This is a genomic window from Mangrovimonas sp. TPBH4 (assembly GCF_001280505.1).
Taxonomy (GTDB): domain Bacteria; phylum Bacteroidota; class Bacteroidia; order Flavobacteriales; family Flavobacteriaceae; genus Mangrovimonas_A.
In genome coordinates this window covers 57,672-115,342 of record NZ_LBIO01000039.1, presented here as the reverse complement: position 1 = coordinate 115,342, position 57,671 = coordinate 57,672, and the positions used below count along the sequence as shown (strand labels likewise).

Sequence of the window (57,671 nt, the reverse complement as noted above, 5' to 3'; positions counted from 1 at the left end):
CAATGGTGTTCATTTTACTTTGGAATTCACAGTTCAAGATCCCGTCACCCAAATCTTCAATCACCACGCCTGAATTTTTAAAGACTTCATTGGATTTTCGGATGTTATCCAAAATGATAAAGGCATCCTGTCCCGGAACTTTAAGTTGCGTTTTGGAAGGGATATCGTAACAATAGGTGGCGCCATCTTTCACCGTGTAGAAAGAAGTACTTCCTGAGGAAAGCATGTCGCTTACCCAAGGTGCAGGCTCCAAACCTTCTTGTTGCATCAATTCAATACCCTTGGCAAGGCCTATGGCATCCCAAATTTGAAACGGACCATGTTCCCAACCAAAGCCGGCTTTCATGGCGTCATCTATTTTATAGAGTTCATTGGTGATTTCGGGGATTCTATGGGATACGTAGGCAAACATGGCCGCAAAGTTCTTTCTGTAGAATTCTCCAGCCTTATCTTTACCAGATACCAGAATAGGGAAGCGGTCGATAACTTTATCAATCGTTTTGGTAAGTTCCAAAGTGGCAAATTTTGCCGATTTTTTAGAACGGTATTCCAAGGTATCCAAGTCCAAGGAAAGGATTTCACTTGAGCCATCATCGGCTTTTACTTTTTTGTAGAACCCTTGGCCTGTTTTGCTTCCCAACCATTTGTTTTCCATCATGGTGTTGATAAAGCCTGGAAGTTTGAATAGCTCATGGGCTTCGTCATTTGGGCAATTCTCGTGAAGACCATTGGCTACATGTACTAAGGTATCCAAGCCAACCACATCTACCGTACGGAAGGTGGCCGATTTAGGTCTTCCAATAACAGGTCCGGTAAGTTTATCAACTTCTTCAATCGTTAAACCAAGTTCCTTAACTTGGTGGAACAAACTCATGATTCCAAAAATCCCGATTCGGTTACCTATAAAAGCCGGCGTATCTTTAGCAACCACCGAAGTTTTTCCTAGGTATTGTTCGCCATAACCATTTAGGAATTCCAAGACTTCAGGCGAAGTTTTTGGTCCAGGAATGATTTCGAACAATTTTAGGTAGCGCGCTGGATTGAAGAAGTGCGTTCCGCAAAAGTGTTTTTGGAAGTCTTCACTTCGGCCGTCACTCATAAAATGGATAGGAATCCCAGAGGTATTGGACGTGATTAAAGTTCCAGGTGTTCTGTACTTTTCAAGGTTTTCAAAAACCGATTTTTTAATGTCCAAACGTTCCACAACCACTTCAATAATCCAATCGACATTGGCCACTTTGGCAATGTCATCCTCAAGATTTCCAGTTTGGATGCGGTTTGCAAAACTTTGGTGATATATAGGGGATGGCTTCGATTTAAGGGCAGCCTTTAAGGCATCGTTTACCAAACGGTTACGCACGATGGCATCGTTTAGCGTCAAACCTTTGGCTTTTTCGGTGTCGTTAAGTTCTCTGGGCACGATGTCCAAAAGCAGGACTTCAACGCCAATATTGGCGAAGTGGCAAGCAATGCCGCTTCCCATAATTCCAGAGCCGATAACGGCCACTTTTTTTATGATACGTTTGCTCATTTTAAATTATGATCTTTCGTTTTGGTTAAATATTTTTTTATTGGAAATTAAGTCGTTGATCGTTTCGGCCACTTCATAAAAATTGGCCATTTTTTCTGGAGAGACATGTTTTTTTACCGCCTCATTGAAGGTGAGTACACGATCTTTGGACAGTTCTCTTTTTTCTTTCCCGAAGGGGGTAAGGTGAATCAATACCCCACGACCATCGTCGGGGTTAGGTTTTCGTTCTATGAGTCCACGAGTTTCCATGGTTTTTAAAATGCGTGACAAACTAGTGGCCTCCATACCCATTTTTGGGCCCAATGAGGTAGATGGTGTTCCCTTTTCTGGGTCTATACTTAATAGGGTAAAACCTGTGGCCATAGTTGTCTCAAATTTTGCAGCTTCATCATTATACATTTTGTTTACTGCCAACCAAGTGGTTCTCAGGACATAGTCTATGGTTTTGTCTTTCATGAATAGTGTTTCGTTCTCTCAAATATAATAATTATTTATTATGCATGCATAATAAATGAAAAAATTAACAAAAAAAAACACCTTGTGGTAAGGTGTTTTTTTTGTAAGAAATTAATTATAAATTTTATCGTATAAGTCTTGGTAAATGCCCTTGATAACGTCCCGTTTCATTTTAAGGGTAGGGGTGAGTTGTCCACCACCAATGGACCAAACATCAGGAGTGAGTTCAAAACGTTTAATTTGTTCCCATTTTCCAAATTGCTGGTTGCTTTGGTCAACCACTTTTTGAATGCGATCAATAACCTCTTGGTTGCTGCATATTTCGGCATTGGTGGTTCCTATGGATTTGTGCTTGCGTCTGGCCCATTCTTTCACAAAATCAAAATTCAACTGAATTAGAGCCGCTGGCATTTTTTCACCTTCACCAACCACCATTACTTGTTCTATGAAGCGTGATTGTTTCAATTCGTTTTCTAAAAGGGTTGGAATTACATATTTTCCTCCTGAGGTCTTGAACATTTCTTTTTTACGTCCAGTAATTTTTAGGAAGCCTTCTGCATCAATTTCACCTTTATCTCCCGTATGGAAATAGTCACCGGTCATTACAGAGGCCGTTTTTTCGGGATCTTTATAGTAACCCATCATAACATTGGGACCTTTGACAAGAATCTCTCCGTCTTCAGCAATTTTTACCTCTACATTTTCAATTGGTTTACCTACGGTGCCAATTTTAAACATATGGCCTTCGTATTTTCCAACGGCAATAACAGGAGAAGTTTCAGTAAGACCATACCCTTCCATAACCTGCAAGCCCGCTGCACAAAATATACGTGCCAATCTTGGTTGCAAAGGCGCACTACCGGATACCATGGTATCAAGTTCACCTCCCAAGGCTTCTTTCCATTTACTGAAAATAAGTTTCCGGGCAATGCCTAGCTTAAATTCGTACCAAGCACCATTTTTTTCGTAAGGCTCCCATTCTTCTCCCAGTTCAATAGCCCAATAAAAGAGCTTTTGCTTGATACCTGACAATTCTTGCCCCTTGGCATAGATTTTATCATACACTTTTTCCAGAAGTCTGGGCACTACACTCATTAAATGAGGTTTTACTTCCTTCATATTGTCGCTCATCTTTTCAATGCTTTCTGCATAATAGATGCTGGCTCCCATATATTGGTAGATGTATATCAAGACACGCTCAAAAATGTGGCAAATAGGTAAAAAGCTGAGCACTCTGGTCCCTTTACCGGATATTGGCAAACGAGGAATGGAGTCCAGTGCATTGCTCACAATATTATGGTGCGAAAGCATGACGCCTTTAGGTCTTCCTGTAGTTCCAGAAGTATAGATTATGGTTGCCAAGTCATTAGGTTGGACCGCCTTTTTTCGTTCCTCAACTTCAGCTTGGTTACTATCGTCCTCACCTAATTTCAATAACTCAGAATAGTGTTTACAGCCCTTAATTCGGTTGAAAGAGTAGACTTTTTTTACCTTGGTATTGTGCTTTATAGTATTGACCTTGTCCAAAACCTCTTCATCCGATACAAAGCAATAGATGGCTTCACTATGGTTCAATACATATTCATAATCTTCAGGGGAAATGGTAGGATATATGGGGATGTTTTGCGCTCCCACTTGGAGCACTCCAATATCCATAATATTCCATTCGGTTCTATTATTGGAGGAAATAACCGCAATCTTGTCATTTTTTTGCACTCCCAAGCGAAGTAGTGCCCTACTTATCGCATTTGCCTTATCTAAATAATCCTTAGTAGACGTGGCCTCCCATGCACCGTCATATTTGGTAATGAGGGCATCCTCGAGATTGTATTGTTCCAATTGGTAATATGGAAAATCAAAAAGTCGTGTTATTTCTGTCATTTAATGTTTAAGAAAATTGAAGTGTCGCAAAATAAAAAATAAATGCAGATTTTCAAATTGAACCTTTGGCGCTGCTTTATTTTTGAATTTTACAATAATTAAGCTATTTATTTTCAAACTTAATAAAAATCTCAACATCTTGGCTGATTCCTTAAGAATTGTTTAGTAGAAATAATGAGCAAGCCTAAGTTCAGGAGTGACGAGGAAGGCAATGTTTTTGTTAACGGAGTTACACGTTATATCATTTTTTTATGGGGAGCTACCATTTTGTTGTTAAAACTTAAGGAAGGTTTCTATATTTCGGAAGTATAAACGATTTTGAGAAATAGATTAGGCATTGTGGAAATGTTTTTGAATTGGTTGCTATTATTACTTTTGGTTGGTTTACCTATAAGGGCTGCTTTTAGGGGAGTTAAAACTGCAAGGAAAACCCCAGATAATATGTCTTGGTATTATACAAGGGAGAGCATTGGGCAAATTTGCTTTGTTCTTATGTTACTGCTACTACAGCCTCTTCTATTACAAAATTTGGATTTTGAAGCTATAGGCAAAGGAATATTGATTGATAAATCTATATTTATAAGTATGATTTCTGTATTTACTGTGCCATTTATAATTTCTTTTCTCCCATGGAATAATTCGGTTCCAAAAGATATGGTAAATGTTAAGGAGCTAATGGGAGCTCCAATTGAAAAGTTGCCCTCGAGCATTAAGGAATTATGGTTGTTCTTTGGTTTTATTGTTGTTGGAGTTGTATTTGAAGAACTGATTTGTAGACAATTTTTATTTTTTGCAATCAATAAAACCTTAGGTTTGGGAGGAGATTTATTGGTTATCGTTACAGCTATTTTATTTTCAATAGGACATTGGTATCAAGGATGGAAGGGGGTATTGGGAACTTTAGTTTTGGGATTGGTATTTGGTAAAGCACTTTTGGTTACCGAAAACATCATGGTACCAATCATTCTTCATTTTCTGAATAATTTAACAGTTGTGCATTTATCATATAAACGCATTAAAGCTATAAAACAGGCATCTTAAGGACTGGGAATTAATTAATAACTGGTCTCATCCAAGGTCACTTTCCCTCTAAATGTTCTATAGACAAATAAGGTATATCCCAACACCAAAGGAGTTCCAATGGCTACAATGGTGAGCATAATTTGCATGGATTTGGTAGAGGATGCCGCATTGTAAATATCGATATGGTATTTGTCGTCTATGGAGGACATCAACAAATTAGGATATAATTCAATGGCCACCAAAACCAAAGACAGTGCAATGGTCAACGACGAAAAAAAGAAGGCTAGTTTATATCGCTTTTTTGAGGCTAACCTAGGTAGATTGGCAATGCTTAAAAATACCATTAAAGGTACCACGAACAAACTGGGATTACTTTTAAAATCATCAGAAAGATGAGGTATGTAAATTAGGGTGTATAAAGTGGTAATGCCAAAACAGACCATAAAAAATATCATCCCTTTTTTGAGGAGTTTTGTGAGCTGCTCAAACATCTTGCCTTCCGTTTTTAATAATAGATAAATGGCTCCATGTGCCATAAACAATGACAAGGTTGTAAGTCCGGTCATGATGGCATAGGGATTCAGAAATTCCAAAAGGCCATCTCCTTGATAAAGATAATCTTCTCCTATTTGAATGCCTTGAAGAACATTGCCCAAAACCACTCCCAATAAAAAGGCCAGCATAATACTGGAAATACTATAACAGGTATCCCAAAGGGTTTTCCACCATTTCATATGTTCTTTTCCTCTAAATTCAATGGCAATAGCCCTAAAAATGATGAACACCAAAAAGAGCATAAATGGAATGTAAAGTGATGAGAAAAAGGTGGCGTACATTAAAGGGAAGCCAGCAAAAAGGGCACCACCGCCAATGACCAACCAAACCTCGTTGCCATCCCAAACAGGGCCAACAGCGTTAAGGGCCACCCTTCGGTCCAATTCTTTTTTGAAGAAGAGATGCCAAGCCCCCGCACCAAAATCGAAACCGTCCAAAATAGCATACCCAGAAAACAAGCCTCCTACAACCAAAAACCACCAAGTGGGATAATCTATGCCTAAAAATGTGTCCATATCATTAGTGATTTAACCGGTTATTGCTTGTGAAATTTCTTTGGTCAGCGGACGGTCATCGGTTTCCGATTCGTCATATGGACCATGTTTGATCTTTTTGTTCAGTAGGTAAAGGAACAGGATAAACAAGAGGGTGTATACCAATAAAAATAGAATCAAGGAAAAGAGAATTTGATTATCCGTAACCGATTGGGAGAAGGCATCGGAAGTGCGGAGCAATCCATAAACTACCCAAGGTTGCCTCCCCATTTCGGCAGCAAACCACCCTACTTGATTGGCTATTTGCGGCAGAAATACTGCAAACACAAATACCCAAAGCAACCAGCGTCGTCTAAACAATTTGCCTTTCCACCATAAAAAACAGGCATAAAGCGTCAAGGCAATAAGCGTCATACCAATGGCTACCATAATATGATAAAACTGAAATACGGCATTCACTTGGGAGGGACGCTCATCTTCAGGAAAGGCATTCAATCCCTTTACGGGGGTATTAAAATCGTAATCCAATAAAAAAGAAAGACCACCGGGAACTTTTAGACCGCTTACTTTTTGAGCTTCTTTGTCTACCCATCCAAATATGTACATATCGGCAGGGGCCGAGGCTTCAAAATGTCCTTCCAAAGCGGCCAATTTTGCAGGTTGGTTGTGTGCAACCCCTTCCGCCGAATTATGCCCTGTAAACAATTGTCCCAATGAAAATACAGTGGCAACCACTAAGGCAATTCTAAAGGCTTTTCGGGAAATGTCTACATAACGCCTTCTTATTAAGTAATAGGCATGTACACTTAGTACCAAAAAGGCACCAGCCAAAAAGGCACCCAACCATACGTGGGTTAAGCGATCCACACTAGAGGGGTTGAATACCATGGCCCAGAAATCGGTGATTTCGGCGCGGGCCTGCAAACCTTCTCCAACAATGTGATATCCTGCGGGCGTTTGTTGCCAACTATTGGCCACAACAATCCAAACGGCCGAAAACATGGAACCAAAAAATACGCCGATGGTAGCAACCAAATGCACCCAAGGCTTTACGCGGTTCCAGCCAAATAGGAGGACTCCCAAAAAACCACTTTCCAAGGCAAAGGCGAAAATCCCTTCGGCAGCCAAAGCGCTACCAAACACATCTCCAACATATCTGGAATAGACGGCCCAATTGGTGCCAAATTCAAATTCCATTACAATGCCAGTAACCACCCCAATTCCAAAGGTAAGGGCAAAAATCTTGGTCCAAAACTTTGCCAAAATATGGTATTCTGGACGTTTGGTCTTCACATAAAGACTTTCAAAAATTACTAGTAACAAGCCTAAACCAATACTGAGGGGAGGATAGATATAATGGAACGCAATGGTAAATGCAAATTGGATTCTAGCGAGTATTTCGGTATCCATATGTGTGATCCGTTTTTATGATGGTTAATCAAAAGGAGTCCAAATACAAGAGAAGATCTCTTGTTTTACAATGAGTTATAAAGTTAAGAAATTTTGGGTTAGGAAAGTGTATACATTTAGTAGTGGTCTATTCCTTTTCTGCTAAAGGAAATTAGCTATTGTTTATTGGATGTGTCAGAAATATTCACCGTTGGAATGTTTACAATTTCAAGGGTGGTGGATGCCAAAAGGACTTTGCCTTGTGTTTCTTGTATTCGCTTGTTGATTTCATTATTAAGAATATGTTTTGTGGAACGTCTCTTTTTGTAGTCCACAATATATCGTAGGTTAAACTGAACCCAATTGTCGGTTAAGGTAATGGCTAAGGTGGGATCCACCTGGGCATCCTCAATATAATATTTGTCAACCACCTGCTTCCAATTGGATTTGGAGGCTGAGACATATTCCGAGAGTAGGTCTTGTGCCACGGCAATGACTAATTGTTTGGCCAAATCTATATCGGATCCATATTTGATTGGCAGGTTGAATTCATCCCACACAAAAGGGAAATCTCTAGAATAGTTGTACACGGGGCCTTTAAAAACAAAGGCATTACTCAATTTAACAATCCGTCCGCTATAGTTATCGCTGGAGACCCATTCGCCAATTTCCATCATAGTGGTGTAAATACTGTCTATGTCGATTACATCTCCCTTGATGTCGTTTATTTCAATACGGTCTCCCGGTTTGTAAACGCGCACAAAAAAAATGTAGAAAGAGCCGGCAATACTTAAGATAAGCTCTTGAAGGGTGATGGTAATTCCTGCCGTAAGGAGTCCAATAGCCAGGCCAAAGTCTTTGATGCTGCCGGTAAAATAGGAAATCGTGATAATGCCTATAAGGAGATAGCCTATAATCTCAATTCCTTTTTGCGATTTGTACTTTACGGAATTATCAGGAAGGTTCTTCTTCAGAAAGCGGCGTGCCCAATTGATAAGCAGGAAGATAATCGTGATCCAAAGGAAAAATTTCAGAAAACTAGATAAGCTAGGATGTTCCGAAATCCAATGTTTGATGTTTTCTAAAGGTTCCATACCCTAAAAGATGTCTCAGGAGCTAGCGAGATTTTACACTATTAAATTAAGTCAAGAAAAGCAGAAATACAAAGTTTGAGGTTTTGTAAGGGCAGAATAAGAAAAAAACAACAAATTGATTTTAGCCTATGGGCGTTTCTTCTTATTGGTTTTCAGGTTCTTTTATCTTGGTTTTAGCTATATATAAGTAATAAATATCTCCAATTGTATGATATAAATCATTTATTGAGCTGCTGGTAATGAGTACTTTTATACTCACAAAGAAGTGTTAAATTTTCTTAAAGATTAATATTATGGAAATAATGGAAGCAACAAAAACTAGAGTCTACCGGTTCGGAAATAAATCGGCAGATGGCAATAGTACAATGAGAAACCTTCTGGGAGGTAAAGGTGCCAATTTAGCCGAGATGAGCGCTATTGGTATTCCGGTGCCACCAGGCTTTACAATCACCACAGAAGTTTGTACGGAGTATAATTTACTGGGTAAGGATACTGTTGTTGATATGATTAAGGAGGAGGTAGAAGCTTCTATTGCTAATATTGAATCTTTAATGGGAAGTGGCTTCGGTGACAAGGAAAACCCTTTGTTGGTGTCTGTGCGTTCTGGTGCTAGAGTGTCTATGCCAGGGATGATGGATACGGTATTAAACCTTGGGTTGAATGACGAAGTTGTATTAGGCTTAGCTAAAAAGACTAATAACGAACAGTTTGCATGGGATTCCTACCGTCGTTTTATACAAATGTATGGAGGAGTGGTTCTAGGCATGAAACCGGTATCTAAAGAAGATATCGATCCGTTTGAGGAAATCATGGAAAACCTTAAGGAAAAACGTGGTATTGAACTAGATACTGAGTTTACCGTTCAAGACCTGAAGGATTTGGTTTACGACTTTAAAGATGCCGTAAGAAAGCAAACTGGGCACAGTTTCCCAACCAATCCATGGGAACAGCTTTGGGGCGCCATTATAGCGGTGTTCAACAGTTGGAATGGAGATAGAGCCGTTTACTATAGAAATATGCACGGATATCCAGCCGATTGGGGAACTGCGGTGAATGTACAAGCCATGGTATATGGAAATATGGGTAACGACTCTGCCACAGGGGTATGTTTTACACGTGATGCTGGTACTGGTGAAAATGTGTTTAATGGAGAATATCTTATAAATGCGCAAGGAGAAGATGTAGTGGCAGGTGTTAGAACACCACAGCAAATTACGTTATTGGGCTCTCAACGTTGGGCAGAATTAGCACAGATTTCGGAAGAGGAAAGAAAAGAAAATTATCCTTCTTTAGAAGAAGTAATGCCTAGTATTTTTGCAGAACTCGATGGGTATCAGGAAACTCTTGAGAAGCATTACAGAGACATGCAGGATATGGAATTTACCATTCAGGAAGGAAAACTATGGATTTTGCAGACCAGAAACGGTAAACGTACTGGGGCCGGAATGGTGAAAATTGCCATGGATTTACTTAAAGAAGGCCTAATCGATGAAAAAGAAGCTTTACTTTATATTGAGCCTAACAAGTTAGACGAATTGCTTCACCCGGTATTCGATCCTAAAGCTTTAAAAAGTGCCCATGTGATTGCACAAGGCTTGCCAGCGTCTCCTGGAGCGGCTACAGGTAAAATAGTATTCTTTGCTGATGAAGCTGCCAAGTTCAAAAACAGTATTTTGGTGCGTATTGAAACCTCTCCAGAAGATTTGGAAGGAATGCACATTGCCAAAGGTATTTTAACGGCTCGCGGCGGGATGACTTCACACGCAGCGGTTGTGGCCCGTGGGATGGGTAAATGTTGTATCTCTGGAGCAGGCGCTTTAAAAATCAATTACAAAACAAGAACCTTAACTGTTGATGGACATGAATACCATGAAGGGGATTGGATCTCTCTAAACGGTTCAACAGGAAATATTATAGAAGGTAAAGTAGAAACTGTAGAACCAGAATTAAGCGGGGAATTTGCAGAATTGATGAGCCTTACCGATAAGTATGCCAAAATGAAAGTGCGTACCAATGCCGATACGCCAAAAGATGCTAAAATAGCGAGAGGTTTTGGGGCAGAAGGTATCGGACTTACCAGAACAGAGCATATGTTCTTTGAAGTAGACAGAATCAAGGCCATGCGTGAAATGATCTTGGCGGATACCGTAAAAGGTAGAAAACAAGCATTGCAAGAACTGTTACCGATGCAACGAGAGGACTTTGAGGGAATTTTTGAAGCCATGGAAGGCCTTCCTGTAACCATTCGTTTATTGGATCCACCATTACACGAGTTCGTGCCTCACCAATTGGCGACGCAAAAAGAATTGGCTGAAGAAATGCACATTTCTCTAACCGCGGTTAAAAACAAAGTATCTGAATTGGAAGAGTTCAACCCAATGCTTGGACATAGAGGTTGCAGATTAGGAAATACCTATCCAGAAATCACCGAAATGCAAACCCGTGCCATCATTGAAGCGGCATTGAACTTGAAGGAACGTGGCATTACTTGTCAACCTGAAATTATGGTGCCTTTAATTGGAACCGTTGAGGAGTTTGTTGCTCAGGAAAACATCATCAGAAATACGGCTGATACAATTTTTGAAGAACGCAATGATAAGGTAGACTATTTAATTGGTACCATGATAGAAGTGCCTAGAGCAGCCTTGATGGCCGATAAAATTGCCGAGCATGCCGATTTCTTCTCCTTTGGAACAAATGACCTGACCCAGATGACCTTTGGATATTCTCGTGACGATGCTGGTAAGTTCTTACCAATTTACATTGAAAAAGGAATTTTGAAAGTAGATCCTTTTGAAGTCTTGGATCAAGAAGGGGTAGGACAGCTAGTACAAATGGGAACCGAAAGAGGACGTAGTGTAAAATCACAATTAAAAGTAGGTATCTGTGGTGAGCACGGTGGAGAACCAAGTTCTGTAGAGTTCTGCTATAATACTGGAATGAACTACGTGAGTTGTTCTCCGTTTAGAGTGCCGATTGCAAGATTGGTTGCGGCCCAAGCTGCTATTAAATCATCAAGAAATGTTTAAGTAAATTGTTTACTTCATTTATATTGGTTTTAATTAAATGAAAAGCGGTCAAGGATGTATTCTTGACCGCTTTTTTTTATGAGATATTTTGAATTGGTTTTGAGGATGTCTAATATTCGTTTACTCCAATTGCACTTGCTTATATAGAAGGAGTGTAATGCCTTAAAGTATATACGGAAAGGGAATGAGATTCCTCTTTCACTAGAATTAGAAAATGATGTCCATTGTTTTAAAAAGAAAAGCGGCCAAGAGAGTTTCTTGGCCGCTTTTTTTATGAAAAACTGTAATATTCTTATTGATGTTTTTCAACCCATTCTCTGGCGTTAACAAAAGCTTCAACCCAAGGCGAAACTTCGTCTTGTCTGTTGCTTGGGTAGTGTGCCCAGTTCCATTGGAATGTAGAACGCTCAATGTGTGGCATCGTAACTAAGTGACGACCTGTTGCATCACACATCATTGCAGTGTTGTAATCCGATCCGTTTGGATTGTGAGGGTATTCCGCATACCCGTATTTACCAACAATATTGTACTGATCTTCAGATTTTGGTAAGTTAAATTTACCTTCACCATGAGAAATCCAAACCCCTAAAGTACTTCCTGCTAAGCTAGAAAGCATTACTGAGTTATTTTCCTGAATTTTCACTGAAGTAAATGAACTTTCGTGTTTGTGAGAATCGTTATGAACCATTTTACCATGAACATCATGCTCAGGGTTAATCAATTCTAATTCCATCCATAACTGACAACCGTTACAAATACCAACTGAAAGCGTATCTTCACGTTTGAAGAAGTTTTTAATCACTTCATTCGCTTTTTCGTTGTATTTGATAGCTCCGGCCCATCCTTTAGCAGAACCTAAAACGTCAGAGTTAGAGAATCCACCAACAGCACCTAAGAACTGAATGTCTTCTAACGTTTCACGACCAGAAATTAAATCGGTCATGTGCACGTCTTTTACATCAAACCCGGCTAAGTACATCGCGTTTGCCATTTCACGCTCTGAGTTACTTCCTTTTTCACGTAAAATCGCTGCTTTTGGTCTAGGCTTACTTGCATCGATTACCGGAAGTTTCCCTGTAAAGTGACTCGGGAACGTATACTGTAATGGTTGATTTTTATAGTTGTCGTAACGGTCTTGAGCTAAACCATTAGCCGTTTGTTTTTGATCTAATAAGAACGATGTCTTGTACCAGGTATCTCTTAATTCTGAAACAGTCATAGTGAACGCATCCGTTCCGTTGATAATGCTTAGCGTATCAGATTCTGTTACTTTACCAATGTTGAAGAACTCAATGTTAGCTTCAGATAATACAGATTCTATTGAAGCATCAGCAGATTGAATCACAAGTCCTGCATTTTCAGCAAATAATACTTTAAATGAATCGTTTTCAGCTAAAGCCGTAATGTCTAACTCTGCTCCTAAATTGTTATCAGCAAAACATAATTCTAATAAGGTTGTGATTAAACCACCTGAAGCCACATCGTGTCCAGCAACAATCTGTCCATCAAGAATGAGTTGTTGAATCGTGTTAAATACCGTTTTAACGTAAGCGGCAGATTGAACATTTGGTGTGTTGTTACCAATTTTGTTAACCACCTGAGCAAAAGAACTTCCTCCTAATTTAAAGTTGTCCTGAGACAGGTTGATGTAATACACATCTCCAGCTCCTTTTTGGAATACAGGCTCAACAACCTTATTAATATCTGTACAGTTTGCAGCCGCTGAAATAATCACCGTACCTGGAGCAATAACCTCTTCGTTAGGGTATTTTTGCTTCATAGATAAGGAATCTTTTCCGGTTGGCACGTTGATGCCTAAATCGATGGCGAATTCTGAAACCGCTTCAACAGCTTCGTATAAACGCGCATCTTCACCTTCATTTTTACAAGGCCACATCCAGTTTGCCGATAAAGACACATTTTGTAATCCGTCTTTTAATGGTGCCCAGATAATATTGGTTAAAGCTTCAGTAATCGAGTTTCTACTTCCTGCCACCGGGTTGATTAATCCTGAAACAGGGGAGTGCCCGATAGAGGTTGCGATACCTTCTTTACCTTTATAATCTAAGGCCATCACACCAACGTTGTTTAATGGAATTTGTAATGGTCCAACACATTGTTGTTTTGCTACTTTTCCACCAACACAACGGTCTACTTTATTAGTTAACCAGTCTTTAGAAGCAACAGCCTCTAGTTGTAATAGCTGGTCTAAATAATCGTAGAAGTTTTCTTTGTTATAAGCAACATCGGCGTAATTGCGAGCTACTTTTTTATCGTACATGAATGTTTTTGGAGAACTACCAAACATATCATCCATAGCTAAATCCATTGGTTTGTGACCGTTGGTTTTAGACTCAAAAGTGAAACGGTGATTACCGGTTACGTCTCCAACGGTGTACATTGGTGAGCGCTCACGATCGGCAATTTTTTGTAATGTTTCAATATGTTTTTCGGCGATTACTAATCCCATACGTTCCTGAGATTCGTTACCAATAATTTCCTTGTCAGATAGTGTAGGGTCTCCTACAGGTAATTTATCTAAATCAATGTGTCCACCAGTTTCTTCAACTAATTCCGATAAACAGTTTAGGTGTCCACCAGCTCCATGATCGTGGATAGAAACAATGTAATTTTCATCGCTTTCAACCATACCACGAACCGCGTTGGCAGCACGTTTTTGCATTTCAGGATTCGAACGTTGTACGGCGTTTAATTCGATACCTGACTCGAATTCTCCTGTATCAGCACTTGATACCGCAGCACCACCCATACCAATACGGTAGTTTTCACCACCAAGGATAACTACTTTATCTCCAGTTTTGGGGGTGTCTTTTAAAGCTTGGTCAGATTTACCATACCCGATACCACCGGCTTGCATAATTACTTTATCGAAACCTAATTTTCTGGCATCTTCTTCGTGTTCAAAAGTTAATACCGACCCACAGATTAATGGTTGTCCGAACTTGTTACCAAAATCTGAAGCTCCGTTAGAGGCTTTAATTAAGATATCCATTGGTGTTTGGTATAACCACTTACGCTCGTCCATAGCTTGTTCCCAAGGGCGGTTTTCCTCTAAACGAGAATAAGATGTCATATAAACCGCAGTACCGGCTAGCGGTAAGGATCCTTTTCCACCCGCTAAACGGTCACGAATTTCACCTCCTGAACCGGTTGCAGCACCGTTAAAAGGTTCTACTGTCGTTGGGAAGTTATGCGTTTCCGCTTTTAAGGAAATGACAGATTCGAAATCTTTAGTTTCGTAAAAATCTGGTTTATCAGCAGTTTTAGGAGCGAATTGCTCAACAACAGGGCCCTTTACAAAAGCAACATTGTCTTTATATGCTGAAACGATATCGTTTGGATTGGTTTCAGAGGTTTTACGAATCATTTTAAATAATGAAGTCGGTTTTTCTTCACCATCAATCACAAATGTTCCGTTGAAAATTTTGTGACGACAGTGCTCACTGTTTACTTGTGAGAAACCGAATACTTCAGAATCGGTTAATGGGCGACCAATTTTTTCAGAAACACCTTCTAAGTAAGCGACTTCTTCGTCGCTTAAAGAAAGGCCTTCCTGAATGTTGTAAGCCGCAATATCTTCAATATCCAGAATAGGTTCTGGTTTGATGTTTATTGTGAATGATTCTTGGTGTAATCCATTGAATTTTTCAGAAATCATAGGATCATACCCTTTGAAATCTTCAGAAACAGCTTCGAATTCTTCAATTCGAATGATGTCTGAAATCCCCATGTTTTGAGTGATTTCCACCGCATTGGTACTCCAAGGCGTAATCATAGCTGCTCTTGGCCCAACAAAAAAAGCATCCAATGATGCTTGCTCTATTTTAGGCTGGTTGCCAAATAACCATGTTAATTTAGAAATGGTTTCTGTTGATAATTCTTTTGTTGTTTGAACAGCAAAAACCTTACTGTTTACGTTTCCAAAGAAATGAATCATTGTTGATGTATTAGGTTGTAATTTGAAAATGCAAAAATACACTTTTTTAGTCATTTAAGTGGCATTTTTCAGGAAAGCTTATTTCTATTTTCAAAGGGTGAATTAGCAGTACTTAAAAGTGCTTTTCCAAGAGATGACTAACAGAGCTATAGTAGCTCTTTCCGAACAAATTAAGATGTACCAATAAGTAATAGAGTTGGTAAATAGAAATTCTGTCTTCGGTATAGGAGCTTTCGGGATGTTTTTTGTAATAAGCCATATAGAATTCTGGAGCAAAACCACCAAATAATTTGGTCATGGCAATGTCTACTTCGTGGTGTCCATAGTAAGGCGCAGGGTCTATAAGATAAGGTGTGCCATCTTGAGAAATTAGGTAATTGCCGCTCCATAAATCGCCATGTAAAAGTGAGGGAACTACATTTTGGAAGAAGGGAGCAAGTTTTTCTATCATTTGTTCTTTTGAAGGACATTCAGAATCTAAAAGTAATTGGTTTTGAATAGCGAGTTGTAATTGTGGAAATAGTCGTTCGTTTACGTAGAATTCGATCCAAGTGTCAGTTGGTTTGTTACTTTGATGCAAACTTCCTATATAATTGTCGCTATCAAATCCAAAAGAGTTATTGGATACCTTGTGTAAGTTTCCTAATTCTTCCCCAAGCGTTTTAAAATCTTTGGAAGAAGGAGTTTTTGCGGGTATGTATTCCATGAGTAGAAGAGAAATGTCTTCAAGTTGAGAACAATGTAATACGTTTGGAGTGGAAATGGTGTTGGTTTCTGCAATAAGCTTTAGTCCTAAGGCTTCCTTTTGAAACATATCGAGAGCTTTGGGACTCTTATTGGTCTTAAGAAAATAGGAATTATGCTTGGTATTTAACTTATAAGCCTGTGAAATATCACCTCCTGAAATGGATTGAAAGTCCAAAATGGATTCATTTAATTGGTCTGATAGGTAGGTGATGATATTGGTTTCCATGCAATAAAAAAGGTCATCTGTTGATAGATGACCTTAAAATTACAAATTCTTATGAAGTTATTGTTTGATAAGCTTTTTGGTGACTGTCTGATTTTTATACTGTAATTTAACCAGATAGATACCACTGTTTAGCTTGGAAATGTCCAACTTATTTTCAGTGTTGGAAACCTGTTTTTCAAGAGTCAATTTACCTAAAACACTATAGATTTGAACTTCCAAATCAAAAGAAGTATCTATATGAAGTGTATTGCCATTTACTGGGTTGGGGTAGAAGTTAGGTTCCAAGTTAGTTTGGTATTCGCTAACTGATAATTCTTCCTGCCAAATAGCACTTACATATTCTGGGTGGTCAATAAATGGGTTTCTATTGTCCTGATGTTCAAAAATGGCATTGTTTCTATCTATTTCCTTGGTGCTTACAGGGTCATTGATATGCCAACTGTAAAGCAGGTCTAAAGCCCATTGCTCAAATACTTTATCGCTAGTGCCATCCAACATGCTGTTGCCGTTGGTGTCGTTGGTTTCCCAGGAAGCCACATCTTCTTGGTAGCGAACCGCGATATAAAAAAGACCACGGGCTATATCTCCTTTATAATCGTCTACAGGTTCAAAAACTTCTCCTACAGGTCCCGAAAGGTCAGTGCTGCCTCTTTGACTACCGTTTAGAGACGTGTAGCTTGCCGAAGAAACTTCACCAAAAGCCAAATTGCCGCGTTCGGCATTAACTTTTTTATCAGTTGGTAGAATATGGAACGCATCGGCAAATATGGGGTGGTTTTGGTTATTGCCAAACCAGCTGCGAGGAAAGGTATGTTCACGGTTGTATTTATCACATTCTACTGTACCACCTGTACCATTGTCTTGGTCGGTGCCAAATTCAAAATCACAATAGCTATAAATATCCCAAACCTTGCCGTCTGTTCTCACATCTGAGGTTTGGTACAAAGTCCAAAGTTGACTATAAGTTACGGAAGTGTCGTGAAAGGCTTGGCCGTTACTATCGTCAATATCATCAATAATGGTTTTAAGCGCTGTTTTTAGAGTATACCCCTCGAGCCCTTCGGCTGCATCATAATACCCTTCAGGGATCTGAGCAAACAAACGGAAATTCATGAAAAATAAAAGCAGTAGGTAGTTATGTTTCATAAACGCACGTTTCTGTTATTATTTGTTTTTCTCCAATTGAGCCATATAAAAACCATCAAATCCAGATTCGTAGGCCAAAATCTTTTTGTCTTTTACTAATTTGAAATCTTTACCGTTTTCCGACTTCAAAAAAGCAGCCACTTGGTTTTGGTTTTCCGATGGTAATACAGAACAGGTAGCGTAAACCAATTTTCCTCCCGGTTTTACCATTTTGGAATATTGTTGCAATACTTCCTGTTGGGTCACTTTGATATTTTCAATGAATTCAGGTTCCAGTTTCCACTTGGAATCTGGGTTTCTTCTCATTACCCCCAAACCAGAACACGGCGCATCAATTAAAACTCTATCAGCTTTTCCGTAAAGCTTCTTGATAGGCTTGGTAGAATCCAAAACTTTTAAATCCAGGTTGTGCACACCGTTGCGTTTTGCTCTAACCTTGAGCTTTTTCAATTTACTTTCGTAAATGTCCATGGCAACTATTTGGCCTTTGTTTTCCATAAGGGAAGCAATGTGCAATGTTTTTCCACCAGCTCCCGCACAGGTATCAACAACTTTCATGCCAGGGGCAACATCTAGATATGGCGCAACCAATTGAGAAGAAGCATCCTGAACCTCGAACCATCCTTCTTTAAAAGCTTCAGTTTTAAAAACATTGGCACGTTCCTTAAGCCTTAAGGCAGAAGGGTAGTTTGATAAAAACTCAGTTTCTATATTTTCAGACTGAAGGCGAAGTTGAAGGTCTTTCTTGTTAGTTTTTAAAGTGTTCACCCTTAAAATTACATCGGCCTGTTCGTTTTGTTTTGAAATTTCTTTGGTCCAAACCGCTTCGCCCAACTCCTGAACCCCAAGCTCATCCATCCAATCTGGAATAGAGTCGCGGAACTTTCTAACTTTGGAAAGTTCATCAAAACGTCCTTTGATTTTTCGTTGTGGGGTGTTTTCAAAATATTTCCAATCTGGCAATCTAATACCTTTTAGGGTAGCCCAAACAGCAAACAGACGCCAAATATCATCTCTATCAAACGGTTCTTTTACGTTGGCGATTTCGGCATACAGGCGCTTCCAACGTACAATATCGTAAGTGGTTTCGGCCACAAAGGCACGGTCACGGCTTCCCCAACGCTTGTCGCGTTTTAAAAGCTGTTGGATTACTTTATCGGCATAAAGTCCCTCATTGAATATCTGTAATAAACCATCTACGGTTGCAAAACATAGGTTTCTGTGTAAGCGCATATTGTAATGTTCAAGGTCCTGTTGGCTAATTGGTTTTAACGCAATAGATTAACAGTGGCCGGATTTAAAAAATAAAAACATGCAAAGGTAGTTTAAAAGCTACGAATTGTCATAAGAATTTTAAGTAAAACATAATCCTATCAAAAAGTCATGTTTTAAATAAAAAAAGAAGCCATTTTGACTTCCTTTTTATTATGGTTTCCCATGTTGTTCGCGACGACGTTTTTTGAATTCCTCAAACATTTGATGTTTAAAGTCATCTTCAGACTTTTTTAGAAGCAGTATTTTTTTTGCAGATAAAATACCCTGAAGGTCCTTGATAAATTTCGCCTTTAACTCCTGGCGTTGGTCTTCAATAGCTGCAATTTCATTTAGAAGACTTTGTGCTTCGGCCTCGGTTAAATTATCCAAATTAGTGTTTCTTCGTTTAGTGAAGGCTTCATGTCTAAGCTTGTTATTGGTTTCTTCGAAGGAATTGTAAACTGGCCAAAATTCTTGAGCCTCTTTTTTGGTGAGGTTCAATCGTTCTGTTAGGAAGGCAATTTTCAAGGTCTTGATTTTCTCTCTATCTGGTTCTTGAGCTTGTATGCCCAGACCGATACAGAAGAATAGTAATGTTAAAGTGAATTGTCTCATGGTTCTGATATGTATTCCAAATCGTCCAGTGACGAATGTTCTATAAGATAATTTTCTATGGTTACATCTGGGATGTTGGTTTCGTTAAACCCATCAAAAAGCATATAGTCCTCAGCGGTCAAAGCTGCTAGGTCTTGATCTGTAAATTCTTCTTCGGATAAATAGCTTTCAATGGAAACTGTTTCTAGGTCATTAAAATCTATGTCGCTATTGGAATTAAGAAATATACCCAATATTAAAAGAATGCTAGCTGCAATGCCACTTGCATAAAGTGAGGTTTTCCATGTCCATAACGGAAGGATTTTAGTGGCAGAGGTTTTGTTTTTAAGTTTTCTTAAAACCTTGGTCTCAAAAGTATCAAAGTAATTATCTGGCACATCAAATCCATGACTATCAATTTGGCTTGACAATTTGGCTTGGTCCCAAAGCGCCTCCTCGACCTTATCAAAATAGCCCTCAGGAACTTGATGTCCTGTACTTTTGCTAAGATGTAATTTGTTGTGTTTCATTGTTTATTTGACTGAAATAGCCCCAAAAGGTTTAATGCGAACTTAAGTATTTTTCTATTTTCTTAACGGCTATATGATAGGATGCTTTTAGGGCGCCTTCACTAGTTTCTAAAATATCAGCCATTTCCCGATATGTAATATCATCAAAATATTTCATATTAAAAATTAGTTGTTGCTTTTGTGGCAGTAGGGCGATGGCTTTTTGTAATTTCAATTGAATTTCCTCACCTTCAAAATACACATCGGCTTTTAGATTGTTTATGGCCTGTTGCTGAATTTCTTCACTTGAAACTTTTAAAAACTTCGCTTTTCGGTTGAGAAAGGTGATGGATTCATTGGTTGCAATCCGGTACATCCATGAAAACAATTGACTTTCTCCTTTAAAATTATGGATGTTTTTGTAAACTTTTATAAATGTATTTTGCAAGACATCATCGGCGTCATCGTGGGAAATTACAATTTTCCTGATGTGCCAGTACAAACGCTCCTTGTATAGGGACAGTAATTCTTTAAATGCCTGTTCCTTGGTGCGTTCTGTTTTTAGTTGAACTATGAGGTCTTGTTCGCTTATCACCTGTTATTTATTGCTTAGACCCTGTAAATTAGGAAAAGTTTAATGGAAATTTCATAAAAACGGAAATTAAGTTAATGCGTTGTAAATGAGATGTTTAACGATGCTTACCATCGATTAAGTGCAATAAAACACGATAAAATGCATTTTTTCCTTGGTTTGTATGAAAAAATGTTCTAAGTTTACATCAGCCTAACCTACTAACCTGTTACCAGTGTCCCCAAATCTGGTAATATAAAAAGAAAAGGATGCGACAACTGTCACATCCTTTTCTGGCTTTATAAGAGGACCTGTTTTGTTAGTCGAAACTTTGCATTTCCACAAGCTTTTTGTAAGCTCCGTTTTTGGCAAGAAGTTCGTCGTGGGAACCTTGTTCTACAATTTGTCCTTTTTGCATGACAATAATTTCATCTGCATTTTGAATGGTAGATAACCTATGGGCTATGACAATAGAGGTACGGTGCAGCATCATTTTTTCGAGAGCATCCTGTACCAATCGCTCACTTTCGGTATCCAATGCTGAAGTGGCTTCGTCCAAAATCATAATAGGAGGATTCTTTAAAACCGCTCTGGCAATACTTAGACGTTGCTTTTGGCCTCCAGAAAGTTTGTTTCCGGAGTCACCAATATTGGTTTCTATACCGTTTGGAAGTGTGCTTACAAATTCCCAAGCGTTGGCAATTTTTAAGGCCTCGATAATTTCTTCATCAGTGGCGTCTTCTTTACCGATCAGCATATTGTTTTTTATGGAATCGTTAAATAGAATGGAGTCTTGTGTCACTAAGCCAATTAGAGCTCTTAGGGAATGCTTCGTAAGATCACGAATATCATCACCATCTATGGTTATGCTACCTTTGTTGACATCATAAAATCGGGTCACCAAATTGGCAATGGTACTTTTTCCACTTCCAGATTGCCCTACCAGAGCCACAGTTTTTCCTTTTGGAACCCTAATAGAGAAATCTTTGAGCACCCATTCGTCTTCATATTTAAAGGAAATATTGTTAACATCGATAGCCGTGGTAAAGTTATTTTTAACTTTTGCATTCGGTTTATCCTGTAAAGGAGATTCTGTATTCAATATTTCCAAGACGCGATCGGCTGCTGCATTTCCAGCCTTTACTTTATAACTCGCTTTACTAATTGCCTTTGCAGGCGTTAATATTTGATAGGATAAAGCCATATAGGAGATAAACGCACCTCCTGAGAGGCTGTTTTCAATAAGAACCATGCTTCCTCCATACCACAACAGGGCGGCAATGGTAACGATTCCTAAAAACTCACTGGTAGGAGATGCTAGGTTTTGCCTGTTTAGTAAGGTGTTTGAAAAATGATAAAAACGGTTTGTGGAATCCTGGAATTTATCATTGAATCGTTTTTCGGCATTAAACCCTTTAATGACTTTAAGTCCGCTTAAAGTTTCTTCAAGCGTTGAAAGAAAAATCCCTTGTTCTGTTTGTACTTTATTGGATTTACGCTTCAAACTTTTACCAATTCTAGAAATAATCAACCCTGCTACCGGAATAAACAAAAACACAAAAATGGTGAGTTTAGTGGAGATGGCAAACATCATGACGATGGCAAAAGCAATGGTTAAAGGTTCTTTAACAATAAGCTCTAAAACAGCCAATAATGAGTTCTTAACTTCATTGACATCACCAGAAATACGTGCAATGATATCACCTTTTTTCTTCTCGGAATAATAGGAAATGGGCAAGGTAATTACTTTGTCGTATATGGCATTTCTTAAATCCTTTAGAACACCATTCCTCAGAAAGGTTATAGAATACAATGCTAGATAATTGAACAGATTTTTAAGCAAAAACAAGCTAATGATCAAAATGATCATGTATAACAAGGTGCGCTCTGGACCCTCGTTGGTATTGGTTGTGGTAACAAAGTAATTTAAGTAATCCTGGCCAAACGACTTAAGCTCTGTGATGCCTTTATACACAGGTTTTACCGTAAGCTGTTCTGTTTCTCCAAACAATACACTAATCATGGGCATTAAAGCTACCATGCCCAGTGTACTGAACAGTGCGTAGAGCACATTGAAGAAAATATTGAGATACCCATACTTTTTATAAGGAAGTATGAATTGCGACAGTTTTTTTAGGTATTCCATTAATTGAGTTTCATGGCCTTTAAAATGGCATCGATTTTCGATTCCAATTTTTGTTCCACAGCTTTGAATTCTGACACATTGTCCAACGTCGTGTTTACGCTAATGTAAAACTTGATCTTTGGTTCTGTACCACTAGGTCTCAGGGCAATTCTGCTACCGTCTTCGGTTGTATATATTAGCACATTGGATTTTGGAATGTCGATAGGACTTTCAGTGCCTTGTATTAAATCTTTTGAAGTGGATAATTGGTAATCGTCCACGGTCACCACTTTTGAACCATTCACTTCTTTCAATGGGTTTTGGCGTGCATCAACCATCATTTGTTTGATTTCTTCTGCACCGGAAATTCCTTTTTTAGTTAAAGAGATCAAGCGTTCTTTAAAGAATCCATATTTCACGTAGGCTTCAATTAAACCTTGATAGAATGAGCTACCTTGCGCTTTTGTATACGCGGCAATTTCGCAAGCTAGTAGGGTAGAGGTCACGGCATCTTTATCGCGCACAAAATCCCCAACCATAAATCCGAAACTTTCTTCACCACCACCAATAAATTTCAATTCAGGGAAGTCAACAATCATTTTGGCGATCCATTTAAAACCGGTAAGCCCGACTTTATAGGATACTCCAAAAGCATCGGCTAGGTTTTGCATCATTGGAGTAGATACAATAGTGGAGCCAATAAACTCTTTTCCTTTGATTAAATCTTTATCATGCCATTGTTTCAATAGAAACTCTGTCATCATGATCATGGTCTGGTTTCCATTCAATAATACCATGTTGCCTTCCAAATCTCTTACAGCGACTCCTAAACGGTCACTATCGGGATCGGTTCCTATTACGATATCTGCATTTACTTCTTCAGCCAATTCCAAGGCCATTTTTAAAGCTTCAGGTTCTTCCGGGTTAGGGGAAGCCACCGTAGGGAAGTCTCCGTTTGGTTCACTTTGGGCGTCAACAATATGAACATTTTTAAAGCCTGCACGTTTTAAGGTTTCCGGAATCGTGGTGATGGATGTTCCATGCAATGGCGTGAACACAATGTTTAAATTGTCTTTCGCTTCCTGACTAGTAAAACTAGCATTGGCAACAGCGGCATCTACAAAGGTATCGTCAATTTCTTTTCCTATAAAATGAATCAAGTCTTCATTGACATTGAATTTAACCTCCGAATAATCCAATGCATTTATTTCTTCGATAGTTTCATGGTCTTGAGGAGGAACTAATTGACCTCCATCTTTCCAATATACTTTGTACCCGTTATATTCGGGCGGGTTGTGTGATGCTGTTAAAACAATTCCGCATTGGCATCCTAGGTGTTTCACAGCAAAGGAAAGTTCAGGCGTAGGGCGTAAATCCTCAAACAGATATACTTCAATATTATTGGCAGAGAACACATCTGCAACCACTTTTGCCAAAGTTTTACTATTATGTCTACAGTCGTAGGCAATAACCACTTTAATAGGCTGATTAGGGAAGCATTTATATAGGTAGTTGCTCAATCCTTGGGTGTTTTTTCCAAGCGTATACTTGTTGATACGGTTGGTGCCAACGCCCATAATACCACGCATTCCCCCGGTACCGAATTCTAAATCCTTATAAAAGGATTCTTTCAGTTCGTTGGGATTGCTGTCCATTAAAGATTTGATATGTTGCTGGGTATCGGCATCAAAGGTTGCGGTTAACCACGTTTGGATGCGTTCCTGTAATTGAGGTTCTAAAGTGTTCATAAGCTAATATTATATCACAAAAATAAGCATTTCATACATTTTATGAGATGCTTTTGAGTTGATGAAATGGTTTTAAGAAAGTTAAATTGCTTTCTTTCTAAAAGTTGAGTTCGCTTTTAATTAAATAGCGCTTTTTGTCTTCTTTGGTTTGTAGGATGGTTTCGCCTAAAAATCCTGCCACAAAAAACTGAGCTCCCATAATCATGGTGGTCAGTGAGATGTAAAATTGAGGACGTTCCGTAATCAATCTGCCTTGCGGGTGGATAAAGAGCTTGTCGATACCCAAATAAAGTGCAAAGATAAATCCAATAGTAACCATGATAACTCCCAGTGCACCAAAAAGGTGCATTGGGCGCCGTGCAAATCTGGAAATGAACCATATGGTAATCAAGTCTAAAAAGCCGTGGATAAAACGGTCCATGCCAAATTTGGTGGTGCCGTATTTTCTTGCTTGGTGCTGCACCACCTTTTCGCCAATTTTCAAAAAGCCGGCATTTTTTGCCAAAACAGGAATGTAACGGTGCATTTCACCTTTAACATCTATGTTTTTTACCACATTTTTGTTGTAGGCTTTCAAACCACAGTTGAAATCATTTAAGCTGACACCCGAGGTTTTTCTTGCCGCCCAGTTAAAGAGTTTGGAAGGCATGTTTTTGGTAAGGACGGAATCGTAGCGTTTCTTTTTCCATCCAGATACCATATCGTAGTCGTCCTGAACAATCATTTGGTAGAGTTCAGGGATTTCTTCAGGGTTGTCCTGTAAGTCGGCATCCATGGTGATGATCACGTTTCCTTCAGCCTTAGAAAAACCAGCATGTAGTGCCTGAGATTTCCCAAAATTCTTCAAAAAACGAATTCCTTTTACGTTGGAATCTTTTTTAGACAATTCAACAATGGTTTGCCAAGACCGGTCTGTACTACCATCGTCTATAAAAAGGATTTCATATGAAAAATGATTGGATTGCATAACGCGTGCAATCCAATCATGTAGTTCTGTTAAAGACTCTTGTTCGTTAAGTAGCGGTATAACTACTGATATATCCATGGAGTGTAATTCAAAATTCTACGTCCAAAAGTAAAGAAATTATTTAAGCCGCGTTAGGATCATTGCGTTTCATGGCCAATGCAACGATAAGTCCAATGATGGCAAAGAATACAAGTTGAAAGGCAACAGACCTTAATTGATTTGCCATAGCAAATTGATTTTCACTTTCCATTTGTGTCATGGCCTTATCAATTTCAGATTGCGGGGCTCCAAAATTTTCCATCATCTGACGAGAACTTTCCATGACGTTTTCCTTAAGTATTTCTGAAGCTTCAGGATCAATAACATTAAATAGTACAACGCTTACCAAAGTACTGATTAAGAACCCAACAGCTATCGTGATGAAATAGGAGGAAAACGCTTCCTTAAATGAGATAAACCCTTTTAACAAACCCTTGGACCTGGCGGTAGATACAATTCCGAAGACAAGAATCACTAAGAATAAAATGATTCCAAGCCACCATTTAGTCAAAAGTTCAAGGTTAATAGCATAAGAAAGAACGGTTACCAATACAAGCGTAGCGCCAAGGTAAAGTCCGTAATTTAGGGCAGAGGACTTAATAGATTTTTCCATTGTAATGATTATTTTTTTAGTTTTCACTAGGGTTAGTAATCAAATATAATAAAACGTTACATAAATTTACTGCAATAAAAATTAAAAAAACATTGTACATAAGTAAAAAATGCTTAAATTTGCAGCTCGAAAAAATGAAACGATAAAATAGCTTTAGCGATGAAAAAAGGTATACATCCAGAAAATTATAGACTTGTAGCATTTAAAGATATGTCTAACGAGGACGTATTTTTAACAAAGTCAACAGCAGTTACTAACGAAACTTTAGAAGTGGATGGGGTTGAGTATCCATTGATTAAGTTAGAGATTTCAAGAACGTCTCACCCGTTTTATACCGGTAAATCCAAATTGGTTGATACCGCTGGACGTATTGATAAATTCAAAAACAAATACGCAAAATTCAAAAAGTAATTTAAAGCGTCTTTATATACATTTAAAGCCTTTGGGAAACGTCCCAAAGGCTTTTTTGTTTTGACTAAATATGGTATTTTTGAGGTGGCTTAACGGTAGGTTTAGTTGGAAATCTCAGGAGTTTTCGCCTTATTAATCTTTAACTTATTTCAAATGAACTATATTCTTTTTGATGGCCCTTCTCGTAACAACTTACTGCCATTTACCTATACGCGACCAGTGGCCGATATTCGGGTTGGTATTTTAACCATTCGTGAAAAATGGGAAACGTTTTTGGGGTACACTACCACAACTTTGACAGAAGAATATCTTTCGGATAAATTTCCAATGGTGGAAATGGAGGAGAACGTCATGATCAATGCGTCCTATCTTCCCAATGCGGAATTGGTTGAAATGGTGAAAAGCTTGAAAGAAAATCAGGCCATTTTTAAGGATGAAGATGTGTTGGCATTTTTTACCACAGATACTCAGGAAGAAGTGGATTTTGAAACGTACGAAGCCATTGAGTTTGAAGATGACGTCTTGAAAATAGAGTATACTTGGGATATTTTTGCCAAAAACGGCGAAGCTATTTCCGAAGATTTTGAACTGTTGACCAAAGGAAAGGAATCTCAGCCAATTCCGTCTTCAAACAATACCATTCATGCCAATAAGATTTTTATTGAAGAAGGTGCCAAATTGGAATTCGTTACCTTAAATGCTACAAACGGACCTATCTATATTGGTAAGGATGCCGAGATTATGGAGGGTTCCATCATTCGAGGACCATTTGCTCTATGCGAGGGTGCGACAGTAAAAATGGGGGCTAAAATTTATGGGCCTACCACGGTTGGGCCTTATTGTAAGGTTGGAGGCGAAATTAATAATTCGGTTCTTTTTGCCTATTCCAATAAGGGGCATGATGGCTTTTTGGGGAATTCAGTGTTGGGAGAATGGTGTAATCTTGGCGCCGATACCAATAATTCCAATTTAAAAAACAACTATGCCGAAGTTCGTCTTTGGAATTATGAAACCGAAGGTTTTGCTAGAACAGGCTTACAGTTTTGTGGGTTGATGATGGGGGATCATAGTAAGTCGGGTATCAATACCATGTTTAACACTGGAACTGTTGTTGGTGTGAGTGCCAATGTTTTTGGTAGTGGATACCCAAGAAATTTCATTCCTAGTTTTGCTTGGGGAGGGAGTTCAGGTTCTACCACTTTTGTAACTAAAAAAGCATTTGAAGTGGCCAAAGTAGTCATGTCAAGACGTAATATTGAATTTACAGAACAAGACGCCGCTATTCTAGAGCATATATTTGATATGACCCAAAAGTACCGGAAATCGTTTTAGTTCTTTTTTACTTTTCTTAGATCCAATTGGTTTACGGGATTGATGCCCAATCCTGAAACATTTTTCTGTGTAAACCTAATAACTTCGTCATAATACAAAGGGACAATGGGAGCTTGCTGCATCACCAAACTGTCCATTTGGGTGTAAAGTGTCTTACGTTTTTCAATATCGTTTATGGCAAAGGAAGCATTGTAAAGGCTATCAAAAGCGGCGCTTTTAAAATGCGTATAGTTAGAGCCGTTGGGAGATAAGGTTTGACTATAGAATAAACCCAAGTAGTTTTCAGCGTCTAGATAATCGGCGACCCATGAAGCTCTAAATAAACCTAATTTTCCATTGTTTCTTGCATCTCTTAAAGTGGCGGAAGGTAATACATCCACATTGACCAAAATGCCAATCTTGCCCAATTCCCTTTGAATGTATTCGCAAAAGTTTAAATAATTACTGGTTGTGGAAATGGTGATTTCTGGGGTTTGGATGTTGGTCTCTTTTTTGAACTGCTCCACCAATTGTTTGGCTTTTTCAGGTTGGTAGGAAAAGCCAATATCCCCTTTGTACCCAGGTAGCCCTTTAGGAATCATGCCGCCGTGGGCCGGCACGCCAACCCCATTTCGGAGGTAGATCATCATTTTAGTTCTGTCGAAACCATAATTGACCGCTTTTCTCAATGCCTCCGATTGTATTTCCGGAATATCTGCATCTAGATAAAAGCCTAAATATTCAGTGTTTAGATACGGACCTCGAAGCATGTTGACGTTTTTAGCATAAGTGGATCTCAATTCGCCTTTGGTTGTGAGTATTTCGTCTTTATATGAGGCGTCAAGACTATTCAAGAAATCGAGCTTGCCTTGTGCAAATTGTAAAAACTCACTTTGTTTGTCGGGTAGAAACGTTATGGAAACCGCTTCTAAATATGGCAATTGCTTACCACTTTGATCATATTCAAAATACGAATTATTACGCCTTAAAACCAATTTGATATTTTCCTCCCATCGTTTAAAAGAAAATGGACCTGTGCCAATGGGGTGCGACCTAAACTCGTTACCGTAATGATTTACGACTTCATGAGGCACCACTGAGCAATATTTCATGGTCATCAACCCTAAAAATGCAGGAAATCTTGTGTTGAGCTGGATTTCAAAAATGGTATCATTTATAGCTTTGAAGTCATTGACTTTGTTCAAAACCCAGCTTCCAGGGGAAGCAATAGATTTATCTTTTAGCCTATTAAAACTATACACAAAATCTTCTGCTGTAACGGTTCTGGTAGAATCGCTTCCAAAAAGAGGGCTTTTATGAAAGTAGATGTCGTTTCTTAAGTTGAAAGTGTAAGTCAAACCATCTTCCGAAATTGACCAATTTTTGGCAATACAAGGAAGGGTGTTCAAGCTGTCGTCTGTTTGCACAAGACCATTAAAAAGTTGATTGGCCAACCAAGTTTCGCCAACATTGCGGGAAAAAGCAGGGTCTAAGGAGCCGATAATATTGCTTTCGTTATAGCGGAAAACTGCTTGGTTATTTTTGTCTGAGGTCTGGCATCCAAAGAGTAAGGAAAGAATTAATGAAAAATAAATATAGTGGAAGTTCATTTGTAAGGAATGATATAACTTATTTGGTTTTGTGTGAAATCTCAAAATTTAAAAGTATGAAAAAAAACTTCAAAGACTTTCTGGTTCTGAAGGTTTACTCGGTCTCACATTTCATAGACTTTTATAAAAATTTGCGTTATAAAGGAATTATAGTTTTGCTTTCTATTTTGCAAAGTTCACGGTGTGAAGGTAATTTCTTTTAGCTTTGAAAATTAATAGGTTTTTTGCAAATAAAGCTTTTGTTTTCAGTGAATTAAAAAAGAGAGTGCTTAATTAGATAAAGCGCTCTTTTTTTGTATTTTTGCACTCCTTTTCAAGAGTTTAGGATGATGAGCAAAAAAGTCGCTTTTTATACATTAGGATGCAAGCTTAATTTTTCGGAAACGTCAACCATTGCCAGAAGTTTTTCTGATGAAGGTTTTGATCGTGTGGATTTTTCTGAAAAAGCAGATATCTACGTAATCAATACCTGTTCGGTCACTGAAAATGCCGATAAGCGATTTAAAAGCATTGTAAAACAAGCGCAAAAAGTCAATCCAGAAGCTTTTGTGGCGGCTGTAGGCTGCTATGCGCAATTAAAGCCTCAAGAACTTGCCGATTTTGATGGTGTAGACTTGGTCTTGGGAGCCACCGAAAAGTTCAAAATTACCGATTACTTAAATGACCTTACCAAAAATGATTTTGGGGAAGTTCACTCCTGTGAGATAGAAGAAGCCGATTTTTATGTAGGGAGTTATTCTATTGGTGATCGGACCAGAGCGTTCTTGAAAGTGCAAGATGGATGCGATTACAAGTGTACCTATTGTACGATTCCATTGGCTCGCGGTATTTCCAGAAGTGACACCATGGAAAATGTTCTGAAAAATGCACGTGAAATTTCTGAAAAGAATATTAGGGAGATTGTCTTGACCGGTGTAAATATTGGCGATTATGGTAAAGGTGAGTTTGGAAACAAACGTCACGAACATACATTTTTGGATTTGGTTACCCAATTGGATCAGGTTGAAGGGATAGAGCGTTTGCGTATTTCTTCCATAGAGCCAAATCTTCTTAAAAATGAAACTATTGAACTGGTTTCGAAATCAAGAGCTTTTGTACCTCATTTCCATGTGCCTTTGCAAAGTGGGAGTAACGAGATTCTTAAAAAGATGAAGCGCCGTTACATGCGTGAGTTGTACGTGGACAGAGTTAACAAGATAAAGGAAGTGATGCCACATGCTTGTATTGGTGTGGATGTTATTGTTGGTTTTCCAGGTGAAACTGACGAACATTTTTTGGAAACCTATAATTTTTTAAACGAATTAGACATTTCCTATTTGCATGTCTTTACCTATTCTGAGCGTGACAATACAGAAGCGGCCATGATGGATGGAGTGGTTCCTAAAAACGTTAGGGGAAAGCGTAGCAAAATGTTGAGGGGACTCTCTGTGAAAAAACGCAGGGCCTTTTATGAAAGCCAAATTGGGACCTTTAGGACTGTGTTGTTTGAAGGAGAAAATAAAGAAGGTTACATTCATGGCTTTACTGAAAATTATGTAAAGGTTAAAGCACCATGGAATCCGGAATTGGTCAATACGCTTCATAAAGTAAACTTAACTGAGATTGGAGAGGATGGTATTGTAAGGTTTGAATTTGTTAAGGACTTGGTTGTTTAAGCAAATCTTCATTTTAACTGTTTTTCTCACACTTTATCCATTTTTTTAATCTTGGATGTTTTTCAGCGGTACATTTAGTATTTTTTTAAAACTGCTTTTAATTTGATGAAACAATTAGTTGCTGCATTTTCTATTGTAGTTGCCATCCTGTTGTTGATAGCGTGCTCCGGTGATAACTCTTCTAAGAATGCTATTATTGGAGAATGGAAATTGACCTATTGGAGCGCAGACGTCTCTATGGACCTTAATAATGATGGTCTTGAAAACGTTAATCTTTTGAGGGAAACTGCTTGTACCAACAATGAAATTTTAAGTTTCGATAGCAATGGAATAGTGTCTTCTGAAAATACATTTAACCCTTATGTGATCATTTCCGAATTTAACAATGCTGCGGCATATTCTGTAAATGTAGAATGCGCTGAAGGTATTATTGGATTCGCTACAGATTATTTGTATGATAATGTAAATGAAAATGTGCAGATTGGTGAGAGTACTACGGCCACTATAGATGAAGGGGAGTTGACCATAGTTTATGAGGATGCAATAGAAATATACAATACTGAATTAACTGAAGTGGTGGCAACAAAAGATTTAACCAAAGTTTATACCAAACAGTAAATTAAGAAATCACAAACAAAAAACCGAAGTCTTATATTAAGACTTCGGTTTTTTAGTTATATCCTGATACCTACCGGTAACATTTTTTTGTATTGTCTGTGTCTTCTTATGAACCTTGCTATTTCTGGACTAGTTGGAACTACGCTAATGTTTCGGTCTTGAATATCCGCAAAAACCAATTTTAGGAAGTCTTCGGCAAACTCATCAGACTCTAGCGTCTCAGGTATGATAAGTTTGGTCAGGAAAATTTTACGGTCCTGTAGCGAATACTCAATTTTAGCGAGTTCGTTGTCGATTTTTAGTTCGTATTGACGTAAAAAATCGTTATCAATTAATTCAGCTGCATCAATCATAGTTAATTATTTATTTTAAAGGGTCGGAGGGGAAACAAAAAAACATTTCTGTAGTTTTGCAGTGCAAATTTACAAAAATTATTACATATATTAAAGCCCTGTTAAGGTTAAGTATTTAGGAGATAAAACTTTAGGGTTTTTATGGGCTTTTTTAGGTTGTAACTAGGTTTTATTGTTAAACTCTTGAGATAGGAATTTTAGAGAATGAGCGAGGAGATTATTCACGTATATATGATGCCGGGAATGGCGGCGAACCCTGCAATTTTTGAAAATATTGAATTACCAAAAGACCAGTTCGAGATCCATTGGTTGGAATGGATGTTGCCCGAGGCCCATGAAACCTTGTCGCATTACGCTCAGCGAATGGCTACCAAGATAAAACATAGTAATGTGGTGCTCCTAGGGGTGTCTTTCGGGGGTATTTTGGTTCAGGAAATGAGTAAATTTATTTCCGTTAGAAAAATAATTGTGGTTTCTAGCGTTAAGAATAAACATGAATTGCCCAAGCGCATGAAACTGGCAAAGTTTACAAGTGCTTATAAGCTGTTGCCCACCCATCTGGTCAAACATGTCGAAGCGCTCAGTAACTATACTGTAGGCAAAAGCATGGCCAAACGTGTTGACCTTTATAAAAAATACCTATCGGTTACGGATAAGCGCTATTTGGATTGGGCTATTAAGCAGGTAATTTCATGGGATCAAAAACAAGCACATCCAAATGCCATTTACATTCATGGTGATAAAGACGGCATATTTCCCCATTCCTGCAATGGTAATTGTATTGTAGTTAAGGGAGGTACACATATAATGATTGTAAACAGATATCGATGGTTTAATGAACATTTGCCCAAACTAATTTTGGGCTAACTAACAAAGAATGAGGGATTTTTTTTAAATTTATGTAAAAACAGGATTATGAAAACTATGAAAAATATTTTAGCAGGTTTTGGTTTAATTTGTGTGTCGGGGCTATTTATTTTCGCAACACAAACTTCAACTTCAGATAAACTTTTAACCGAACCTACAAGGTATACAAACGATTATAATGTGTATGCATTGAGTGTGCCCGAGCATTTAAATTTTGCGGGAGAATTGGTGCCTTTGGATAACCCGGATATTTATGAGCGCATGGATAGGGAATTGTTGGTGAACACGTATTGGCAATCTAATGGGTTGTTGTTATTTAAGCGTGCCCATAAATATTTTCCGATTATAGAACCTATTTTAAAGAAAAATGGCGTTCCGGATGATTTCAAATATTTGGCAGTTATCGAAAGTGGTTTGACCAATGCCGTATCTCCAGCTGGAGCAAGGGGAGTGTGGCAGATTATGCAGGCCACCGGAAGAGAAAATGGCTTGGAGGTCAATGATAATGTGGACGAACGCTATCATTTGGAAATGGCTACAGAAGTAGCTTGTAAATATCTTTTGAAAGCTAAAGAACAATTTGGCACGTGGACTTTGGCCGCTGCCGCTTACAATGCTGGCATTAATGGCGTTGCCAATAGGTTGGAAGACCAAGGTGTAAATGATTATTACGATTTGTTGCTGGGAGAAGAAACTGGTCGTTATTTGTTTAGAATAGTAGCGCTAAAGGAAATATTGAATCACCCTGGTAAGTATGGTTTCAATTTCAAGGAAAGCGATTTGTATACTCAAGTTCCTACCTACAAGGTAAAAGTGGATACCGCTGTGACCGATTTTTCAAAATTTGCGAAAGGTTTTGGTATTAATTATAAAATTTTGAAAATCCATAACCCATGGCTTAGGGAGCGATTCTTAAACAACAAGTCAAGAAAGGAATACTTTATAGAAATCCCTAAGGATGGCTATTACAAGACCTCAAAACCTTAATGATAGAAATTGTAAAACACAATTTTTGGACAGTAGTTTTAGTTCTTAACTATCTTTTGGCAGCTTCAGCAGCTGCCACAATTTTGTCCAAAAATATCAATCCAACTAAAACCATCTCATATATTTTGACCTTGGTTTTTTTTCCGTTTTTAGGATTGATAGTGTATTACTTTTTTGGTCAAGAGTACCGTAAGAATAAAATCTTCAACAGAAAGCATATCCTTAACCAGAATATCATCAGATCCCTTCAAAGTGATTTTGAATTGGATCTTGGGCAAATGGCCAAATTGGATGATTTTTTGGGAGATAAGATAAAGTTGGTCAACCTTCTCAAGAAAAGTGAAAATTCGCCATTAACCCTTCATAATGATGTGGAACTCCTTATTAATGGCGATGTGACTTTTGATTATTTGTTGAAGGATTTAAAAGCTGCGGAAGATCATATTCATTTGGAATACTATATTTTTAATGATGATTCCATAGGTACTGAAATTCTGAATATCTTATGCGAAAAAGCAACAAAGGGAGTTGCCGTAAGGTTTAGTTTTGATTCGGTTGGGAGCAAGTTGTCCAAAGCTACACGAAACAAACTAAGAAAAAGCGGAGTAGAGTTTTACCCCTTTATGCCTGTACTGTTCAAGAAGTTTACAAGTAAAATGAACTATCGCGACCACCGAAAAATAGCCATTATTGATGGGAAGATAGGCTATCTTGGAGGGATCAATGTTGCTGATAATTATTTAAACAATCGAAAGAAAAACAAGCATTTTTGGAGGGATACCCACATTAAGTTGGTAGGGGAAGCGGTCAAACCTTTGCAAGTTCATTTTTTGACCAATTGGGAGTTTGTTTCTGGGCAAAGATTTAAAGTGTCCAAAAACCTCTTTCCAGATTTAAGTGCTACTTCAGGGGAGGTTGCTGTACAAATTGCAGCCAGTGGTCCAGATACAGATTGGGCCAATATCATGGAGGCTATTTTTACGGCAATTAACACGGCAGACGAGTATGTGTATATAACCACACCTTATTTTATTCCCAACGAACAAATTATTACGGCCTTACAAGTAGCTTCCAAAAGTGGGGTGGATGTACGGTTATTAATTCCTAAAATATCAGATTCTTGGACTGCCAAATATGCTAGCAATTCTTATTTGGAGTCTCTAATGGAAGCCGACGTCAAAGTATATCGCTATACCAAAGGAATCATCCATGCCAAAACCATAACGGTGGACGGTGTGTTTTCTTCCATAGGTACCTCTAATATGGATTATAGGAGCTTTAATATCAATTTTGAAATAAATGCTTTGGTATATAATAAAGAGTTGAGCAGGCAACTGGAAAATCAATTTATGGAAGATTTGAAGGATGCTGAGAGGGTGGATTTTGAACGTTGGAAAACAAGACCGTTTCATCAAAGGGCAAAGGAGTCTTATTGTAGGCTTTGGTCTCCATTATTGTAGAAAGTACTACTGTCTATCGGTGAGTAAGCTTTTTTTGAACTCTTCAAACAGAAAAATAAGTTCCTTAATGTGGTTTTCGGCCATTGCATAGGATTTTTTGGTTTGTGAAGTGTCAAACGAAAACAAGGAGAATTTTCTATCCAATGCCATTAATTGTTTGGTGCTCGATACAAAAAAGCAGGCTGGGGCACCAAAGGAATGCTTGTAGGTTTTGATTATGCTGTTGGAAAGGTTCTCAGTTTCGTCGATGTAGGTAACAGTGACATATCTATTGTAGCCTCCAGTAACCTGCTTTACTTTTTTCTTTGGTCCCCAATACAGTACAATGACTTCTACTTGATTTCTATAGGCTTGCGCAATGGTGTTTATGGCTTCTATTTCTTTTTCATTGGGGAAATCCCAAGTCGTTTTGGTAATCAATAAAAAGGGGTTTTCAAAGTCATCGGTTTCCAAGTCTCCTCCGGAAAGCTTTGGTAGCTCAAGGTTGGGGATAAAAGTATTCAGAAGATGATTTTCAAAAAGGGAGTCAAAAAGCACTTCGGCCAATTCATAATCCTTGTTCTCAAAGGCGAGATTGCTCTGTTTTATATAGGGTTTCAAATGTTGGGAAATGGCGTCGTTGAAGTAGACTTTATTATCCTGGGAGTAGGTTAAAAAAGTAGAGGCAAGCAGTAATATTGTAAACATTCTAAGCATATGTAACAATATTTTGTTTATGAGCTGTTACCTAAATGTACAAAACCATACAATAAAACCAAAAGTTATACGTTTAAACTTATTGTTATTTAACTGTTTATAACATATTAAGAATAAAAAAAGCACTGTATTTACAGTGCTTTTTTACATTTATAAGGTTTGGCTTTAGCGCTTAGCGTCTTCTTCCGTGGCGCATGGAGCCGTAGTGCTGATTTGGCATTTGTGCTTTCTTCATGCTGTCTTTCATCATTTTTATTTGGTCGGTCAACATCCCTCGCTTATCCAGTTTTTGGGCTTCACCTAAAAGAATTTTGGCTTCTTGGGGTCTTCGTTTACTAAAGGCAATACCCGCCAAATTCAATTTAGCCATGGCCATATCGTGATCCATAGCCAATCCTAGAGCAACCGCTTTTTTGAAAAATTTCTCGGCTTCGTTCATGTTGGTCTGGGAAACCATGATACCATGAAGGTAGTTGTAGTAGCCCTCTTGTTTTTTTACCAAGGCACTGGATGGGTTTTTAATTTTACCTAGCCATTTTTTTGCGCCCTCAAAATCTTGTTTTCTCAATTTAAGAAAGGCCAAAAGTATAAACTCATTCTTAAAGTAGAAGAATACAAATACAAGGGAAAGTAGGATGAGCATAATGCCGTTTCCTATATAACTTTCAGTAAATTGATAGATGGCATAACCAAATATTAAAGCCGCGATGACTAGTTTGATATTTTTGTTGTACATTACCTAATTAAATTTAAGTTTGCAAAGTTAATAAAAAGTATTGAAAATATTTTTTGCTTTTGATTTGCTAGAGTAAAAAGTCTTTGTATATTTGCACGCAGTTTTTAGAACGGCTATAAAACTTAGTTACAGTAATAAGCAAAGAAGATTTTAAAGATATAAGACAATGAGTAAAAGAACGTTTCAACCGTCAAAAAGAAAGAGAAGAAACAAACACGGTTTCAGAGAAAGAATGGCTTCTGCTAATGGCAGAAAGGTACTTGCTCGTAGAAGAGCTAAAGGAAGAAAGAAATTGTCTGTATCGTCTGAACCAAGACATAAGAAATAATGATTGACAATTGTTAATATATTAAGGTGTTGCTTAGGTAACGCCTTTTTTTATATCATTTTGATAACTATTTTTGTAAATAATTTATTCTCTCATAAAAATGCCAAAAAATAAAAACATAAATTCTGTACTTCTCATTGGGTCGGGACCAATCATCATTGGTCAAGCATGTGAATTTGATTACTCTGGGTCGCAGGCGCTTAGATCCCTAAGGGAAGATGGAATAGAAACGATTTTGATTAATTCGAACCCGGCAACTATTATGACCGATCCTGCAATGGCGGATCATGTGTACTTATTGCCGCTAACTACAAAATCAATCAGAAAGATTTTGGAGGAGCACCCTCAAATTGATGCCGTATTGCCAACCATGGGAGGACAAACTGCATTGAACTTATGTATTGAGGCCGATGAAAAAGGAATTTGGGAAGAATACAACGTTGAACTGATTGGTGTAGATATCGATGCCATCAATATCACTGAAGATAGAGAGCAGTTTAGAGATTTAATGACAAAAATTGGAGTGCCAATGGCGCCCCAAGCTACAGCAACCTCATTTTTAAAAGGAAAGGAAATAGCGCAAGAGTTTGGTTTTCCATTATGTATTCGTTCGTCGTTTACATTAGGTGGAGCAGGAGCTGCTATTGTCCATGATGAAGCAGATTTTGATGAGTTGTTAAGTCGCGGACTTGAAATTTCACCTATCCATGAGGTGATGATCGATAAAGCTTTATTGGGTTGGAAAGAGTACGAGTTGGAGTTGTTGCGTGATAAAAACGATAATGTCGTTATTATCTGTACGATTGAAAATATGGACCCTATGGGAATCCATACGGGAGACTCCATTACTGTAGCGCCAGCCATGACATTATCAGATACAACGTTCCAGCGCATGAGGGATATGGCCATCCACATGATGCGAAGTATTGGAGACTTTGCAGGGGGATGTAACGTACAGTTTGCAGTAAGTCCAGATGATAAAGAGGATATTATCGCAATTGAAATTAACCCACGTGTATCTCGATCTTCTGCCTTGGCAAGTAAGGCTACGGGATATCCTATCGCTAAGGTAGCTTCCAAATTGGCTATTGGTTATACATTAGACGAATTAAGCAACCAGATTACAAAATCTACATCGGCATTGTTTGAGCCTACATTGGATTATGTGGTTGTAAAAATACCTCGTTGGAACTTCGATAAATTTGAAGGAAGCGACCGTACCTTAGGATTGCAGATGAAAGCTGTAGGAGAGGTAATGGCCATTGGACGTTCATTCCAAGAAGCACTTCATAAAGCCACCCAGTCATTGGAAATCAAGAGAAATGGATTGGGAGCTGATGGAAAAGGCTATAAAAACTACGACCAAATCATCGACAAGCTTACACATGCTAGTTGGGATCGAGTATTTGTAATTTACGACGCTATTCAATTGGGAATTCCATTGAGTAGAATCCACGAGATTACAAAGATTGATATGTGGTTCTTGAAGCAGTATGAAGAGCTTTATCACCTAGAAAAGGAAATCTCTAATTACACTATCGATACAATTGATAGAGAATTACTTTTAGAGGCCAAACAAAAAGGATATGGGGACCGTCAAATAGCCCACATGTTGAACTGTTTGGAGAGTGAAGTTCATAGTCGTAGAGAAGAGCTTAACATAAAGCGTGTTTATAAGCTAGTTGATACTTGTGCTGCAGAGTTTAAGGCGCAAACACCATACTATTACTCAACTTTCGAGAATAGTGTAGAAACTTCAGATGGAAACGTATATTCTGAAAATGAAAGTGTAGTTTCAGATAAGAAGAAGATCATTGTATTGGGATCTGGACCAAACAGAATTGGACAAGGAATTGAGTTTGATTACTGTTGTGTGCATGGTGTTTTGGCAAGTGCCGAGTGCGGATACGAAACTATCATGATCAATTGTAACCCTGAAACGGTTTCAACAGATTTCGATATTGCAGATAAACTGTATTTTGAACCAGTATTCTGGGAACATATTTACGATATCATTAAGCATGAAAAACCGGAAGGTGTAATTGTTCAGCTAGGTGGTCAAACGGCCTTAAAATTGGCAGAGAAATTAGACCGCTACGGTATCAAAATTATAGGAACAAGCTTCCAGTCCTTAGATTTAGCTGAAGATAGAGGAAGTTTCTCAACCTTGTTGAAAGAAAATAATATTCCTTATCCACAGTTTGATGTGGCAACCACTGCCGATGAGGCCTTAGCTATTTCAGAAGTATTGGATTTCCCAATCTTGGTAAGACCATCTTATGTACTTGGTGGACAAGGAATGAAGATCGTAATCAACAGAAATGAGTTGGAAGAGCACGTAGTGGATTTATTACGCACCATGCCAGACAACAAGTTGTTGTTGGACCACTATCTAGATGGAGCAATCGAAGCGGAAGCAGATGCCATTTGTGATGGAGAGAATGTTTACATCATTGGAATCATGGAGCATATTGAGCCTTGTGGAATTCACTCTGGTGATAGTAATGCTACCTTGCCTCCGTTCAATCTTGGAGAATTTGTAATGCAGCAAATCAAGGATCACACCAAAAAGATTGCATTGGCCTTGAACACGGTTGGCTTGATCAACATTCAGTTTGCCATCAAGGATGATACGGTATACATTATAGAGGCGAATCCAAGAGCATCACGTACTGTACCATTTATTGCCAAGGCTTATGGAGAACCTTATGTAAACTTTGCAACAAAGGTAATGTTGGGTGAGAAAAAGGTAACTGATTTTGACTTCAATCCACAATTGGAAGGATATGCAATCAAGCAGCCAGTATTCTCTTTCAACAAGTTCCCTAAGGTGAATAAAAAATTGGGGCCAGAAATGAAGAGTACGGGAGAAAGCATCTTGTTTATAGACAGTTTGAAGGATGATGAATTCTACAATCTATATTCAAGAAGAAAGATGTACCTGAGCAAATAATTCATCATTTTTTCGATGAATGGTAAGTGACTGTATTTAAAAAATTAGTAATTTAGTGATACTATAGGATGAGATTATGAGAATAAAATTACTAGGTTTTAAAATATTATGTCTCACACTACTAACTGTTTATTGTGTTGAAGCACATAACGGAAGCAATTTTAAAGTAGCTTTGTCAGATGAGTTTACATCTGAAAGCATGTTAGTTTTAAATGCGCTTCAGGATGACAATTTGGAGTTTACAATTTCCCCAAATCCTGCATCTACAAAATTGAATATTCGCTTGCCAAAGGGCTTGCAAAATGCCCAAGTGAGTATTTTTGATGTGTTGGGAAAAAAGGTTTACAGTCAAGAATTGAATTCCTTAACCGCTTCAATAGATGTGTCAAAATGGAATAGTGGTGTATACCTTGTAAAGGTTTCAACAGACAATTTCAAACAAACCAGACGGTTTGTAAAACAATAAACTACAACATCAGTCCATAAAAAAAGCCACCTGTAAAGGTGGCTTTTTTTGTTTCTTATATGAATCCAAAGGAGTGTGACGTTTTATTCATTTTCAGAATCGGCTCGTTTAATGATAGCTTCAGGAAGTGCTTTTTTGGCTTTGGCGCCCAATTTTTTCAGTTTTTCAACACTGGTAATCAAATTACCGCGTCCATCAACCAATTTGTTCATGGCGGCGGAGTAATCTTTCTTGGCGTCGTCCAATTTTTTGCCAACTCCGGTAAGGTCTTTTACTAAGCCCTCAAATTTATCATAAAGTGCGCCAGCCTGTCTTGCAATTTCAATGGCGTTTTGCTGTTGCTTTTCATTGTTCCACATGGTATCAATGGTGCGTAAAGTCGCTAGCAGTGTAGATGGTGTTACAATTACAATGTTCTTTTCAAAGGCTTTATTGTAAAGTGAATTGTCATCATTAATGGCTACAGCAAAAGCTGGTTCAATTGGAATAAACAAAAGCACAAAGTCTGGAGATTCCATATCGTATAAATCGTGGTAGTTCTTCTCTGAAAGCTGATCCACATGGCGTCGGATGGAATTTACGTGCGCCTTTAAAAACTGAGGGCGATGTTCTTCATCTGCATTTACAAAGCGCTCATAATCGGTTAAAGATACCTTACTGTCTATAATCATGCGTTTGTTGTCCGGTAAATGCAATACCACATCAGGAAGCACTCTGGTGCCATCTTCTCTTGTGAAATTTTGTTGAACAAAATACTCTCGATCCTTTTCCAAACCTGATTTTTCAAGGACACGTTCCAGAACCAATTCTCCCCAGTTTCCTTGCATTTTACTGTCACCTTTCAAAGCTTTGGTAAGGTTGGTGGCCTCTTTGGTCATTTGTTGGTTAAGGTCCTTTAAGCCTAACAACTGCTCTTTTAGGGCAGAATGCATGCTGATACTTTCCTTTTGCGTATCCTCAACCTTTTTCTCGAACACCTGAATTTTTTCCTGAAGAGGATTTAGAATGTTCTTGATGTTCTCTTTATTTTGGATGGTAAACTTTTCCGATTTTTCATCGAGTATTTTGGTAGCCAATAACTCAAAATCCTTTCGGAGTTGTTGTTGGCGTTCTTCAATTTCTTCCTCACGTTTTTGGTTAAGCTGTTGCAGGTTTTCGTATTCCGAGTTTCTTCGAGCTAATTCCGTATTTAGAAACTCCTTTTCACGACGAATGTCCTCACGTTCCGCTTCTATTTTTGAAAGCGTACTTTTCAGATCGTTAAGTTGAATTCCAAATTGCTCCGATTGCTTTTGAAGCTCGGTTTCCGATAATAGTTTGAAATCCAGTAATTGTTGTGCTAGGTTGGCATTGCGCTCTTCCAGAGTACTTTTCTCACCTTTACTTTTCAGTTTGGTGAAGGTCATGCCAATATAAGTGCCAGCTCCAGCCGATCCGGTCATGGCCAGAATGAGAATTAGGTTATCGCTCATTAAAATTGAAGTTTGTCCAAAGATAAATGATTACTTGGAAGAATATATCTCCATATGGAAGAAATCTGAATAGTTGGCCTAGAGTACGGAGCTTGTGATTCTTATATCTGCTTCACTCCAAGCTTGGTTAAATTCGTTTAAAATGGTTTGGGCTTCCTCTATTTTATCTTGAGCTAAAAGGCTTTTGTGAAGTCCCATTAAGGACCAGCCGTTTTGACGCAAATTTTCTAGGTCTTTTTTGTAGACTTTTTCGGCTTCCTCATATTTTTTAGCTTTCATTAAAACGGCTCCAAGGTTTTGACGTGGAGGAATGTGCCATTCGGAGGGTTCGTTATAGACCAAATTATCTTCCATTTCCACAGCTTTTTCCAAATGACTAATGGCTTCTTCCAAGTTGCCTTTTTCGGCTTCCAATTCACCTGCTACAACCTCATAGGCCAGTCTGGCTATGGTAGTGCCAGAATCAAACCCTGTGGCCAAATTGGTTTCCATATCAGGATCTTTAATTAGTAGGGAGATAGCTTCCAATTCTTCTTCAGCTTCGGGGATATTTTGCTTTCTTATAAAGGCAATCCCTCTAGTATAATGCCAAATAAGTGATAAGTGTTTAATATCTGAATTTGGTTTGGGAGTGGTTAAAATATCATTCCATTTTCCAAATCTGGTGTATGCAAGTAATGGTGTAGCAGCAAAATTTTGAAGAAAATGAAGCTCTTCCATTTCGCCAACAGGAACTTTTTCTGCAGTTTTTTTTGCGGCATCAATGGCAATTTCACTTGCCCCCAATAAACTTGAAGCCGACCATAAAAAGTGGATGTTGTGTGGGTAATAGCCTAAAGGATACATGCCTTGTGCATAGCATTGGGAAATATAGTCTTCATCTGCTAAAATTGCTTTTTGGTTTGCGGTTACGGCATCTTTATAGCGACCAACCCGAATATAGATATGGGAGGGCATGTGTACTATGTGTCCAGCAGAAGGCATAAGAGCGCCTAATTTCTCGGCACTGGGAACCGCCAAATCGGGATTTGGCAATTCGACCACATGTATATAGTAGTGATGTGCGCCCGGATTATCAGGGCTTAACTCAATGGCTTTTTCAAGGGCTGCCTTGGCTTCTGGAATATTGGCTGAAGGCTTCCCAGTTTTATCCCAATAATTCCAGGGAACCGTATTCATTACCGAAGCTGCATATAAGGTTTGTATATCGGAATCGTTAGGGTAGGCGTCAGCCACTTTCTGCATGGCATGCATATAGGCTAGGTTTAAATCTTCAGTCTTTGTGGAAAGATTGGTCGCATAGCGTTGGTTTAATGCCTGAATCAAATCTTGCTCTTTTTGTGAGCAATTAGAGGATAGCGCAACGGCTTTAGCTATGGCCTCATTGGCTTTGGTTTTTCTCTCGTCGTCAGGAGCAGGGTCATTGATGTTAGGCCCTAAAACGTAAGCTTGTCCCCAATAGGCCATGGCTAAATTGGGATCCAGACGGGAGGCTTCCATGAACGATCGATGTGCTTCAGCATGATTGAACCCATAAGTGAGGCGCAGCCCTTGATTGAAAAATTGTTGGGCTTGTTCATTTTTGGTGCTTACCAAATAGGTATGATTTCCTAAGTTTTCAAAAAGCGGAGAAATAGGTTTACTGAAGTCTACATCTTCTAGCATAAAATTGGCCGGAGTACAGCTTATAGCATTGAGGCCAACTTGGTCAGGGTAATTGTATGCCTCTTCGGTGTTGTTGAAATAGAAAAAAGTAACAATAATGAGGGCCAGAGAAGAAAACACCAACAAGCTTAATTTAGTTTTCATGACTATTGAGGATAAAAATTAGATGCAAAGTATTTACCCAAACAAGTAGATGGAAATTCAGAAAGTAGATTTAAAACGTTGGTTTATAGTTTTCTAAATGTAATGAAATTATAAGAATAATGAAAGACTTTTATTTCTTCACCTTAAAACTGCCACTTTCTAGATCGAAGGTGATTAAATCTTTTGGGAAAAGTTCGTTAAAGATGCCTTTCGAAATTAAGTTTTTTGGAGCGTCCAAAGTAACCTCAGAATTGGTCATGACAATCATGGAGTCACACAGTTGAATGGCAAGGTCTATTTCATGAGAAGAAAACAGAATGGTCTTTTGGGTTTCTTTTACCAATCTTTGTAATAATTTCAGGATATAAGCTTTATGGTACATGTCCAAATGGGTAGTGGGCTCATCCAGAATGATTAAATCGGTGTCTTGAGAAAGGGCTCTGGCAATCATAGCTTTCTGAAATTGTCCATCACTAAGCTCAAAACACTTTTTGTCTTTAAGGTCTGCTATATTAATCTGAGAGAGACTTTTGTTGACTATGGCAATATCAGTTTCATTCAAGTTCCCAATCCAATCGGTATAAGGGTGTCGTCCCAATGCTACCAATTCAAAAACCGAAAGGTTCTTGGAAGCAATCTTCTCGGTGAGCACCAAACTTAAGGTTTTGGCCAAATCTACAGGCGTATAATGAGACAGATTTCTTCCATTAAGCAGAATTTGCCCAGATAAGGGTTTCTGAACCTTGGTGAGGGTTCTTAATAAAGTGGATTTTCCAATTCCATTGGCGCCCACCAGGCCAATAAGTTGGCCCTGTTGCAATTCCAAATTGATTCCAGACCTTACAACATGCTGGGACTTTTTGGAACTATATCCGATGGAGAGGTTGTCTGTAGAAAGAATAGTATGTTGCGTATCTAAGGCCACTTATTGTATTAAATTAGAACATCATTTTTCGTTTTCTCACCAAGAGCCAAATTACCACAGGCGCCCCAATTAAAGAAGTGATGGCATTAATTGGAAGGGTAAAATCACTATGCGGCAATTGTGCAATACTATCGCAGATAAGCATGATGATAGCTCCCAGCAAAAATACAGCAGGCAATAATATTTTATGGTTTGAAGTATTGAAAACTTGACGTACCATATGTGGAATTGCCAGTCCTATAAAAGCGATAGGACCCGCAAAAGCGGTGATGGTCCCCGCTAAAAGACTTGTGGCAAAAATAATGACCAATCTACTTTGTTTGATGTTTAGTCCTAAGCTTTTGGCATAGTTTTCACCCAATAACAGCGTGTTTAAAGCTTTTATAGAGGTAACACTTAATAGTAGCCCCAAAGCATAAATACTGAAAAACACGAATAATTCGTTCCATGAAAGATTTCCTAAACTACCGAATCCCCAAAAGATATACTGTTGTAATTTTTCTGCAGAGCTAAAATAGGAAAGCACGCTTACAACTGCAGCGGTAATGCTCCCAAACATCAACCCTATAATTAAAATAGCCATGGTATCCCGTACTTTTACGGACATGGCCAATACCGCTAGAAGCACCAATAAACTTCCTAAACTTGCAGCAATAACAATACTCCATTTAGAAATTAAAAACGCAGAGAGAAAGCCTCCGAAAGTCCCAGCTCCCAATATAACAAGGGCAACTCCCAAGCTTGCTCCAGAACTAATTCCCAGTACGAATGGACCTGCCAAAGGGTTTCTAAACAGGGTTTGCATCAACAAGCCTGAGATACCCAAACCAGATCCTACTAAAATAGCTGTGATGGCTTTGGGTAATCTAAAATTGAGGATAATGTATTGCCAAGATTGGTTATCGATGTTTCCAAAAAGACTGTTGAAAATCTCCTTTAACGGAATTGAAACCGATCCCAAAGTAATGTTTACTACAAAACATATGGCTAATAACAGAACCAAAATTGTAAACGGAAGTTTATATGAACTAGAAGTGCTATTCAAGAGGTTTAAAAAAATGAGGTTGATAGTCTTCTAGCAACTCTGGGTGGCAAATTTTTACAAGATCTTTTAAAACAAGGTCGGGTCTTGCCGTGCCTAATTCATAGTAGGTAACACCTCCAGTTGGTCCCATCGTGTTGACAAAGGAGTATACTTTTTTGTTGATATACGCATCAAATTCGGTGTAGTGCGGATTTGCTTCCCGCAAAGCTTCCATGGAGTTGTAATAGGAAGGGCTCAACCAAATATCGGCTGATTTTCCTTTTGAAAATACCGATTCAAAACTTAGGGCTAGGCTACCACTTGTTTGAGTGTCCTTCCATAAGTAATTAACATTGGCATCATTCAGCAATTGGGCTTCTGGACTCGTTCCGCTGGGTAAATACCAAACATCCTTATACATGGCACCGCTTAAAACGCTAGGTTGTTCCTTAACGTTGGCAGCAAGTTCTTTCGCCTTCAAGTAGTCTGATTCTATTTGATTGAAGATAGAGTCGGCTGCTTTTGTTTTATTGTAGAGCACTCCAAAAAACTTGATCCATTCGGCTTTGGCCAAAGGAGAACTTTCAACCCAATCGCCATTGTAAATAACAGGAATACCCGCTTTTTTAATGGTTTCAAAGGTTTTGTTGTTTCCATCAATGCCAAAACCAATTACCACATCTGGCTGTAGTTCCAATAAAATTTCGGTGTTCAAGTTTTCGTTTTTTCCAAGTTCCCTAATGTTGCCTTCATCAATAAGTTTTCGAGTTTTAGGGGAAGAAATATATTCCGTACCTGGAAACCCAATAAGAGAAGTTTCCTCTTCCAATAATTCCAAAGCAGGAATATGAGTCGTAGAAGTCACTACCATACGTTCTATAGGAATCGGGATAATGGCATCGAACAAATTAGCATCAAAGGTGATACTAGGCAATAGGTTTCTATGCACTAAGGCATATCTGTATTGCTTGCTGGCATTAGGCCAGGGATCTGTAATAGTGAGTACCTTGAAGTTTTCGTTGTGAACAATTGAAAACCCTTTGGCATATTTGAATTGCGAGCGGCTTCCATCCATTTTTTGTTTGGGAATGGTTTGTTTGTCTTGTTTACAGCCAAACAGGCCCAAACAAAATAGTAACAGAAACAGAGGTCTCACAAGCTTCAATTTTTTCACATGTCAAAAATAGGATTATTTGTGCTTTATAGTAAAACATTCGGGGAATTGTTTACTTTTGCAGAGAATTTTGGTTCCGTTTAAACTTAATTGTACGGATTAAAAGGGAATCTGGTGTAAGTCCAGAGCTGTTCCCGCAACTGTAAGCATAGTGTCCAACTTTTATTGGGCATCTCTTTTGAAAAAGAGTTACTGTTCACTTCATAACCACTGGTGAAAACTGGGAAGGTAAAACAGTAAAATGCGAGTCAGGAGACCTGCCAATTTCATAACTAGATATAAAACTTTTCGGGAAAAAAAGTTTTAACACTATGAAACAGGTTTTTACATACATCGCGGTTCTCCTGGCAGTTTACACGGGCCAAACACAAACGTCATTGGACTCTTTGCAACAATTGGATGAAATAGTTGTAAAGACCGATACGTATTTGAAAACATTTTCCAATACACAATCGGTGTCTACTCTTAAGGACAGTGTTTTGGTGCGAAGCGCTTCGTCTTTAACCGATGTTTTAAATTTCAATAGTTCCATTTACTTCAAGGAAAATGGGCTGGGAATGGTGTCTTCGGCGGCATTTAGGGGAACTACGGCGCAGCAAACGGCAGTAGTTTGGAATGGCATCAATATCAATTCGCAGTTTAACGGGCAGACGGATTTTAATACCATCAATATTAGAAATTTTGATGAGATTGATGTGCGAAGTGGGGGAGGAAGTGTGCTTTACGGGAGTGGTGCCATAGGAGGTTCTATTCACTTGAACAACGTGCTGCATTTCAATGAAGGATTTAGCAATAGATTGTTTGCTCGTTATGGAAGCTTTGAAACCTTGGATTGGGCTTATCAATCAGGGTATTCCAACGACCGAATGAGTGTAAATGCCTCATTGAGTAGAACAAGTTCTGAAAATGATTATGACTTTGTGGATAGTGAAAAGTCTAACTTGAATGGAGAGTTTTACAACACCAGTTTTTCTGCAACCATAGGCTATAAATTGAGTTACAAAAGCTTTTTGAAGTTTTATAGTTATGTGTTTGATGGAGATAGACATTTTTCTTTGCAGAGTCCCACAGAAACCCCAACGAAATATAAAGATTTCAATACTCGAAATATGTTGGAATGGGATGTGTTCTTTGGAGGTTTTAGGTCTAATGTCAAGTTGGCCTATATCACAGAACGGTTTAAGTACTTTGGTAATATAGCTTCGGATGCTTATACTTTTGGTGAAGCAAAATCCCTTATCGGGAAGTACCAGTTGGGATATAAAATTGCCAAGGAAACGTATCTCCAAGGAGTGTTGGACGTTACTCAAACCAATGGAGAAGGTTCCAGCATTCACGAAAATGAGCGCACCATTACAGGCGGAAGTTTATTGTGGAAGCAGGCCATTAAAAGGTTCTTTTATGAAGCTACTTTAAGGAAGGAAATCACTCAAAATTACGACAGTCCTTTGTTATTCAGCCTAGGACTTCAATACGAATTCAACAAAGTATACACAGTTAATATGAACGCTTCCAAAAATTATAGAATCCCTACTTATAACGATTTGTATTGGGCAGGAAGTGCCAACCCTAATTTGGATCCTGAAACCTCTTATCAATTCGAAATAGGGAACAATATCTCCTTTAAAAATGGTTCGTTTTCAGTCATTGGATTTTATAATGACATAACCGATATGATCAGATGGTTACCTAATGGTTCCAATTGGAAACCTATCAATACAGACCATGTAGAGGCTTATGGATTGGAGACTAGATTGGAATACCAAAGGGTTATTAGGGATCATGAATTTTCATTCAATGCTAATTATTCCTATACAAAATCTGAAGATCAGGAAACCAAAAAACAGTTGACTTATGTGCCATACCATAAAGCATTTGGAGGTGTAGGCTATCAATATAAAGCACTAAGTGCTTACTGGCAATCTGTATTTACGGGTGAGGTGTTTATACTTTCTGACAACAATCCTAGGTATGTTGTGGATAGTTATTGGTTACATAATGCAGGGGTGGAATACGGATTTGGAAACTCCCAATCCTGGGTTGTTGGAATACAAGTTAAAAACATAATGAACAAAAATTACCAAAGTGTGGCCAATCGCTACATGCCTGGTATCAACTATAACTTTTACATAAACTTTAATTTTTAAAACATGAAAAATATATTTCAGTTTTTAGCTCTTTCTTTATCTGTAGGGCTATTTTTAACCTCATGTAGCAGTGATAATGATGACTCCGTTACACTTCCTATTGAAGAAGGACAATATGAAAATGGGATCTTGGTATTGGCCGAAGGAGGAAGTCTTTCTGGATCGGTTTCCTTTGTGGCCAACGATTACAGTTATTCAGAAAACAGCATTTTTTATGGTGTCAATTCGGAAGAATTAGGCATTTATGTACAATCAATGGGTTTCCACGACGGTAAAGGGTATATTGTAACAGACAACAATACAATTAATGTGGTGGATAGGTATACTTTTGAAAAAGAAGTGACCATCACTTCTGGGTTGGTATTACCTCGTTTTGTTGCTTTTTCCAGTGGCAAAGCATATGTGACCAATTGGGGAGACGGATTTAGTAGTGATGACGATTTTGTGGCGGTTATTGATTTAGCTACCAATGCCGTGGAAACAACAATTCCTGTTGGGGAAGGTCCTGAACAAATCATTGCTGTTGGAGATAAATTGTTTGTGACTCATAAGGGTGGATATTCCATAAATAATATGGTGTCTGTAATAGATACTGCTGATAATTCGGTGGAAACTATTGAAGTTTATGATACCCCAGATGAAATCTTGATGAGTGATTCAGGAGATTTAATTGTGCTATCTGAAGGTGCTACAATTTATGATGAGAACTGGGCGGTAGTAGGGTATACTCAAGGCGCTATCACTAGAATTAACCCTTCGGATAATTCAGTAGTTTCTGAGATTCCTTTTGAAGAAGGTAGCAGTCCAAACTTGATGAGCTATGCCAATGGAACTATTTACTTCCAAATGGGAGGACAAATTTTTGAAATGTCGGAAAATGATACTGCGTTACCTACAACCGCAATTGTAGATATAACCGCAATGTCACCCTACGGATTTAATGTGAAAGACGGAATGGCCTATATAACGGATGCTAAAGACTATGCTTCTTTGAGTGATTTGTTAATTTATGACCTGGCCACAGGGAACTTAACCAATACCATCGAAGTTGGTCTTGCGGCTTCTAAGGTTTACTTCAACTAAAAAGATAATATTGTATAAAAAATGGCCGCTATTTAGCGGCCATTTTTTTATTTAAAAGGAGAGTGATCGTCATCCAAATACATAAAGTCTTCAAAAGGATTCTTGTCTAAGTCAGAATCGATTGGTTTTAAGAAAGGCTTTTCAATCGAAGGTGCAAATCTTCCTGAGCTCCCTTGAATGTCCGCCAAAGCAGCCGCCAAAAGCGGTTCGTTTACGTCTCCTAAAACCCCCAAGTTTAGAGCACTTTCAATAACTTCAATTTCAGGAACCAATCCGCTGGAAGGCACTGCTTCATCGAGTGAATTGATAGATTGCGCTACCAAAGGCTGTAAAGCATAAGTATGTGTAGGGTTTCTATTTTGAGCTGTAAAGTTTGGTGAATCGTACACTGTAATAGAGGCTTGACTTTTTCCAACAGTTTCATCTCCCACCACAACAACATCTATATAAGGGTTTAAACTATTAATGACCAACTCACTTGCCGAAGCTGTACGAGCAGAAGTGATTATGTATACTTTGCTCAAGTTAAGATGGTTAATGCCAATACCATTAAAGCTATCTTTAAATTCGTAAGTAGAATTTTGAGATTGAAGGTCGCTGTTGTAAATAAGTTTGGAGAAGTTTTCGCCTGTAAACTGCCCTGTCACCATACTTCCCAAAAGCGAAGCTGTATTTACAGAACCACCTGGGTTGTAACGGAAATCCATAATTACGTGTTGCACATTGCTGGCTTGAAATTCGGCAAAAGCATTGTTCAGGTGGCTATCGTAATTATTATTAAATCGATTGTACATTAAGTAGCCCACATTTTCTCCATTCACTTCCAAAATACTGGAAATATAAACAGGGTTTTCATTATAGACCACTTTGGTTAAGCTTGTGGTCTGGCCATTAGATTCTACAAAGTCATCCTCATTTTCTGGAGTGCCATTATCATTATAGTCTACAAAGCCCAAAGTGTAACTTTGTTGGTTTAAAAGTTGACCGTAATTATCTATATTCAAAACCGTACCGTCAACCGAATTAAAGATTTGCCCTCTCTGTACACCCGCAGCTGAAGCTTCACTGTCATTCAAAACCATTTTAATGATTCCAATGACATTTGAAGAATTTTCTGGGAATTCATAAAGCGTATACTTAAGCCCGTTGCTATAGGAAGTGCCATCAAAACTTTGTTCCAAAGCAATATAATCGTCTACAATGGCACTAAAGCGGTCTACTGTCTCACGCTGGTAGATTAGACTTTCAAACAGTTCTTCGGGAGTCAAAAAACTGTTGAGATAATTACTGTATTCTTCATTGGAAGAAAAGCGGTTGTCTGCAAGATCAGGGATTTCACTTTTATAGAGATACCAAAAGTTCATGCCTTTCCAAACGAAATCTTTGACATTAGTTGTAGAAGAACTAATAGTGTCATCCATATCGTCAAAACAGCTTGTGGCTGCAAAAAGGACCAATGCCAAAAGGCTCAATTTTAAAAACTTCATAGGTTATTTTTTTGATGTCGCTTATCAAATAAGCTTCAAAGTAGGTTAATAAGCTCTAAATTTACTTACATTATGGTGAATTAAAAAAATAATTTATAGCGTGTTTTGTTTTCTGAATGTCAATAAACACAGGAGATTACAGTATTCAATAAAAAATATGTTTTTACGCTGTAACAAAAAATAAGGTATATCGTCGTAAGGATAGAAAGCGATAATAGAACGTTTTCGACTGACCAAACCAAACAATGACACAGAGTGATTTTGTACATATTGTGATGCCTTTAAAGGATAAGGTTTTTAGACTGGCAAAGCGCTTGTTGGTATCTCGGGAAGAAGCCGAAGATGCCACTCAAGAGATTTTTGTCAAGCTGTGGAACAACAAACAGAAAATGACGGAGTATAAAAATATTGAAGCATTTTCTATGACTATGACCAAAAACTTTTGCTTGGATCGCTTAAAGTCCAAACAGGCACAAAACCTAAAGATTGTACATAGCAATTACCAAGACCACAATGTGGCGTTGCAAAGGGAAGTTGAGGTAAGGGATAGCATGAGTTGGGTATCCAAAATCATGGAAGAATTGCCCGAACAACAACAGATTATCATACAGCTTAGAGATATTGAGGGGTATGAATTTAGTGAGATTGCCAAAGTAGTAGACATGAACGAAACCGCCATTAGAGTGGCATTGTCTAGGGCAAGGAAAACAATAAGAGAAAAATTAACACATACGCACAGTTATGGTATTAAATAGTATAGAGCGGTTGCTGGAAAAGTACGATAATGGTGAGACCAGCTTGAGAGAAGAAGAGCAGTTAAAGGCCTATTTTGCTCAAGAGGATGTGCCACCACATTTAGAGTCGTACAAGGTAATGTTCCAGTATTTTGACGCTACAAAACAAGAGCAGTTTACCAAGGACGTTCCATTAAAACCTAAGAAATATCAATTGTATAGATGGATTTCAGTCGCGGCAGTAGCAGTTCTTATGGTGTCGGTGTATTTGCTTACCGATACAAAACAAGGGTTGGACAGTCTTAGCCATGATGAGCTAATGGCCTACAACCAAACTAAGGAAGCTCTTAGCCTTATATCTGAAAAGTTTAACAAAGGGGCCAGCAGTTTGAATGCTTTGAACCTTGTCTCTGAAAACTTGGATAAAGGGATTGAATCCATCAACTATGTAGGAGAGTTTTCTGAAACAACAAACAAGATTTTTAACCTAAGTAATTAGAAAAAGAAACAAGATTATGAAAAAATTAGCGAGTTTTAGCACATACGTAAACCAAACACATACTATGGGCAAGAGTTTAGTAATAATGGTGGCTTTGGTGTTATTGCCAGTGTTGTCATTTGGACAAAGTATTTTTGATAAATTTGAAGATAGAGATGGGGTAACTTCCATAATTCTCAACCAAAAAATGTTCAGCATGTTGGCTACTGTCAATGTCGATTTTGAGGACCCAGAAGCCCAGCAATTCATGGATATGGCCAAAAGAATTACAGGTTTAAAAGTATTTACTACAGACAATTTGGAAGTTTCCAAAGATATGAATGCTACAGTGAACAGTTATCTAAAAAGTTCCAGTTTGCAAGAACTAATGAGAATTAAAGATGGGGACCAAACCGTAAAGTTCTATGTGAAGGAAGGTAAAGATGAAAACCATGTAAAGGAATTGTTGATGTTTATCAACGGACTTACAGAATACACCAAAGATGCTGATATTACTATAAATGGAGAGAAACGTGAGGTGGAGACAGTGTTGTTGTCTTTGACGGGAGATATTGATTTGCGTCAAATCTCGAAAATGACCAATAGCATGAACGTCCCTGGCGGAGAGCATTTAGAAAAAGCAGGTAAGAAAAATTAAGATTATGATACCATCAATCAAAAATAGCATCTGGTTGGTAGCCTTGGTTATAGCTTTATTAAGCTGTAGCCAAGGACCAACGTTGCAAACCTATTACGTAGACAACGAACTCAAACCAGGATTTACCTCTATAGATGTTCCGACTAGTTTTTTGAATATAGAAGAAACGTCATTAACAGAGGAGCAGAAAGAAGCCTATGAGTCGGTTGATAAATTGAATATGTTGGCTTTTGTAGTATCGGATTCCAATAGAATGGAATACGAAACTGAGGTTGCAAAAGTAAAGACCATTTTAAAGGATCCTAAATACCAAGAGCTTATTAGAGGAGGAAATTCTACAGACGGACATTTTGTAGTAAAGTATCTTGGAGAGGAAACCAATATAGATGAATTGGTGCTGTTTGGAGATTCCAACGACAAAGGATTTGCCATTATTAGGGTTTTGGGAGATAATATGAACATCAACAAAATCATGAAATTGTCATCGGTGTTGGAAAATGCAGATTTGGGAGATGCCGAAATCGGGAAGTTTGCCGAAATGTTCAAGTAGAAGGACAAAAAATAACACATAAAAAAAATCACCTTGATTCCAAGGTGATTTTTTGTTTATAGATGTAATACTATTTTATTTTGATTGTTTATCAGAAAGAATCATCACACAGAAATAGGCGATGAATGCTCCAAAACTGATAAACAATAATAGTTTGATCATGAAATTGTCCAAAATGTCAAAAAGCCCCGAGATAAAAAATCCAGCAGCAATCACAGCTGTAAAAATTACGGATAGGACATTTCTGCTCATAATCTGTTAAGTCAAATTAAATACCAGTATAATTAGATGGCGTGATTACTTTTAATTCGTCCTTGATTTCTTCAGACACCTCTAAGGTATCAATAAAATTTGAAATAGACGTTTTAGTAATCTTTTCATTGGTTCTGGTAAGTCCCTTTAACGCTTCGTAAGGATTAGGATAGCCTTCTCTTCTCAAAATAGTTTGAATAGCTTCGGCAACTACCGCCCAGTTGTTTTCTAGGTCTTGAGCAAACTTAGCATCGTTCAACAATAGTTTGTTCAATCCTTTCAGCGTAGCCTTAAATCCAATAATGGTATGTCCAAAAGGAACCCCAACATTACGTAAAACCGTACTGTCGGTCAAGTCTCTTTGTAGACGAGAAATAGGTAATTTAGCAGCCAAGTGCTCAAAAATAGCATTGGCAATTCCTAGGTTACCTTCAGAGTTTTCAAAATCAATTGGGTTAACTTTATGCGGCATTGCGCTACTTCCAACTTCTCCTTTTTTGATTTTTTGCTTGAAATAGTCCATAGATACATAAGTCCATATATCTCTGTCCAAATCAATCAAGATGTTGTTGATTCTTTTCAAAGTGTCAAAAAGAGCCGCCATGTGATCGTAATGCTCAATTTGAGTCGTTGGGAAGGAGTGATACAATCCTAATTTCTTCTGTACAAACTGCCCTCCAAATTCTTTCCAGTCAATATTTGGGTAAGCTACTTTGTGGGCATTGTAGTTTCCTGTAGCGCCACCAAATTTAGCCGCACTTGGGATATCGTTCAACAAGGCCAATTGTTCTTCAAGCCGTACTACAAATACGTTAATTTCCTTACCTAAACGCGTAGGAGACGCTGGCTGACCGTGAGTTCTTGCCAACATAGGGATTTCTGCCCATTCCTCTACAAGTTCTTTTAATTTGTTTACAACACTAAAATATTCAGGAACGTAAACGTCGTTCATGGCTTCCTTGATGCTTAAAGGAATAGCCGTGTTGTTGATATCTTGAGACGTTAGTCCAAAGTGGATAAACTCCTTGTATTTGGCAATGTCAAGAGCATCAAACTGTTCTTTGATAAAATATTCAACAGCCTTAACGTCGTGATTGGTAATGCTTTCAATGTCTTTAATTTTAAGAGCATCTTCCGATGAGAAATTTAGGTATATAGCTCTTAACTTATCAAATAGCGTGGCGTCAAAATCGGCAAGTTGGGGTAGAGGAATTTCGCAAAGCGCGATAAAATATTCAATTTCTACCTGAACACGATATTTAATTAACGCTTCTTCAGAAAAATATGGAGCAAGCGCTTCTGCTTTACTTCGGTATCTCCCATCAATTGGAGAGATGGCATTTAATGGTGATAAAGACATGATGTATGTTTTTTTAGAAGTTGCAAAGATAATCTTTTTAGGTGTAAGACCGAAGTGCAGATTATGAAGTTTTTGGAAGAATTGGGGCGACTTTTCTTTACAAAATCTAAGATTTTATTTTTTTGAGAATATGTCGTGCTCGGGCTTTGTAACCAGCACTTTGAGACTGAAAATCACGCTCCAAGATTATGGCAAGTTCCGGATGGATCCAATCGTAATCCTTGCCTAACAGAAAAAGGGTATGCATGGCATAGGCCTTTGGTGCAATTTTTTGATCATTTATCATATAGTCAAAACAGACTTCAATAATGCGTTCCCTATGGGTTGGGGACAATTCGGTTTGGATACGGTTTGGAGTTTTGTCGTAATAGGCTTTAATCAGGTATTCACATAATTTGGCTACAGGCCTTACAGCCGAATCTAAATGCACCTTACCCATATCTTCCGTAAACCTATCTAGGAATGGAATCAAGGCCTCCAAATCTTCTCCACCTACAAACTCCAAAACCCAAGCGGCCCTACAGGAAACCTTGTCACCCACCATAAACAAAATATCCAATAATTTAGGAATAAGTGTAGGGGTAGAGATCACCAAATTGGCATAATACAAGCGCTTTTCGCGGGAATGGTTGACAAAATTTAATTCGTCGTAGAGTTGAGCTGAAGTCACTATTTATTGTTATTTTTAAATCCTAAAAATAACTAAAATGAAAATATTCAAGAAAATCTTATTGGTACTTTTAGTCCTTGTTGTTGTGGCTCAGTTTTTTGGTCCTGAAAAGAATGAGGGAGACCTTGCTTCTTTGGAGCCTTTTTTAACTGAAACCAATCCTCCTGAAGATGTAAAAGTCATTTTAAAGGAAAGTTGTTATGACTGTCATAGTGATGTAACTAGGTATCCTTGGTATAACAATATTACTCCAGTGAACTTTTGGATGGGAGAGCATGTAGAAGATGGTAAGAAACATTTGAATTTCTCTGCTTGGAATGACTATTCTGTGAAGAAAAAGGACCATAAATTGGATGAATTGATAGAAGAAGTTGAAGAAGGCAAAATGCCTTTGCCATCATATACATGGACTCATGGTGAAGCCAACCTTACCGAGGCCCAAATAATAGCTCTTAATACTTGGGCCAAGCAATTGCGCACCCAATACCAAGCTCAAATTACCAGCAACGATTAATGAAACAACTGCTTATTATCGGCTTCGTGTGGCCCGAACCCAAAAGTTCGGCAGCGGGAAGCCGAATGATGCAATTAATTTTTAGTTTTCTTCAACAGAATTACCAGATAACCTTCGCAACGGCAACGGCCAAAACCGATAATGCTTTTGATTTAGAAAGCATTGGTGTTACAGTAAAAGCTATAGAGCTGAACAGCTCAAGTTTTGACACTTTTGTCAAGGAATTGCATCCCGATATTGTGTTGTTCGATCGGTTTTTGGCTGAGGAACAATTCGGTTGGCGTGTAGCAGAGCAATGCCCAAACGCTTTACGAATTTTAGATACTGAAGATTTGCATTGTCTGCGCCGCGGAAGACAGCAAGCTTTAAAAGAAGGAAAGGAATTTGATAATAGTTATCTGTTCAATGATACAGCCAAAAGGGAAATAGCCAGTATTTATCGCTGTGACTTAAGTTTGATCATTTCAGAAGTAGAAATGGACTTGCTTACCAATACATTCAAAATAGAACCTTCAATATTACATTATTTACCGTTTCTTCTCGATGAAATCCCTAGCAAATCTTTACATGATTTACCTTCGTTTGAAGCACGACAACATTTTGTAACTATTGGCAATTTTTTACATGAGCCCAATTACAATATGGTGTTGTATTTAAAAACTACAATCTGGCCATTGATAAGAAAGCAATTGCCTAAAGCAGAATTACATGTATATGGTGCCTATCCCTCCCAAAAAGTGTTTCAGTTACAAAATGAAAAAGAAGGCTTTTTAATTATGGGAGTAGCCGCCGAAGTTGATGAGGTAATGCAAAGTGCCAAAGTGTGTTTGGTTCCTCTGCAATTCGGGGCTGGACTTAAGGGGAAATTAATAGATGCTATGTTGAACGGAACGCCTTGCGTGATGAGTGCAATTGCTGCTGAGGGGATGTTTGG

The 57,671-nt window shown here is 38.3% G+C and carries 51 protein-coding genes and 1 riboswitch (2 of these 52 cut by a window edge); of the genes, 21 read left to right on the top strand and 30 right to left on the bottom strand.

The genetic code is table 11. The annotated features are described in order from the left end of the window. The 3 genes from ZA05_RS03740 to ZA05_RS03730 all read right to left on the bottom strand — a co-directional run. Positions 1-1,531, bottom strand: partial view of a 3-hydroxyacyl-CoA dehydrogenase/enoyl-CoA hydratase family protein gene (locus ZA05_RS03740; protein WP_053990339.1) — the 5' portion only. 878 nt of this gene lie to the left of the window's left edge; the window shows 1,531 of its 2,409 coding nt (coding positions 1-1,531); its start codon is at positions 1,529-1,531; the stop codon falls past the left edge of the window. A 6-nt stretch (positions 1,532-1,537) separates the two neighbouring features. After that, positions 1,538-1,987, bottom strand: coding sequence for a MarR family winged helix-turn-helix transcriptional regulator (locus tag ZA05_RS03735; protein WP_053990338.1), 450 nt, complete (start codon positions 1,985-1,987; stop codon positions 1,538-1,540). A gap of 111 nt (positions 1,988-2,098) precedes the next feature. Then, positions 2,099-3,868, bottom strand: a complete 1,770-nt coding sequence (locus ZA05_RS03730) for a long-chain fatty acid--CoA ligase (RefSeq protein ID WP_053990337.1) — start codon at positions 3,866-3,868, stop codon at positions 2,099-2,101. Positions 3,869-4,042: 174 nt separating this feature from the next. Here ZA05_RS03730 and ZA05_RS18155 point away from each other — a divergent pair, with 174 nt between their 5' ends. Beyond that, positions 4,043-4,180, top strand: a complete 138-nt coding sequence (locus ZA05_RS18155; protein WP_157514498.1) for a hypothetical protein — start codon at positions 4,043-4,045, stop codon at positions 4,178-4,180. Positions 4,181-4,396: 216 nt separating this feature from the next. Beyond that, complete coding sequence (locus ZA05_RS03725; protein WP_197276042.1) at positions 4,397-4,909, top strand: CPBP family intramembrane glutamic endopeptidase; 513 nt, start codon at positions 4,397-4,399, stop codon at positions 4,907-4,909. 14 nt (positions 4,910-4,923) lie between these two features. On the opposite strand, the gene cydB is transcribed toward ZA05_RS03725, so the two are convergent. The 3 genes from cydB to ZA05_RS03710 form a co-directional block, all read right to left on the bottom strand. Further along, complete coding sequence (gene cydB, locus ZA05_RS03720) at positions 4,924-5,961, bottom strand: cytochrome d ubiquinol oxidase subunit II (RefSeq protein WP_053978310.1); 1,038 nt, start codon at positions 5,959-5,961, stop codon at positions 4,924-4,926. Positions 5,962-5,973: 12 nt separating this feature from the next. Further along, on the bottom strand, positions 5,974-7,350 hold the full coding sequence (locus tag ZA05_RS03715; protein WP_053990335.1) for a cytochrome ubiquinol oxidase subunit I: 1,377 nt from the start codon (positions 7,348-7,350) through the stop codon (positions 5,974-5,976). Positions 7,351-7,505: 155 nt separating this feature from the next. Beyond that, entirely contained in the window at positions 7,506-8,423 is a 918-nt protein-coding gene (locus ZA05_RS03710; RefSeq protein ID WP_053990334.1) for a mechanosensitive ion channel family protein, read from the bottom strand. Between the two features lie 293 nt (positions 8,424-8,716). On the opposite strand from ZA05_RS03710, the gene ppdK reads away from it, so the two are divergent. Next, entirely contained in the window at positions 8,717-11,452 is a 2,736-nt protein-coding gene (gene ppdK, locus ZA05_RS03705; protein ID WP_053990333.1) for a pyruvate, phosphate dikinase, read from the top strand. A 292-nt stretch (positions 11,453-11,744) separates the two neighbouring features. On the opposite strand, the gene purL is transcribed toward ppdK, so the two are convergent. From purL to ZA05_RS03650, 11 genes are all read right to left on the bottom strand, one after another. Further along, positions 11,745-15,410 (bottom strand): phosphoribosylformylglycinamidine synthase, encoded by a 3,666-nt coding sequence (purL, locus tag ZA05_RS03700; protein WP_053990332.1) that lies wholly within the window; start codon positions 15,408-15,410, stop codon positions 11,745-11,747. Between the two features lie 112 nt (positions 15,411-15,522). Continuing rightward, the gene (locus ZA05_RS03695; RefSeq protein WP_053990331.1) at positions 15,523-16,383 is read right to left on the bottom strand and encodes a fructosamine kinase family protein; all 861 of its coding nucleotides are present in this window, start codon (positions 16,381-16,383) and stop codon (positions 15,523-15,525) included. Positions 16,384-16,440: 57 nt separating this feature from the next. After that, complete coding sequence (locus tag ZA05_RS03690; protein WP_082333658.1) at positions 16,441-17,529, bottom strand: endonuclease; 1,089 nt, start codon at positions 17,527-17,529, stop codon at positions 16,441-16,443. Positions 17,530-17,547: 18 nt separating this feature from the next. Continuing rightward, complete coding sequence (locus ZA05_RS03685) at positions 17,548-18,762, bottom strand: RsmB/NOP family class I SAM-dependent RNA methyltransferase (RefSeq protein ID WP_053990329.1); 1,215 nt, start codon at positions 18,760-18,762, stop codon at positions 17,548-17,550. 192 nt (positions 18,763-18,954) lie between these two features. Next, positions 18,955-19,398, bottom strand: a complete 444-nt coding sequence (locus ZA05_RS03680) for a hypothetical protein (RefSeq protein WP_053990328.1) — start codon at positions 19,396-19,398, stop codon at positions 18,955-18,957. Further along, positions 19,395-19,907, bottom strand: coding sequence for a hypothetical protein (locus ZA05_RS03675; RefSeq protein ID WP_053990327.1), 513 nt, complete (start codon positions 19,905-19,907; stop codon positions 19,395-19,397). The genes ZA05_RS03680 and ZA05_RS03675 overlap by 4 nt, the downstream gene beginning before the upstream one ends. Before the next feature lie 31 nt (positions 19,908-19,938). Further along, entirely contained in the window at positions 19,939-20,478 is a 540-nt protein-coding gene (locus tag ZA05_RS03670) for an RNA polymerase sigma factor (RefSeq protein ID WP_369793842.1), read from the bottom strand. A gap of 298 nt (positions 20,479-20,776) precedes the next feature. Further along, on the bottom strand, positions 20,777-22,603 hold the full coding sequence (locus ZA05_RS03665) for an ABC transporter ATP-binding protein (protein ID WP_053990325.1): 1,827 nt from the start codon (positions 22,601-22,603) through the stop codon (positions 20,777-20,779). Next, complete coding sequence (locus ZA05_RS03660; protein ID WP_053990324.1) at positions 22,603-24,330, bottom strand: phospho-sugar mutase; 1,728 nt, start codon at positions 24,328-24,330, stop codon at positions 22,603-22,605. Before ZA05_RS03660 ends, ZA05_RS03665 begins: the two co-directional genes overlap by 1 nt. Before the next feature lie 97 nt (positions 24,331-24,427). Continuing rightward, positions 24,428-25,375 carry a glycosyltransferase family 2 protein gene (locus tag ZA05_RS03655; RefSeq protein WP_053990323.1) on the bottom strand — a complete coding sequence of 316 codons (948 nt, stop codon included), beginning with the start codon at positions 25,373-25,375 and terminating at the stop codon, positions 24,428-24,430. A gap of 43 nt (positions 25,376-25,418) precedes the next feature. Next, complete coding sequence (locus ZA05_RS03650) at positions 25,419-25,949, bottom strand: DUF4199 domain-containing protein (RefSeq protein ID WP_053990401.1); 531 nt, start codon at positions 25,947-25,949, stop codon at positions 25,419-25,421. Positions 25,950-26,108: 159 nt separating this feature from the next. On the opposite strand from ZA05_RS03650, the gene ZA05_RS03645 reads away from it, so the two are divergent. After that, positions 26,109-26,360 carry a type B 50S ribosomal protein L31 gene (locus ZA05_RS03645; protein ID WP_053978329.1) on the top strand — a complete coding sequence of 84 codons (252 nt, stop codon included), beginning with the start codon at positions 26,109-26,111 and terminating at the stop codon, positions 26,358-26,360. A 153-nt stretch (positions 26,361-26,513) separates the two neighbouring features. Further along, the gene (locus ZA05_RS03640) at positions 26,514-27,692 is read left to right on the top strand and encodes a GlmU family protein (protein ID WP_053990322.1); all 1,179 of its coding nucleotides are present in this window, start codon (positions 26,514-26,516) and stop codon (positions 27,690-27,692) included. On the opposite strand, the gene ZA05_RS03635 is transcribed toward ZA05_RS03640, so the two are convergent. Then, positions 27,689-29,281: an ABC transporter substrate-binding protein gene (locus ZA05_RS03635; RefSeq protein WP_053990321.1), complete on the bottom strand. Its 1,593-nt coding sequence runs from the start codon at positions 29,279-29,281 to the stop codon at positions 27,689-27,691. The genes ZA05_RS03640 and ZA05_RS03635 overlap by 4 nt on opposite strands. Before the next feature lie 329 nt (positions 29,282-29,610). Here ZA05_RS03635 and mtaB point away from each other — a divergent pair, with 329 nt between their 5' ends. Beyond that, entirely contained in the window at positions 29,611-30,936 is a 1,326-nt protein-coding gene (mtaB, locus tag ZA05_RS03630; RefSeq protein WP_053990320.1) for a tRNA (N(6)-L-threonylcarbamoyladenosine(37)-C(2))-methylthiotransferase MtaB, read from the top strand. Positions 30,937-31,041: 105 nt separating this feature from the next. Continuing rightward, complete coding sequence (locus ZA05_RS03625) at positions 31,042-31,554, top strand: hypothetical protein (RefSeq protein ID WP_053990319.1); 513 nt, start codon at positions 31,042-31,044, stop codon at positions 31,552-31,554. Positions 31,555-31,610: 56 nt separating this feature from the next. Here ZA05_RS03625 and ZA05_RS03620 read toward each other — a convergent pair whose 3' ends face one another. Further along, positions 31,611-31,907, bottom strand: a complete 297-nt coding sequence (locus ZA05_RS03620) for a GNAT family N-acetyltransferase (RefSeq protein WP_197276041.1) — start codon at positions 31,905-31,907, stop codon at positions 31,611-31,613. Between the two features lie 204 nt (positions 31,908-32,111). On the opposite strand from ZA05_RS03620, the gene ZA05_RS03615 reads away from it, so the two are divergent. The 3 genes from ZA05_RS03615 to cls are packed head-to-tail and all read left to right on the top strand — an operon-like array spanning position 32,112 to position 35,221. Further along, on the top strand, positions 32,112-32,774 hold the full coding sequence (locus tag ZA05_RS03615; protein WP_053990318.1) for a hypothetical protein: 663 nt from the start codon (positions 32,112-32,114) through the stop codon (positions 32,772-32,774). Between the two features lie 48 nt (positions 32,775-32,822). Continuing rightward, a complete protein-coding gene (locus tag ZA05_RS03610; RefSeq protein ID WP_053990317.1) occupies positions 32,823-33,761 on the top strand; it encodes a lytic transglycosylase domain-containing protein in 939 nt (312 codons plus the stop codon). After that, complete coding sequence (gene cls, locus ZA05_RS03605; RefSeq protein WP_053990316.1) at positions 33,761-35,221, top strand: cardiolipin synthase; 1,461 nt, start codon at positions 33,761-33,763, stop codon at positions 35,219-35,221. The genes ZA05_RS03610 and cls overlap by 1 nt, the downstream gene beginning before the upstream one ends. A 6-nt stretch (positions 35,222-35,227) precedes the next feature. Here cls and ZA05_RS03600 read toward each other — a convergent pair whose 3' ends face one another. Both ZA05_RS03600 and ZA05_RS03595 read right to left on the bottom strand, forming a co-directional pair. Then, complete coding sequence (locus ZA05_RS03600) at positions 35,228-35,908, bottom strand: hypothetical protein (RefSeq protein ID WP_053990315.1); 681 nt, start codon at positions 35,906-35,908, stop codon at positions 35,228-35,230. Positions 35,909-36,089: 181 nt separating this feature from the next. Next, positions 36,090-36,653 (bottom strand): hypothetical protein, encoded by a 564-nt coding sequence (locus tag ZA05_RS03595; RefSeq protein ID WP_053990314.1) that lies wholly within the window; start codon positions 36,651-36,653, stop codon positions 36,090-36,092. A 166-nt stretch (positions 36,654-36,819) separates the two neighbouring features. Here ZA05_RS03595 and rpmH point away from each other — a divergent pair, with 166 nt between their 5' ends. From rpmH to ZA05_RS03585, 3 genes are all read left to right on the top strand, one after another. Next, a complete protein-coding gene (gene rpmH, locus ZA05_RS17995) occupies positions 36,820-36,981 on the top strand; it encodes a 50S ribosomal protein L34 (RefSeq protein WP_076663569.1) in 162 nt (53 codons plus the stop codon). Between the two features lie 100 nt (positions 36,982-37,081). Further along, the gene (gene carB / locus ZA05_RS03590; protein ID WP_053990313.1) at positions 37,082-39,934 is read left to right on the top strand and encodes a carbamoyl-phosphate synthase large subunit; all 2,853 of its coding nucleotides are present in this window, start codon (positions 37,082-37,084) and stop codon (positions 39,932-39,934) included. A 76-nt stretch (positions 39,935-40,010) separates the two neighbouring features. Further along, complete coding sequence (locus ZA05_RS03585; protein ID WP_082333656.1) at positions 40,011-40,400, top strand: T9SS type A sorting domain-containing protein; 390 nt, start codon at positions 40,011-40,013, stop codon at positions 40,398-40,400. Between the two features lie 83 nt (positions 40,401-40,483). Here ZA05_RS03585 and ZA05_RS03580 read toward each other — a convergent pair whose 3' ends face one another. The 5 genes from ZA05_RS03580 to ZA05_RS03560 all read right to left on the bottom strand — a co-directional run bounded on the left by ZA05_RS03580 (position 40,484) and on the right by ZA05_RS03560 (position 46,705). After that, the gene (locus ZA05_RS03580) at positions 40,484-41,872 is read right to left on the bottom strand and encodes a DNA recombination protein RmuC (RefSeq protein ID WP_053990312.1); all 1,389 of its coding nucleotides are present in this window, start codon (positions 41,870-41,872) and stop codon (positions 40,484-40,486) included. 78 nt (positions 41,873-41,950) lie between these two features. Beyond that, complete coding sequence (locus tag ZA05_RS03575; protein WP_053990311.1) at positions 41,951-43,681, bottom strand: tetratricopeptide repeat protein; 1,731 nt, start codon at positions 43,679-43,681, stop codon at positions 41,951-41,953. 130 nt (positions 43,682-43,811) lie between these two features. Continuing rightward, on the bottom strand, positions 43,812-44,606 hold the full coding sequence (locus tag ZA05_RS03570; RefSeq protein WP_053990310.1) for an ABC transporter ATP-binding protein: 795 nt from the start codon (positions 44,604-44,606) through the stop codon (positions 43,812-43,814). A gap of 13 nt (positions 44,607-44,619) precedes the next feature. Beyond that, positions 44,620-45,612, bottom strand: a complete 993-nt coding sequence (locus ZA05_RS03565) for an iron ABC transporter permease (protein ID WP_231632444.1) — start codon at positions 45,610-45,612, stop codon at positions 44,620-44,622. Positions 45,613-45,643: 31 nt separating this feature from the next. Further along, a complete protein-coding gene (locus ZA05_RS03560) occupies positions 45,644-46,705 on the bottom strand; it encodes an ABC transporter substrate-binding protein (RefSeq protein ID WP_082333665.1) in 1,062 nt (353 codons plus the stop codon). Between the two features lie 153 nt (positions 46,706-46,858). Further along, positions 46,859-47,084: riboswitch (cobalamin riboswitch) on the top strand. 31 nt (positions 47,085-47,115) lie between these two features. Here ZA05_RS03560 and ZA05_RS03555 point away from each other — a divergent pair. Both ZA05_RS03555 and ZA05_RS03550 read left to right on the top strand, forming a co-directional pair. Further along, on the top strand, positions 47,116-48,951 hold the full coding sequence (locus ZA05_RS03555; protein WP_053990308.1) for a TonB-dependent siderophore receptor: 1,836 nt from the start codon (positions 47,116-47,118) through the stop codon (positions 48,949-48,951). A 3-nt stretch (positions 48,952-48,954) separates the two neighbouring features. Continuing rightward, positions 48,955-50,034, top strand: a complete 1,080-nt coding sequence (locus ZA05_RS03550; RefSeq protein WP_053990307.1) for a YncE family protein — start codon at positions 48,955-48,957, stop codon at positions 50,032-50,034. Positions 50,035-50,081: 47 nt separating this feature from the next. Here the strand turns inward: ZA05_RS03550 and ZA05_RS03545 are convergent, their stop codons facing one another. Beyond that, positions 50,082-51,521, bottom strand: a complete 1,440-nt coding sequence (locus ZA05_RS03545) for a S41 family peptidase (protein ID WP_082333655.1) — start codon at positions 51,519-51,521, stop codon at positions 50,082-50,084. A 245-nt stretch (positions 51,522-51,766) separates the two neighbouring features. Here ZA05_RS03545 and ZA05_RS03540 point away from each other — a divergent pair, with 245 nt between their 5' ends. From ZA05_RS03540 to ZA05_RS03525, 4 genes are all read left to right on the top strand, one after another. Next, a complete protein-coding gene (locus tag ZA05_RS03540) occupies positions 51,767-52,276 on the top strand; it encodes an RNA polymerase sigma factor (RefSeq protein ID WP_053990306.1) in 510 nt (169 codons plus the stop codon). After that, complete coding sequence (locus ZA05_RS03535) at positions 52,263-52,754, top strand: hypothetical protein (RefSeq protein WP_053990305.1); 492 nt, start codon at positions 52,263-52,265, stop codon at positions 52,752-52,754. Before ZA05_RS03540 ends, ZA05_RS03535 begins: the two co-directional genes overlap by 14 nt. Before the next feature lie 64 nt (positions 52,755-52,818). Beyond that, positions 52,819-53,391 (top strand): DUF4252 domain-containing protein, encoded by a 573-nt coding sequence (locus ZA05_RS03530; RefSeq protein WP_053990304.1) that lies wholly within the window; start codon positions 52,819-52,821, stop codon positions 53,389-53,391. 4 nt (positions 53,392-53,395) lie between these two features. Continuing rightward, positions 53,396-53,941: a DUF4252 domain-containing protein gene (locus ZA05_RS03525; protein WP_053990303.1), complete on the top strand. Its 546-nt coding sequence runs from the start codon at positions 53,396-53,398 to the stop codon at positions 53,939-53,941. A gap of 75 nt (positions 53,942-54,016) precedes the next feature. Here ZA05_RS03525 and ZA05_RS18150 read toward each other — a convergent pair whose 3' ends face one another. From ZA05_RS18150 to ZA05_RS03515, 3 genes are all read right to left on the bottom strand, one after another. After that, positions 54,017-54,193, bottom strand: a complete 177-nt coding sequence (locus ZA05_RS18150) for a hypothetical protein (protein ID WP_157503292.1) — start codon at positions 54,191-54,193, stop codon at positions 54,017-54,019. A gap of 16 nt (positions 54,194-54,209) precedes the next feature. Next, complete coding sequence (purB, locus tag ZA05_RS03520; RefSeq protein WP_053990302.1) at positions 54,210-55,553, bottom strand: adenylosuccinate lyase; 1,344 nt, start codon at positions 55,551-55,553, stop codon at positions 54,210-54,212. Positions 55,554-55,659: 106 nt separating this feature from the next. Further along, positions 55,660-56,223, bottom strand: coding sequence for a hypothetical protein (locus ZA05_RS03515; RefSeq protein ID WP_053990301.1), 564 nt, complete (start codon positions 56,221-56,223; stop codon positions 55,660-55,662). A 37-nt stretch (positions 56,224-56,260) separates the two neighbouring features. On the opposite strand from ZA05_RS03515, the gene ZA05_RS03510 reads away from it, so the two are divergent. Then, positions 56,261-56,737, top strand: coding sequence for a heme-binding domain-containing protein (locus ZA05_RS03510; protein WP_053990300.1), 477 nt, complete (start codon positions 56,261-56,263; stop codon positions 56,735-56,737). Further along, positions 56,737-57,671 carry the 5' portion of a glycosyltransferase gene (locus ZA05_RS03505; RefSeq protein ID WP_053990299.1) on the top strand. 295 nt of this gene lie beyond the right edge of the window, so only the first 935 of its 1,230 coding nucleotides appear in the window; its start codon is at positions 56,737-56,739; the stop codon falls past the right edge of the window. The genes ZA05_RS03510 and ZA05_RS03505 overlap by 1 nt, the downstream gene beginning before the upstream one ends.

Excerpts from the sequence above, each read along its gene's own strand:
- ZA05_RS03735 (WP_053990338.1), bottom strand. The coding sequence starts at position 1,987 with ATGAAAGACAAAACCATAGACTATGTCCTGAGAACCACTTGGTTGGCA.
- ZA05_RS03730 (WP_053990337.1), bottom strand. The coding sequence starts at position 3,868 with ATGACAGAAATAACACGACTTTTTGATTTTCCATATTACCAATTGGAA.
- ZA05_RS18155 (WP_157514498.1), top strand. The coding sequence starts at position 4,043 with ATGAGCAAGCCTAAGTTCAGGAGTGACGAGGAAGGCAATGTTTTTGTT.
- cydB (WP_053978310.1), bottom strand. The coding sequence starts at position 5,961 with ATGGACACATTTTTAGGCATAGATTATCCCACTTGGTGGTTTTTGGTT.
- ZA05_RS03715 (WP_053990335.1), bottom strand. The coding sequence starts at position 7,350 with ATGGATACCGAAATACTCGCTAGAATCCAATTTGCATTTACCATTGCG.
- ZA05_RS03710 (WP_053990334.1), bottom strand. The coding sequence starts at position 8,423 with ATGGAACCTTTAGAAAACATCAAACATTGGATTTCGGAACATCCTAGC.
- ppdK (WP_053990333.1), top strand. The coding sequence starts at position 8,717 with ATGGAAATAATGGAAGCAACAAAAACTAGAGTCTACCGGTTCGGAAAT.
- purL (WP_053990332.1), bottom strand. The coding sequence starts at position 15,410 with ATGATTCATTTCTTTGGAAACGTAAACAGTAAGGTTTTTGCTGTTCAA.
- ZA05_RS03695 (WP_053990331.1), bottom strand. The coding sequence starts at position 16,383 with ATGGAAACCAATATCATCACCTACCTATCAGACCAATTAAATGAATCC.
- ZA05_RS03690 (WP_082333658.1), bottom strand. The coding sequence starts at position 17,529 with ATGAAACATAACTACCTACTGCTTTTATTTTTCATGAATTTCCGTTTG.
- ZA05_RS03685 (WP_053990329.1), bottom strand. The coding sequence starts at position 18,762 with ATGCGCTTACACAGAAACCTATGTTTTGCAACCGTAGATGGTTTATTA.
- ZA05_RS03680 (WP_053990328.1), bottom strand. The coding sequence starts at position 19,398 with ATGAGACAATTCACTTTAACATTACTATTCTTCTGTATCGGTCTGGGC.
- ZA05_RS03675 (WP_053990327.1), bottom strand. The coding sequence starts at position 19,907 with ATGAAACACAACAAATTACATCTTAGCAAAAGTACAGGACATCAAGTT.
- ZA05_RS03665 (WP_053990325.1), bottom strand. The coding sequence starts at position 22,603 with ATGGAATACCTAAAAAAACTGTCGCAATTCATACTTCCTTATAAAAAG.
- ZA05_RS03660 (WP_053990324.1), bottom strand. The coding sequence starts at position 24,330 with ATGAACACTTTAGAACCTCAATTACAGGAACGCATCCAAACGTGGTTA.
- ZA05_RS03655 (WP_053990323.1), bottom strand. The coding sequence starts at position 25,375 with ATGGATATATCAGTAGTTATACCGCTACTTAACGAACAAGAGTCTTTA.
- ZA05_RS03650 (WP_053990401.1), bottom strand. The coding sequence starts at position 25,949 with ATGGAAAAATCTATTAAGTCCTCTGCCCTAAATTACGGACTTTACCTT.
- ZA05_RS03645 (WP_053978329.1), top strand. The coding sequence starts at position 26,109 with ATGAAAAAAGGTATACATCCAGAAAATTATAGACTTGTAGCATTTAAA.
- ZA05_RS03640 (WP_053990322.1), top strand. The coding sequence starts at position 26,514 with ATGAACTATATTCTTTTTGATGGCCCTTCTCGTAACAACTTACTGCCA.
- ZA05_RS03635 (WP_053990321.1), bottom strand. The coding sequence starts at position 29,281 with ATGAACTTCCACTATATTTATTTTTCATTAATTCTTTCCTTACTCTTT.
- mtaB (WP_053990320.1), top strand. The coding sequence starts at position 29,611 with ATGAGCAAAAAAGTCGCTTTTTATACATTAGGATGCAAGCTTAATTTT.
- ZA05_RS03625 (WP_053990319.1), top strand. The coding sequence starts at position 31,042 with ATGAAACAATTAGTTGCTGCATTTTCTATTGTAGTTGCCATCCTGTTG.
- ZA05_RS03620 (WP_197276041.1), bottom strand. The coding sequence starts at position 31,907 with ATGATTGATGCAGCTGAATTAATTGATAACGATTTTTTACGTCAATAC.
- ZA05_RS03615 (WP_053990318.1), top strand. The coding sequence starts at position 32,112 with ATGAGCGAGGAGATTATTCACGTATATATGATGCCGGGAATGGCGGCG.
- ZA05_RS03610 (WP_053990317.1), top strand. The coding sequence starts at position 32,823 with ATGAAAACTATGAAAAATATTTTAGCAGGTTTTGGTTTAATTTGTGTG.
- cls (WP_053990316.1), top strand. The coding sequence starts at position 33,761 with ATGATAGAAATTGTAAAACACAATTTTTGGACAGTAGTTTTAGTTCTT.
- ZA05_RS03600 (WP_053990315.1), bottom strand. The coding sequence starts at position 35,908 with ATGTTTACAATATTACTGCTTGCCTCTACTTTTTTAACCTACTCCCAG.
- ZA05_RS03595 (WP_053990314.1), bottom strand. The coding sequence starts at position 36,653 with ATGTACAACAAAAATATCAAACTAGTCATCGCGGCTTTAATATTTGGT.
- rpmH (WP_076663569.1), top strand. The coding sequence starts at position 36,820 with ATGAGTAAAAGAACGTTTCAACCGTCAAAAAGAAAGAGAAGAAACAAA.
- carB (WP_053990313.1), top strand. The coding sequence starts at position 37,082 with ATGCCAAAAAATAAAAACATAAATTCTGTACTTCTCATTGGGTCGGGA.
- ZA05_RS03585 (WP_082333656.1), top strand. The coding sequence starts at position 40,011 with ATGAGAATAAAATTACTAGGTTTTAAAATATTATGTCTCACACTACTA.
- ZA05_RS03580 (WP_053990312.1), bottom strand. The coding sequence starts at position 41,872 with ATGAGCGATAACCTAATTCTCATTCTGGCCATGACCGGATCGGCTGGA.
- ZA05_RS03575 (WP_053990311.1), bottom strand. The coding sequence starts at position 43,681 with ATGAAAACTAAATTAAGCTTGTTGGTGTTTTCTTCTCTGGCCCTCATT.
- ZA05_RS03560 (WP_082333665.1), bottom strand. The coding sequence starts at position 46,705 with ATGGATGGAAGCCGCTCGCAATTCAAATATGCCAAAGGGTTTTCAATT.
- ZA05_RS03555 (WP_053990308.1), top strand. The coding sequence starts at position 47,116 with ATGAAACAGGTTTTTACATACATCGCGGTTCTCCTGGCAGTTTACACG.
- ZA05_RS03550 (WP_053990307.1), top strand. The coding sequence starts at position 48,955 with ATGAAAAATATATTTCAGTTTTTAGCTCTTTCTTTATCTGTAGGGCTA.
- ZA05_RS03545 (WP_082333655.1), bottom strand. The coding sequence starts at position 51,521 with ATGAAGTTTTTAAAATTGAGCCTTTTGGCATTGGTCCTTTTTGCAGCC.
- ZA05_RS03540 (WP_053990306.1), top strand. The coding sequence starts at position 51,767 with ATGACACAGAGTGATTTTGTACATATTGTGATGCCTTTAAAGGATAAG.
- ZA05_RS03535 (WP_053990305.1), top strand. The coding sequence starts at position 52,263 with ATGGTATTAAATAGTATAGAGCGGTTGCTGGAAAAGTACGATAATGGT.
- ZA05_RS03530 (WP_053990304.1), top strand. The coding sequence starts at position 52,819 with ATGGGCAAGAGTTTAGTAATAATGGTGGCTTTGGTGTTATTGCCAGTG.
- ZA05_RS03525 (WP_053990303.1), top strand. The coding sequence starts at position 53,396 with ATGATACCATCAATCAAAAATAGCATCTGGTTGGTAGCCTTGGTTATA.
- ZA05_RS18150 (WP_157503292.1), bottom strand. The coding sequence starts at position 54,193 with ATGAGCAGAAATGTCCTATCCGTAATTTTTACAGCTGTGATTGCTGCT.
- purB (WP_053990302.1), bottom strand. The coding sequence starts at position 55,553 with ATGTCTTTATCACCATTAAATGCCATCTCTCCAATTGATGGGAGATAC.
- ZA05_RS03510 (WP_053990300.1), top strand. The coding sequence starts at position 56,261 with ATGAAAATATTCAAGAAAATCTTATTGGTACTTTTAGTCCTTGTTGTT.